The following is a 56,765-nucleotide window of genomic DNA, read 5'->3' as shown; positions in this document are numbered from 1 at the left end:
CGTACGAGGGCATGGCGGCCATCGACGCCTCCGGTGACAACGGCTACAGCATCTACACGGCCGTGCAGTGCCGTGATGCCTCCTGGCCGCGCGACTGGAACCAGTGGCGCAAGGACAACTGGGCCGTGTACGAGAAGGCCCCGTTCATGGCCTGGAACAACGCCTGGTACAACGCGCCGTGCGCGTTCTGGCCCACCAAGTCGCTGAAGCCGGTGAACGTCGCCAACTCCAAGCTCCCGCCGGTCCTGCTGTTCCAGGCGACGAACGACGCGGCCACCCCGTACCAGGGCGGTGTCACCGTGCATCGGCTCCTCAAGCACTCCAGCCTGGTCGTCGAGCAGGGCGGCGGCAACCACGGCATCTCGCTGAGCGGCAACGCCTGCCTCGACAAGTACCTGGTCAATTACCTGACCGACGGCACGGTCCCGCGCGGCCACGGCACGGCCGACGCGGTCTGCAAGAAGCTGCCCGACCCGAAGCCGCAGGCGGCCCAGCCGGCGAAGGCGACGGCCCTGACCGGCGCGTCCGCCCCGGCGGCCGCCGTGTCCGGCGGCGCGACCCTGCACGGGATGCTCGGCTTCCGCGGCTGAGCGGTCGAACCCGACGAGGGCGCCCGGCGACAGTGCCGGGCGCCCTCACTGCCGTACCGGATCGGCCGCCGCGCGGTCGTCGAACTCCTGCCGTGCGGCCCGGATGGCGGCGATGTTCGCCTGCGACCAGTCGGTGATCGACTGCACGAGGCCGCCCACCTCCCGCCCCAGCGGGGTCAGCCGGTACTCCACGCGGGGCGGCACGGTCGGGTACACCCGGCGGGCCAGCAGTCCCTCGCGCTCCAGCGCCCGCAGCGTCTGCGTCAGCACCTTCTGCGTCACGCCGTCCAGCCGCCTGCGCAGTTCGCCGAACCGCATCGGCCGGCCGTCCTCCAGCGCGACCAGCACCAGCATGGTCCACTTGCCCGCGATGAGCTCCAGCACGGCACGGGTGGGGCAGTCGCGCAGGAAGACATCCACGCCGCCGTGTTTCCTCAGGTCGAAGCCGGTATCCATGAGGTACCTCGATATCAGACAAGTGCCTTCTTCCGCCTCGGTATTGACCGGCCGAGGATGGGGCGCATGACCCGTATGCATGCCATCGTCCAGTCCGCGTTCGGCGGCCCCGAGGTGCTCACTCCCACCGAGACCGAGGTACCGGAGCCCGGACCCGGGGAGGTGCTGGTGCGGGTGGGCGGCGCCGGGGTCAACCCCGGGGACACGGTGCTGCGGGCCGGCCGGGTGCCGGAGCTGGTCACCCTGCCCTGGACTCCGGGCAACGACGTGGCCGGGGTCGTCGAGCGGGTCGGCGCGGGTGTCACGCGGTTCGCGCCGGGCGACGAGGTGTACGGCATGCTGCCTCTCTCCTCGCGCGGCGCGTACGCCGACTACACCGCCGCCCCGGCCGTCGCGTTGGCCGCCAAGCCGAAGAACCTCGACCTCGCGCACGCCGCCGCCGTCCCGCTGGTCGCGATCACCGCTTGGCAGGCGCTGGCCGTCCTCGCCCGCGTCCGGCCCGGGGACCGCGTGCTGATCCACGCGGCGGCCGGCGGTGTCGGCCATGTCGCGGTGCAACTGGCCGAGGAGTTCGGCGCGCACGTCATCGGGACCGCTCGGCCCGCCAAGCACGACTGGCTGCGCGGGCTCGGCGCCGACGAACTGATCGACTACACCGCCGACGACTTCCGTACGGTCGTGGACCCGGTGGACGTCGTCCTGGACCTGGTGGGCGGTGCGTACGGACCGCGCTCCCTCGACGTGCTCAGGCCCGGGGGGCTGCTCGTCGGCGCCGCCATCGACCCCGGTACGGACGAACGTGAGGCCGCCGCCCGGGGGTTGCGCTATGCCTGGGTCACGGCCGAGCCCTCGGGCCGGGCGCTGGAGCCGATCACCGACCGCATCGAGGCGGGCCGGCTGCGGGTGACCGTGGAACGTACCTATCCGCTGGCCGAGGCCGCCGCGGCACACCGCGCGATCGAGGAGAGGCGCACCACCGGGAAGCTGGTCCTGGTGCCGTGAGGGTGCCCTGCGGCGCGGACGACGAGGGGCGCCCGGCACGGTCGCCGGGCGCCCCTCGTCGTCGTATCCCTGGAAACGACTACAGCTTCTCGATGACGTAGTCCACGCACTTCGTCAGCGCCTCGACGTCCGCCGGGTCGATCGCCGGGAACATCGCCACACGCAGCTGGTTGCGGCCGAGCTTGCGGTAGGGCTCGGTGTCGACGATGCCGTTGGCGCGCAGGACCTTGGCGATCGCGGCGGCGTCGATCTCGTCCGAGAAGTCGATCGTGCCGATGACCTGGGAGCGCTTGGCCGGGTCGGTGACGAACGGGGTCGCGTGCTTGGACTCCTCCGCCCAGCCGTACAGACGCGTCGAGGAGTCCTTCGTACGGGCCGTCGACCACGCGAGACCGCCCTGGCCGTTGATCCACTCCAGCTGCTGGTTCAGCAGGAAGAGGGTGGCGAGGGCCGGGGTGTTGTACGTCTGGTTCTTGCGGGAGTTGTCGATCGCCGTCGGGAGCGAGAAGAACTCCGGGACGTGACGGCCGGACGCGTGGATCCGCTCGGCGCGCTCGATCGCGGCCGGGGAGAACACACCGATCCACAGGCCGCCGTCGGAGGCGAAGGACTTCTGCGGGGCGAAGTAGTAGACGTCCGTCTCGGCGATGTCGACCGGGAGGCCGCCGGCGCCGGAGGTGGCGTCGACCAGGACCAGGGACCCGGAGTCGGCGCCCGCGACCCGCTTGAGCGGGGCCGCGACACCCGTCGACGTCTCGTTGTGGGTGAAGGCGTACACGTCGACGCCCGCCTCCGCCTGCGGCTCCGGGTGGGTACCGGGGTCGGAGGAGATCACGGTCGGCTCCGCCAGCCAGGGGGCCAGCTTGGAGGCCTTCGCGAACTTCGACGAGAACTCGCCGAAGGTCAGGTGCTGCGACTTGTTCTCGATCAGGCCGTGCGTCGCCACGTCCCAGAACGCGGTGGAGCCGCCGTTGCCGAGGACGACCTCGTAGCCCTCGGGGAGCTGGAACAGCTCGGAGATGCCCTCGCGGACCTGACCGACCAGGTTCTTGACGGGAGCCTGGCGGTGGGAGGTGCCGAGGAGGGAGGTGCCGGTCGCGGCCAGCGCGTCCAGCGCTTCCGTCCGCACCTTGGAGGGGCCCGCGCCGAAACGACCGTCGGCGGGCTTGATGTCAGCGGGAATCTGGATCTCAGCCACGAGGGGAGCGTAGCCGTTGGGGGAAACCTGGTCGAAACGTAGTCCGTCGGGTGAGACGGCGATGTTGACCCGGCTGGTTTGCTGGAGTCATGACGGATCTTGAGGCCGATCTGCGGAAGGTCGTCCAAGGCGAGGTCGGTTTCGACGTCACCTCCCGGGCGCTGACCACCATGGACGCGTCCAACTACCGGCGCGTCCCCCTCGGGGTGGTCGCCCCGAGGGACGCCGACGACGTGGCCGCCGTACTGGAGGTCTGCCGCACCCACGGCGTCCCCGTCGTCCCCCGCGGCGGCGGTACCTCCATCGCCGGGCAGGCCACCGGGACCGGAGTCGTACTGGACTTCACCCGGCACATGAACAAGCTCCTGTCCGTCGACCCCGAGAGCCGTACCGCCGTCGTCCAGCCCGGTCTCGTGCTCGACCGGTTGCAGGACGCCGCCGCGCCGCACGGGCTGCGGTTCGGGCCCGACCCCTCCACCCACAGCCGGTGCACGCTCGGCGGGATGATCGGCAACAACTCCTGCGGCTCGCACTCGGTGGCGTGGGGGACGACCGCGGACAGCGTGGCGGAGCTGGCCGTCGTCACCGCGCGCGGGCAGCGGCTGCGGCTCGGACAGGAGTGGGCCGGGGCGCCCGCGGGACTGCGGGAACTGGTCGACGGTGAGCTCGCGCGCCTGCGGACCGGCTTCCCCGACCTGCCCCGCCGGATCTCCGGCTACGCCCTGGACGCCCTGTTGCCGGAACACCGGGCCGACGTCGCCCGGTCCTTCTGCGGCAGCGAGGGCACCCTCGGCGTGCTCACCGAGGCCGTCGTGCGGCTGGTGGAGGCGCCACGCGCGCGTGCGCTCGCCGTCCTCGGGTACGCGGACGAAGGCGCGGCCGCCGAGGCCGCCGCCGGGCTGCTGGTGCACCGCCCCCTGACGGTGGAGGGCATGGCGGCCGACCTGGTGCCCTCGGCGGCCGCGCTGCCGCGGGGCGGAGCCTGGCTGTTCGTGGAGACGGGCGGCTCCTCCGAGGGCGAGGCACGCGCGCGTGCGGAGCGGATCGTGCGCGCGGCCGACGTCATCGACGCGCAGGTCATGACCGACCCGGCCGGGCAGCGGGCCCTGTGGCGCATCCGAGAGGACGCCAGCGGTACGGCGACCCGGATGCCGGACGGGTCCGAGGCGTGGCCCGGCTGGGAGGACTGCGCGGTGCCCCCGCGGCGGCTGGGCGCGTATCTGCGGGACTTCCGGCGACTGCTCGTCGCCCACGGCCTCAGAGGCACCCCGTACGGACACTTCGGCGACGGCTGCATCCACGTCCGCATCGACTTCGACCTGCTCACCGAGCCCGGCGTGGCCCGCTTCCGGCGCTTCTCCGAGGAGCTCGCCGACCTGGTCACGGCGCACGGCGGATCGCTGTCCGGGGAGCACGGGGACGGCCAGGCGCGGGCCGAGCTGCTGCCCCGGATGTACGGCGCCGAGATGGTCGCCCTCTTCGAGCGGGCGAAGGCCGTCTGGGACCCGGACGACCTGCTCAACCCCGGCATGCTGGTCCGCCCGGCCCCTCTCGACTCCCACCTCCGCTTCTCCGTCCTCCCCCGCGAACCCGTCGAGGTCACCTTCGGGTACCCGGCCGACGGCGGTGACTTCTCCGCCGCCGTACGGCGCTGCGTCGGGGTGGCGAAATGCCGTACGACAACGGCGTCCGGGGCCGCCGTCATGTGCCCGTCCTTCAGGGTCACCGGTGAGGAAGCGCACTCCACGCGCGGGCGTGCCCGGCTGCTGCACGAGATGCTGGCCGGTGAACTGGTCACCGACGGCTGGCGTTCGACGGAGGTCCGTGACGCGCTGGACCTGTGCCTGTCCTGCAAGGGCTGCCGGTCCGACTGCCCGGTCGGGGTCGACATGGCCACGTACAAGGCGGAGTTCCTGCACCACCACTACGCGGGGCGACGGCGCCCGGCGTCCCACCACACCATGGGCCGGCTGCCGGTCTGGCTGCGCCTGGTGGACCGTATGCGGGCAGCCGCGGTGGTCAACGCCCTCGCGTCCGTGGGGCCGTTGGCCGCCGTCGCCAAGCGGCTCGGCGGGATCGCGGCCGAGCGGCGGATCCCGAAGGTGGCGACGGAGACGTTCAGCCGGTGGTGGGACAGGCGAACGGCCCGCGGCACCGGTGGGACAACGGTCATCCTGTGGCCGGACACCTTCACCGAGCACCTCTCGCCGTCCGTGGGGCGGGCGGCCGTACAGGTGCTGGAGGCGGCGGGGCTGCGGGTGGCGCTGCCGCCCACCGTGCACCTGGAGAAGCCGCCGGTGGGCGACGGCAGGACGGTCGCCCTCGACCCCGTGTCCCTGCTGCGCGGCCGGGGCCGGGTCTGCTGCGGCCTGACGTACGTGTCGACGGGCCAACTCGACCGCGCCCGTACGGTGTTGCGCCGCACCCTCGACCTGATGGCACCGGTGCTGGAGACCCGGGCACCGGTCGTGGTCCTGGAACCGAGCTGTGCGGCCGCCCTCCGCACCGACCTGCCGGAACTGTTGCACGACGATCCGCGGGCCGCCGTTCTCGCCTCCCGGGTCCTGACCTTCGCGGAGGCGCTGGAGAGCCTCGCTCCCGACTGGCGGCCACCGTCCCTGAACCGCCCGGTCGCCGGCCAGACCCACTGCCACCAGCACGCGGTCCTGGGCGACACCGCCGACCGTCGACTGCGCGAGGCCGCGGGCCTCACCGGCGAGTTGACCGGCGGCTGCTGCGGCCTGGCGGGCAACTTCGGCTTCGAGAAAGGGCACTTCGAGGTGTCACGGGACTGCGCTGAGGAGCAACTGCTGCCGTCGGTGCGCCGGGCCCCCGACGCCGCGGTGGTACTGGCCGACGGCTTCTCCTGCCGCACACAGCTGGAGCAGCTGGCCGGGGTGCGGGGGCGGCATCTGGCGGAGGTGCTGGCGGAGGGGCTCGCGGAGCCGGAGCCGCCGCGGCGGGGGTGAGGGTGCCTGGGCCCGGCCCGCTGGACGGGGTCCTCGCGGGCGTCCCGGACCCGGTCCGCACGATCGTCCGCGGGCCCACTCACCTGCCGTACGTCCGCCTCGCCCACGGCTTGAGAGACTCCGGCCATGGATACGAGCACGTGGACCCTGCGTCCCGCGCGGCCGGACGACGTCGAGCCGATAGCCGAGCTGCGGGCCGTCGTGATGCGCCCTGACCTGGAGCGGCTGGGGCGGTTCGACGAGCACCGGGTACGGCAGCGGTTCCGGGACGCCTTCGTCGCGCCGCACGCGTCGGTCATCCTGGCCGGGGGCCGGTTCGCGGGCTGTGTCGCGCTGCGTCCCGCCGAGGACGCGCACTGGCTGGAGCACTTCTTCATCGACCCGGAACTCCAGGGCCACGGTCTCGGCTCGGCCGTCCTGCGCAGCCTCCTCGCCAGGACCGACGCAGACGGCGAACTCGTCCGCCTGAACGTCCTCCAGGGCAGCGCGGCCAGACGGCTGTACGAGCGGCACGGGTTCACGGTGGAGAGCGAGGACGCGGTGGACGTCTTCATGGCGCGCGGGCCGGGCCGGTAGCGGTTCGGGGACAGCCGTATAACGGGTTTACGCGCATGACTGAGTCCACTATCGTGAACTGAGTAGTGCAGCATGATGGACGAACCCCGAGTCGACCCCTGGAAGCCCCGTGACCACCTCCAGCAGCGCCCCGACGTCGTCGCCGAGCACGGCCCCGATGGCCGCCACGCCCACCCGCGGGCCTCGTCGCCTCGGCTCCCTCGGTCCCGTCGGCCTGGTGCTCGCCGGAGGGGTCTCCGTGCAGTTCGGCGCGGCGCTGGCCGTGACCCTGATGCCGCGGGCCGGCGCCCTCGGGGTCGTGACCCTGCGACTGATGGTGGCCGCGCTCGTTCTCCTGGTCGTCTGTCGCCCCCGGCTGCGCGGGCACTCCCGTACCGACTGGGGCACGGTCGTCGCCTTCGGCCTCACCCTGGCAGCGATGAACGGCCTCTTCTACCAGGCCGTCGACCGCATCTCCCTCGGTGCCGCGGTGACCCTGGAGTTCCTCGGCCCCCTCGCCCTCTCGGTGCTCGCCTCCCGCCGCGCGGTCAACGCCGTCTGGGCCGCGCTCGCGCTCGCCGGAGTCTTCCTCCTCGGCGGCGGCGACTTCGGCGACCTGGACCCGGCGGGCGTGGCCTTCGCGCTGGGTGCGGGCGCCATGTGGGCGTCGTACATCGTCTTCAGCGCGCGCACCGGCCGCCGCTTCCCACAGGCCGACGGCCTCGCCCTGGCCATGGCGATCGGCGCGCTGGCGTTCCTGCCGCTCGGCATCGCGGAGTCCGGCACCAGGCTCCTCGACCCGGTGACCGTCGGCCTCGGCGCGGCGGTGGCCCTGATGTCCTCCGTCCTGCCCTACACCCTCGAACTCCTCGCACTGCGCAACCTCCCCGCCTCCGCCTTCGCGATCCTCATGAGCCTGGAGCCGGCCATGGCCGCCCTCGCGGGCTTCCTGATCCTCGACCAGGCCCTGTCCCCGCTCCAGGCGCTCGCGGTCGCCCTCGTGATAGCGGCGAGCATGGGGGCGGTGCGGACGCAGGTGGGGCGGGGGAAGGGGATCACTCCGTGAGCTTTTGGCGGGCTGTGCGGGTCGTGTCAGGGCGTGCGGGTCATGTGGGCGTTATTGGGGCTTGCGGGCCGTAACGGGGGTGTCGGGGCGTGCGGGTCGTGCAGGGGTGATCGGGCCGTGCGGATCGTGCGAGCGGGATCGGGGCGGGCGGGTCACATGGGGGCGTGCGGGTCGTGCAGGGGTGATCGGGGCGTGCGGGTCGTCTGGCGGCGTGTGGAGCAGCGGCTGAATCGAGGCGGGGCTCCTGGTCTCCCTCCGCCGCCGGGGTGGGCCGGCGGAGTCCGTCGGCCTTTTCCGTCTCGACGTCAGTCCGCGGGCTTCTCCCACACGGAGACGTGCTTGGGGCTGTCGGCCGTGAAGGGCCGCCGTCCCCAGTCCTCCCACCGGTCCCGCAGCCGCATCCCGGCCAGTCGGGCCATCAGGTCCAGCTCGGCGGGCCAGACGTATCGGAAGGGGATGGACCGGAAGGAACCCTCACCGTCCTCCGTGACCTTGACGTGGTGAGAGGCCATCGCCTGGGTGGCCACGTCGTAGGTGTCGAAGCCGAGGCGGTCGGTGCCGACGTGGAACGGCACCGTGTTCTGCCCCGGAGGCAGCTTGCGCAGCTCGGGGACCATGACCTCGACGACGAAGGTCCCACCCGGCTCCAGATGACCGGCGACCGTGCGGAAGCAGTCCACCTGGGCGTCCTGGGTCGTCAGGTTCATGATCGTGTTGAAGACCAGGTAACCGACCGAGAAGGTGCCGGGTGCGCGGGCCGTCGAGAAGTCCCCGATCGTCACCCCGATCGCCTCGCCGCCGGGCTTGGCCCGCAGCCGGTCCGCCATCGCCCGGGACAGCTCGATGCCGTGCACCCCGACCCCGCGCCGGGCCAGCGGCAACGCGATCCGCCCCGTCCCGACGCCCAGCTCCAGCGCCCGCCCTTCACCGGCCAGCTCCGCCAGCACATCCACGGCCGGCTCGACCGTCTCGGGCGCGAACATCGCCGCCGACGACTCGTCGTACGTCGCCGCGACGGACTCTCCGAAGTAACCGTCGTCATCGATCACCGGGGGACCGTACTGCGGGGGAGGGGGTCAGTGCCTCCGAATATCGGTGCAGTGAATTAATGCAAGCATGCTTGCTTGTTTTCGGGGTCGCTGACATCCTCGCCCCATGGCAGACCCCACGCCCGTCATCGCCGACCTGTGTGCGGAGAGCGAGGAACTCGACCTGCTGGTAGCCGAGTTGAGCCAGGAGCAGTGGTCCTTGCCGACCCCCGCCCCCGGCTGGACCGTCGCCCACCAGATCGCCCATCTCGCCTGGACCGACCACTCCTCCCTGCTCGCCGTCACCGACCAGAAGGCCTTCTCCCGCGAGGTCGAGAAGGCGCTGGCCGCACCCGGGGATTTCGTGGACGAGGGTGCGAAGGACGGCGCCCGCAAGCCTCCGGCGCGACTGCTCGCGTACTGGCGGGCGGGTCGCGAGGACCTGGCGGAGGCCCTGCGCGCGGCGCCCGAGGGGGCCCGCTTCCCCTGGTACGGGCCGCCCATGTCCACCGCCTCCATGGCCACGGCCCGTCTCATGGAGACCTGGGCCCACGGCCTGGACGTGGCGGACGCGCTGGGGGTGAACCGCGCGGCGACCGACCGGATCCGGCATATCGTCCGCCTCGGCGTCCGCACCCGCGACTTCGCCTTCGGGGTGCACGGGCTGACCCCGCCCTTCGAACCGTTCCGCATTGAACTCACCGCGCCCTCCGGCGAGTTGTGGTCCTACGGCCCCGAGGACGCCACCGACTGCGTCACCGGCCCCGCCCTCGACTTCAGCCTCCTGGTCACCCAGCGCGCACACCGCGCCGACCTCGCCCTGACCGCAGTGGGCGAGGACGCCGACCGGTGGCTGGACATCGCCCAGGCGTTCGCGGGCCCACCCGGCGTCGGACGCCCGGCGAAGGGGGCGGCCGGATGATCCTCCGCATCGGCGACGCAGCCAGTTTCCGCGGCGAGCGCTTCGGCACCCTGCGTGCCGAGGGCACGGACGCCGACTGGCGGCTCGGCATCGCGCAGCCCTTCGCGGGGTCGGCGCCCGGCGACCGCTTCACCCCCCGCACCGAGGCCACGGACTCCGACCCATGGCGCGACACCGCCCCGCCCGGTGAGGGGCGCGCGTTCAAGAGGGTGGCCGAGTGAAGCCTCTGCGGATCGGCAACGCCTCCGGGTTCTACGGTGACCGCTTCGACGCCCTGCGCGAGATGCTCACCGGCGGTGAACTCGACGTCCTCACCGGCGACTACCTCGCCGAGCTGACCATGCTCATCCTGGGCAGGGACCGGCTGAAGGACCCCGAAGGCGGTTACGCCCGCACCTTCCTGCGTCAACTGGAGGAATGCCTCGGCCTCGCGCAGGAGCGGCGCGTCAGGATCGTCGCCAACGCGGGCGGCCTCAATCCGTCCGGACTGGCCGCCCGCATAAGGGAGTTGGCGGACCGGCTCGGCCTGTCGGTCCGGGTCGCCCATGTGGAGGGCGACGATCTCACCGCCGAGCACCCCGGCGCCCTCGCCGCCCACGCCTACCTCGGCGGCTTCGGTATCGCCGCCTGTCTCAGGGCGGGCGCGGACGTGGTGGTGACCGGCCGGGTGACGGACGCGGCCCTGGTCACCGGGCCCGCCGCCGCCCACTTCGGCTGGGGGCCGGGGGAGTACGACCGCCTCGCGGGGGCCGTCGTCGCCGGGCACGTCCTGGAGTGCGGCACACAGGCGACCGGCGGCAACTACGCGTTCTTCGCCGACGGAGAGCGGGATCTGAGAAGGCCCGGCTTCCCTCTCGCCGAACTCCACGAGGACGGCACCGCCGTCATCACCAAGCACCCCGGCACCGGCGGCTTCGTGGACGTCGGCACGGTGACGGCCCAGCTGCTGTACGAGACCCAGGGCGCCCGGTACGCCGGCCCCGACGTCACCGCCCGCCTCGACACGGTCCGGCTCACCCAGGACGGCCCCGACCGCGTCCGGATCTCCGGCGTACGCGGCGAGGCCCCGCCGCCCACCCTCAAGGTCGGCCGCAACCGCCTCGGCGGCTTCCGCAACGAGGTCACCTTCGTGCTGACCGGCCTGGACATCGAGGCCAAGGCCGCGCTGGTGCGGGAGCAGCTGGAGCCACACCTGGCCAAGGTCACCGACGTGCGCTGGGACCTGGTCCGCACCGACCGCCCGGACGCCGACACGGAGGAGACCGCCAGCGCCCTGCTGCGGCTGGTGGTCCGGGACACGGACCAGGAGGCCGTCGGACGGGCGCTCAGCGGAGCCGCCGTGGAGCTGGCCCTCGCGAGCTACCCCGGGTTCCATGTGCTGGCACCACCGGGGAAGGGCTCGCCCTATGGGGTCTTCGAGGATGTGTACGTCCCCCACAGCGCCGTGGACCATATGGCCGTCCTCCACGACGGGCGACGGATCCCCGTGGACCCGGCCCAGGAGACCGCCGTACTCGAGTACCCACCGGAACCACCCCTGCCCGCGCCCCTGCCTCCCGGTCCGACCCGGCGGGCCCCGCTCGGGCTCGTCGCCGGGGCCCGCAGCGGCGACAAGGGCGGGAACGCCAACGTGGGGGTGTGGGCACGGACCGACGAGGGCTGGCGCTGGCTCGCGCACACCCTGACCGTGGACCGACTGCGCGAACTCCTCCCGGAGACAGTCGACTTGGACGTCACCCGGCACGCCCTCCCGCACCTTCGCGCCCTGAACTTCGTCGTGGCGGGGATCCTCGGCGAGGGCGTCGCCGCCCAGCACCGTTTCGACCCGCAGGCCAAGGCCCTCGGCGAATGGCTGCGCTCCCGCCACCTGGAGATCCCGGAGTCCCTGCTGTGACGATCCTGCGGACCACCCTCGACACCACCGGCCCCGACTACCGGACCCACCGCGAAGCCATGCTCGCCAAGCTCGCCGACCTGGACACCGAGCATGCGAAGGCGCTCGCGGGTGGCGGCGAGAAGTACGTCCAACGACACCGGAAACGCGGCAAGTTGCTCGCCCGGGAACGTATCGAGCTGCTCCTCGACCCCGACACGCCCTTCCTGGAACTGTCCCCGCTGGCCGCCTGGGGCAGCGACTACACGGTCGGAGCCTCCCTCGTCACCGGGATCGGTGTGGTTGAGGGCGTGGAGTGCCTGATCACCGCCAACGACCCGACCGTGCGCGGCGGGGCCAGCAATCCGTGGTCACTGAAGAAGGCCCTGCGGGCCAATGACATCGCCCTCGCCAACCGGCTGCCCTGCATCAGCCTGGTGGAGTCGGGCGGCGCGGACCTTCCCTCCCAGAAGGAGATCTTCATCCCCGGGGGTGCGATCTTCCGGGACCTGACCAGGCTGTCGGCCGCCGGAATCCCCACCGTCGCCGTCGTCTTCGGCAATTCCACCGCCGGGGGCGCCTACGTCCCCGGCATGTCCGACCACGTGATCATGGTCAAGGAGCGGGCCAAGGTGTTTCTCGGCGGCCCGCCCCTCGTCAAGATGGCCACCGGCGAGGAGAGCGACGACGAGTCCCTCGGCGGTGCCGAGATGCACGCGCGCGTGTCGGGCCTCGCGGACCACTTCGCCGTGGACGAGCAGGACGCGCTCAGGCAGGCCCGCAGGGTCGTGGCCCGCCTCAACCACCGCAAGGCGTACGGCGATCCGGGCCCGGCGGAGCCGCCCAAGTACCCGGCCGACGAACTGCTGGGAATCGTCCCCGGCGATCTCAAGGTCCCGTTCGACCCGCGTGAGGTGATCGCCCGGATCGTCGACGCCTCCGACTTCGACGAGTTCAAGCCCCTGTACGGGACCAGCCTGGTGACGGGGTGGGCGGCGCTCCACGGATATCCGGTCGGGGTGCTGGCGAACGCCCAGGGGGTCCTGTTCTCCGCGGAGTCCCAGAAGGCGGCCCAGTTCATCCAGCTGGCCAACCAGCGCGACATCCCGCTGCTCTTCCTGCACAACACCACCGGCTACATGGTCGGCAAGGAGTACGAACAGGGCGGCATCATCAAGCACGGCGCGATGATGATCAACGCCGTCAGCAACTCCAAGGTCCCGCACCTGTCCGTCCTCATGGGCGCCTCGTACGGAGCGGGCCACTACGGCATGTGCGGCCGCGCCTACGACCCCCGCTTCCTCTTCGCCTGGCCCAGCGCCAAGTCGGCCGTCATGGGCCCCCAGCAGCTCGCCGGTGTGCTCTCCATCGTCGCCCGCCAGTCGGCCGCGGCGAAGGGACTGCCGTACGACGAAGAGGGCGACGCCGCCCTGCGCGCCATGGTGGAACAGCAGATCGAGTCCGAGTCGCTGCCCATGTTCCTGTCCGGGCGGCTCTACGACGACGGCGTCATCGACCCCCGCGACACCCGGACGGTACTGGGACTGTGCCTGTCCGCGATCCACACCGCGCCCTACGAGGGCGCACGCGGCGGCTTCGGCGTCTTCCGGATGTGAGGGACCCAGTGATTTCTGCACTCCTTGTGGCCAACCGGGGCGAGATCGCCTGCCGGATCTTCCGCACCTGCCGTGAGCTGGGAATCCGGACGGTCGCCGTGCACTCGGACCCGGACGCGAACACCCTCCACACGCGCGTGGCGGACACGGCGGTACGACTGCCGGGCGCGGCCCCCGCCGACACCTATCTGCGCGCCGACCTGATCGTGAGGGCGGCGCTCGCCTCCGGCGCCGACGCGGTGCACCCGGGCTACGGCTTCCTCTCCGAGAACGCCGACTTCGCGCGGGCCGTCCTGGACGCCGGTCTGGTCTGGATCGGACCGCCCCCGGCCGCGATCGAGGCGATGGCGTCCAAGACCCGCGCCAAGGAACTGATGGGGCTGGCGCCCCTCGACGAGGTGACGCCGGCCGATCTGCCGGTGCTGGTGAAGGCGGCCGCGGGCGGCGGAGGCCGCGGCATGCGCGTCGTCCGCCGCGTCGAAGACCTGGCCGCCGCCCTGGAGAGCGCCCGCGCCGAGGCCACGAGCGCTTTCGGCGACGGCGAGGTCTTCGTGGAGCCGTACGTCGAGGACGGCCGCCATGTGGAGGTACAGGTCCTCGCCGACACCCACGGCACGGTCTGGGCCCTGGGCACCCGCGACTGCTCCCTGCAGCGCCGCCATCAGAAGGTGATCGAGGAGGCCCCGGCTCCCGGACTCCCGGAGGACCTCGGGGAGGAACTGCACCGGCTGGCGGTACGGGCGGCGCGCGCGGTGGACTACGTGGGCGCGGGCACGGTCGAGTTCCTGGTCTCCGGCACCAAGGCCCACTTCCTGGAGATGAACACCCGCCTCCAGGTCGAGCACCCGGTGACGGAGGCGGTGTTCGGCATCGACCTGGTGGCGGAACAGCTCCGCGTCGCGGAGGGGGCCCGGTTGCCCGACGAGCCGCCACGCGCGCGTGGCCACGCCGTCGAGGCGCGCCTCTACGCCGAGGACCCCGCCCGGGACTGGACCCCCCAGACCGGCACCCTGCACCACTTCGCGGTCCCCCCGTCGGTCCGCCTGGACACGGGCTACGAGAGCGGCGACGACATCGGCGTCCACTACGACCCGATGCTCGCCAAGGTCGTCGCGTACGCCCCCACGCGCGCGGAGGCGGTCCGCAAACTGGCGGGGGCGCTGGAGAGGGCGACGATCCACGGCCCGACCACGAACCGGGACCTGCTGGTGAACTCCCTGCGCCACAAGGAGTTCACGACGGCCCGCATGGACACCGGCTTCTACGACCGCCACCTGCCCGAACTCACCGAACCGGTCCCGGACTTGCTGGCCCCCCTGGCGGCGGCCCTCGCGGACGCGGTCGGCCGCTCCCGCTTCGGCGGCTGGCGCAACCTGCCCTCGGCCCCGCAGACCAAGCGCTACGAGATGGCGGGCGAGGAGCACGAGGTCCACTACCGCCACACCCGGGAGGGCCTGGAGGCGGACGGGGTCAGGGTGATCCACACGGACGCGAGCCGGGTCGTACTCGAAGTGGACGGCGTACAGCGCAAGTTCGAGGTGTCGACGTACGGCGACCAGGTCTACGTCGGTGGTGTGGCTCTGAAGGCCCTACCCCGCTTCCCGGACCCGACCGCCCAGCACGCCCCGGGCTCGCTGCTGGCCCCCATGCCGGGGACGGTCGTACGGGTCGCGGACGGCCTGACGGAGGGATCAGCCGTGGACGCCGGCCAGCCCCTCCTGTGGCTGGAGGCGATGAAGATGGAACACAAGATCACGGCCCCGGTGAAAGGCGCACTAGCTGCGCTGAATGTAGTACCCGGCCAACAAGTAACGGTCGGCTCTCTACTGGCGGTAGTCCAACCCACCTAGGGGCGCGGGGAACTGCGCGCTCAGCCACAACGAAGGGGTCACATGCCCACGATCGAAACGGACGAGCACAAAACCCTCCGCACAGCTGTATCCGCCTTGGGCAAACGCCACGGCCGCACCTACGACCGAGAGGCGCTCTGGGCCGAAGCGGCCAAGCTCGGCTACCTAGGCGTCAACCTGCCGGAGGCATACGGCGGTGGAGGCGGCGGCATAGCCGAACTCTCCATCGTCCTGGAGGAGCTCGGTGCGGCCGGCGCCCCCCTCCTGATGATGATCGTCTCCCCGGCCATCTGCGGCACGGTGATCGCCCGCTTCGGCACGGAAGCCCAGAAACAGGAGTGGCTCCCCGCACTCGCCGACGGCACCCGCACGATGGCGTTCGGCATCACGGAACCCGACGCCGGTTCCAACAGCCACCGCATCAGCACCACGGCCCGCCGCGACGGAGCCGACTGGCTGCTGACCGGCCGCAAGGTGTTCGTCTCCGGTGTCGACATCGCCGACGCCACCCTCATAGTCGGCCGCACGGAGGACTCCCGCACCGGCCGCCTCAAGCCCTGCCTGTTCATCGTCCCCCGGGACGCCCCCGGCTTCGACAGGCGCCGTATCGAGATGGAACTGGACGCCCCGGAGAAGCAGTTCGAGCTCACCCTCGACGACGTACGCCTCCCCGCCGAAGCCCTCGTGGGAGACGAGGACGCGGGCCTCCTGCAACTCTTCGCCGGCCTCAACCCCGAACGCATCATGACGGCCGCCTTCGCGATCGGCATGGGCCGCTACGCGCTCTCCCAGGCGATCACCTACGCCAAGGACCGCACGGTGTGGAACACCCCCATCGGCGCCCACCAGGCCATCGCCCACCCCCTCGCCCAGGCGCACATCGAGCTCGAACTGGCCCGCCTGATGATGCAGAAGGCCGCCCACCTCTACGACGAGGGCGACGACGTGGCCGCGGGAGAGGCCGCCAACATGGCGAAGTACGCCGCGGGGGAGGCCTGTGTGAAGGCCGTGGACCAGGCGGTCCACACCCTCGGCGGCAACGGCCTCACCCGGGAGTTCGGGATCGCCTCGCTGATAACGGCCGCGCGCGTGGCTCGTATCGCACCGGTCAGCAGGGAGATGATTCTCAACTACGTCTCCCACCAGACCCTGGGCCTGCCCAAGTCGTACTAGGCCGCCCAGGAACCAGGCCGTCTTGGAGGAACCGTGTTCCGCAGCGAGTACGCAGACGTCCAGCCCATAGAACTTCCCATCCACGAGGCGGTGCTGGGTCACGCCGCCGAGTTCGGTGACGCGCCCGCCCTGATCGACGGCACCGACGGCACCACCCTCACGTACGCACAGCTCGACCGGTTCCACCGCCGGGTCGCCGCGGGCCTCACGGACGCGGGCGTCGCCAAGGGGGACGTACTCGCACTGCACAGCCCCAACACCATCGCCTTCCCGACCGCGTTCTACGCCGCCACGCGCGCGGGTGCCTCCGTCACGACCGTGCACCCGCTCGCCACGCCGGAGGAGTTCGCCAAGCAGCTCTCCGACTCGGCCGCCCGCTGGATCGTCACCGTCTCGCCGCTGCTGGAGACGGCACGGCGGGCCGCCGAACTCGCGGGCGGGGTACGGGAGATCTTCGTCTGCGACAGCGCCCCCGGTCACCGTTCCCTGATCGACATGCTGGCCTCGACGGCCCCCGAGCCGGACATCGCCATCGACCCGGTGACGGACGTGGCGGCACTGCCGTACTCCTCGGGCACCACCGGCACCCCCAAGGGCGTGATGCTCACGCACCGGCAGATCGCCACCAACCTCGCCCAGCTCCAGCCGCTGATGTCGGCGGGCCCCGAGGACCGAATCCTGGCGGTTCTTCCCTTTTTCCACATCTACGGCCTCACGGCCCTCATGAACGCGCCCCTGCGCGTCGGCGCGAGCGTCGTCGTGCTGCCCCGCTTCGACCTGGAGACCTTCCTCGCGGCCATCCAGAACCACCGCATCACCGGCCTGTACGTGGCCCCGCCGATCGTCCTCGCCCTCGCCAAGCACCCACTGGTCGAGCACTACGACCTGTCGTCCCTGCGCTACATCGTCAGCGCCGCCGCCCCGTTGGACGCCCGACTCGCCGCCGCCTGTTCGGCCCGGCTCGGCCTCCCGCCCGTGGGCCAGGCGTACGGCATGACGGAACTCTCGCCCGGTACCCACGTCGTCCCCCTGTCCGCCATGCGCGAGGCACCGCCCGGAACCGTCGGCAAACTCATCGCCGGCACCGAGATGCGGATCGTCTCCCTCGACGACCCCGACAAGGACCTCGATGTCGGTGAGCCCGGCGAGATCCTCATCCGCGGCCCGCAGATCATGAAGGGCTACCTCGGCCGCCCCGACGACACCGCCGCGATGATCGACGCCGACGGTTGGCTGCACACCGGGGACGTCGGCCATGTCGACGCCGACGGCTGGCTGTTCGTCGTCGACCGGGTCAAGGAGCTCATCAAGTACAAGGGGTTCCAGGTGGCCCCCGCCGAACTGGAGGCCCTCCTGCTCACCCACCCCGGCATCGCCGACGCCGCCGTCATCGGCACCTACAACGACCAGGGCAACGAGGTCCCGCACGCCTTCGTCGTCCGCCAGCCCACCGCGAGCGGCCTCTCCGAGAGCGAGGTCATGATGTACGTCGCCGAGCGGGTCGCCCCCTACAAACGTGTCCGCCAGGTCACCTTCATCGCCGGGGTGCCCCGGGCCGCCTCCGGCAAGATCCTCCGACGGCAGCTCAGGGAGCGCACATGACACTGATCGCCCGCACACGCGCGCGTGGCGTCGAGACCCTCGGCCTCGATTCCCCGCACAACCGCAACGCCCTGTCGGCGGCGCTGGTGGGGGAGCTGGCCGCCGCTCTGGCCGACTGCGCCAAGGACGACGCCGTCCGCGCGATCGTCCTCACCCACACCGGCAACACCTTCTCGGCGGGCGCCGACCTGAAGGACCCGCCGGACCCGTACGCCCTGGTCGGGCTGCTGCGGCAGATCGTGGAACTCGGCAAGCCGGTCGTCGCGCGCGTCACCGGCCACGTCCGCGCGGGCGGCCTCGGCCTCCTCGCCGCCTGCGACATCTCCGCGGCCTCCACGGAGTCGACCTTCGCCTTCACCGAGGTACGGATCGGAGTCGCCCCCGCGGTCATCTCGCTGACCCTGCTGCCCCGCACCGACCCCCGCGCCCTCGCCCGCCACTACCTCACCGGTGAGCGCTTCGACGCGGCCGAGGCGGCCCGCATCGGCCTGGTGACGGCGGCGGGCGACGACGTGGACGCCGTACTCGAACCGATCCTGGACGGTCTGCGCCGGGCCGCCCCCGAGGCCTTGGCCGAGACGAAACGGCTGCTCACGGCTAGGGTGCTGGAGACCTTCGACCGGGACGCGGCCGACCTGACCGCGCTCTCGGCCCGGCTGTTCGCCGCACCGCACGGGCGCGAGGGCATGACAGCCTTCCTGGAACGACGGGATCCCCCATGGGTGGTGTGACCACGATCGGCGACCGGGCCGACCGCGTGCCGAAGCAGGACCGCAGCCGGGCCACCAGGCAGCGCCTCCTCGAAGCGGCCGTCGCCTGCCTCGCCGAACACGGCTGGGCCGGCTCCACGGTCACCGTCGTCGCCGAACGCGCCGGCGTCTCCCGAGGCGCCGCCCAGCACCACTTCCCGACCAGGGAGGACCTCTTCACGGCGGCGGTGGAATACGTGGCGGAGGAGCGCTCCACGGCCCTACGCGCCCTGTTCCCCGAGGGCGCGGCGGACGACCGGCGCGCGGTGATCTCCGCCCTCGTCGACCTCTACACGGGCCCGCTGTTCCGCGCCGCCCTCCACCTGTGGGTCGCCGCCTCCAACGAGGAGCAGTTGCGTCCCCGGGTGACGGAGTTGGAGGCGCGGGTGGGCCGGGAGACCCACAGGATCGCGGTCGACCTTCTGGGTGCGGACGAGTCACAGCCAGGCGCCCGCGAGACGGTCCAGGGCCTTCTGGACATGGCGAGAGGCCTGGGCCTGGCAAACCTGCTGACGGACGACAAGGCCAGGCGGGACAGAGTGGTCACCCAGTGGACAGCACTACTGAACGAGGCGCTGCTTTAGGCTTTTAGGGGCGCGGGGCTGTATCAATGTGCGGCGCGTCGCACAGGCACCCCCCTCAGTGGGCGATGCTCCCGTACCCCTCGATGTCCTGAGGATTCCTCGAGCCGGGCCCCACATACCGCGCGGACGGCCGCACCAGCCGCCCCGTCCGCTTCTGCTCCAGGATGTGCGCCGACCACCCGGCCGTACGCGCGCACGTGAACATCGACGTGAACATGTGCGCCGGCACCTCCGCGAAGTCGAGGACGATCGCCGCCCAGAACTCCACGTTGGTGGCCAGCACCCGGTCCGGCCGTCGCGCGTGCAGCTCCGCCAGAGCCGCCTTCTCGAGCGCTTCCGCGATCTCGAACCGCGGCGCCCCCAGCTCGCGAGCCGTACGCCGCAGCACGCGCGCGCGGGGATCCTCGGCCCGGTACACCCGGTGCCCGAACCCCATCAGCCGCTCACCGCGGTCCAGCGCCTGCCTGACGTAGGCCTCCGCGTCGCCCGTCCGCTCGATCTCCTCGATCATCCCGAGCACACGGGAGGGCGCCCCGCCGTGCAGCGGCCCGGACATCGCACCCACGGCACCGGAGAGCGCGGCGGCGACATCCGCGCCGGTGGAGGCGATCACGCGCGCGGTGAACGTGGACGCGTTCATCCCGTGCTCCGCGGCGGACGTCCAGTACGCGTCCACGGCGGCCACGTGCTTCGGGTCGGGCTCCCCGCGCCAGCGGATCATGAAGCGCTCGACGACGGACTGCGCCTTGTCGATCTCCCGCTGCGGCACCATCGGCAGCCCCTGCCCGCGCGCGGACTGGGCGACGTACGAAAGGGCCATCACGGCCGCCCGGGCGAGGTCGGCACGCGCCTGCTCGGCGTCGATGTCCAGCAGCGGTTTCAGACCCCACACCGGGGCGAGCATGGCGAGCGCCGACTGGACGTCCACACGGATGTCCCCGGAGTGCACGGGGATCGGGAAGGGCTCGGCGGGCGGCAGACCGGGATTGAAGGCGCCGTCCACCAGCAGCCCCCACACGTTGCCGAACGAGACATGGCCGACCAGATCCTCGATGTCGACGCCCCGGTACCGCAGCGCGCCGCCCTCCTTGTCCGGTTCGGCGATCTCCGTCTCGAACGCGACGACTCCTTCGAGACCGGGTACGAATCCGGGGTCGAGGTCGGACATGGCGGCTCCTCGTGATGTGTACGACGGATGACGCCACGATATCCCCGAGTGCCACCTTTGGGGAGAGCAAGCGGCACTCAGTGCCACCAACCCGTGGGGAGGCGATCCGTACGGCAAGATGACGACGTGACCGACGCCGCACACGCCGTCTTCCCGGACCCCGCCTCCATGCGCGAGCAGTACCGCGCGGAGGGTCTCGCCGAGACCGACCTGGCCGCCACGCCCGTCGAACAGTTCGCGCGCTGGTTCAAGCAGGCGGCCACCGAGGCGCACCTCTTCGAGCCGAACGCCATGGTGGTCTCCACCGTGGACGCCGAGGGGCGCCCCAGCTCCCGCACGGTCCTGCTCAAGCAGTTCGACCAACAGGGCTTCGTCTTCTACACGAACTACGACTCCCGCAAGGGCAGGGACCTCGCCGGGAACCCGTACGTCTGCCTGCTCTTCCCCTGGCACCCCATGGCCCGCCAGGTCATCGTCACCGGCCTCGCGCGCCGCACCGGCCGCGACGAGACCGCCGCCTACTTCCGCACCCGCCCGCACGGCTCCCAGCTCGGCGCCTGGGCCAGCACGCAGTCCTCGGTGATCGAGCGCCGCGAGCAGGTCGACACCGCCTACGCCGAACTGGCCGCCCGCTATCCCGAGGGCGAACAGGTCCCGGTCCCGCCGCACTGGGGCGGCTTCCGGGTGGCACCGGAGACCGTGGAGTTCTGGCAGGGCCGCGAGAACCGTCTGCACGACCGGCTGCGGTACGTGGCGGAGCCGGACGGGAGCTGGCGGGTGGAGCGGCTGAGCCCCTGAGAAGGGGCCCCGGAACGCAGGCGACCCGCGAGCTCTGGGTCCCTCCGCCCTGGGGCGGGGGAGCCGGCCGGACGTTACCGGCGAGCTCGCGGGTCGGGTGACTGCGTTGGATTGGCCGGCTGCGTGCATCTCGTACACGCCGGTCCGGCACCGCACTCGGTGGGTGACGGGCCGCTAGCCCGCAGCCACCTCTTCCGTCCGGTATGAATACATCTGCCGAACCACCTCCTCTCCGAAGTACCTGCACCCTAAGAAGACTCCCCCCTCCGGTTCAACCCCTTTTTCGAAGGACGGGCATCGACGGTCCTTCAAGGCGATGGACGCGCCCGGAACGATCACCTAGCGTGCGGCCCATGACTGATCTGCGGATCGAACCCGTCGTGGGGGACGAGATGGCCGAGGAGTGGCGGCACGTGCACAACGTGATCGTTCCGCCCGCCGCCATGGGGCTCGGGGACGTACGGGAGCGCGGTCGGCGGTACCGGCTGGAGAACGCCTATCTCGGGGACGTGGTGGTGGGCTGCTCGACCGTGCGGCCGCCGCAGGGGGAGGACGCCGTGGCGACCGTCATCGCGCGCGTACTGCCCGATCACCGCGGACGGGGTTTCGGAACGGCTCTCTACGAGAAGGGTCTTGATCATGCGCGCGAGCTCGGCGCCAAGGTGATCGAGACATGCGTGCTGGCCGTCAATGGGGACGGGACGCGGTTCGCACGGGCACGCGGGTTCGTAGAGGTCGACCGGTATGTGCTGGACGGCGAGAGCGACGAGTGGATCGACCTGCGGCTGGAGCCGGACCGGAGAGCCGTCTGAGGGGATCCGGGGGGTTTCCGGCGTACAACGATTCCCTCAATCTTGCGGGAACCCGGTGTGTGCTGCGTCACGTTCGAGTTCAATGATTGTTAGTGAGCGAAGCAGCCGGCAGGGGGTCCAGGTGAGTGCTTCCCGGCGTAGTGGGACCACCGACGAGTTGGGGCCCGACGGGCCCGGGCCGGACGGCCCGGAGGGCTCGGGCGGCTCGGACCTGCTCGCCGCGTTGCTGGACGGCATGGACGCGGCACTCTGTGCCTTCGACGCGGACGGTGTGGTCACCCACTGGAATCGTGAGGCCGAGCGGATCCTCGGCTGGACCGCGGCCGAGGCCGTGGGCCGGCACGGGTTCGCCGGGTGGGCCGTACGGCGGGCGGACGCCGAGGAGGTCGAGGGGCGGCTGATGTCCGCCATGCAGGCGCCCGGGCGGCAGGTGCACGAGTTCGCGCTGCTGACCAAGGACGGCGGCCGGGTGCTCGTCCGCACCCAGTCCGCGGCCGTGCGCGGGCCCGACGGGAAACCGGCCGGGGTGTACTGCGCCTTCAGCGAGGTGCACACGCAGATCGATCTGGAGCGGTCGATCGCGCTGAGCGAGGCGCTGTTCGAGGACGCCTCGTGGGGTGTCGTGCTGGTCGACGCCGATCTGCGGCCCGCCGTGGTCAACGCGCACGCGGCCCGGTCGCTGGGCATCGGGCGTACGTCGGTGCTGGGGCGGCCCCTCGGGGAGCTGCTCGCGCAGGGCGTGGAGGAGCTGGAGAGCGCGCTGACCCATGTGCTGGCCGAGGGCGCGCCGCCGGCTCCGGCCGAGATCTGGGTGGCGGTGCGGACCCCGGACGGCGAGAAGCGGCGCTGCTGGCGCTGCGGGTTCGTGCGGCTGTCCTCGCCGCTCGCGGAGGAACCGGTGCCGTTGGGTGTCGCCTGGCTGTTCCAGGACGTCACCGAGGCCAAGCAGAGCGAGCAGGAGGCCTCGCTGCTGAGGTTCCGGACGAACCAGCTGCACCGGGCGGCGCGGGCCGCCGCGGAGTGCGAGGACCCGGCCGAGGCCGCCGTCGTCCATCTGGACTTCGCCCTCGCCGGATTCGCCGACCACGCGCTGATCGACCGGGTGGCCGGGGGCGCGGTGGCCGACGGCGAGGAGACCGGGCCGGTCCGTCTCGTACGGGTCGCCGCGACCCCCTCCGGGGCGCCGGGGCCGAGTCTGCAGGCGTCGGGCGCGGCCGGGCTGCCCGTGCGGTACGGGGAGGGGCATCCGGCGCTGCAGTGCGTGGACCGGGTCGGCTCGGTGCGGGCGAGTGTGGGGTCGGTGTCGGGGGACCTGGCCCGTGAGTGGGCCGAGACCCGCCAGTGGCCCTCCGACGTGGTGCACGCCCTGTGCGCGGTACTGCGGAGCCGGGGGCGGACGCTCGGCGTCGTGACGTTCCTGCGGGGCTCCGGGAGGGGACAGTTCGAGCGGGGCGACGCGGTGTACGCCGAGGACGTGGCGGTGCGCATCGCGGCGGCGCTGGATCTGGGCGGGGTCGTGGGGCGGGCGTAGGACTACTGCCGGTAGAAGATCCGATCCCCGTACTCCTCGAACACCCGCTCGTTCCACTCCAGACCGCCGTCCACGTTCCCCGACCTGAGCAGCGGCGGCTCGATCCCCCGCTCCGCCAGCGCGCCCGCCGCCGTCGCCATCACGGCCTGGAGCAGGGCCGAGGTCACGACCGTGGATGCCGGGGCGAAGGGGGCCGGGATGGTGTCCAGGGAGAGCTCCGCGTCACCCGGGGCGATCTTGGAGTCGAGGACGACGTCGCAGTGGTCCTTGAGGAAGGTGCCCGAGCTGTGGCGGGGCTTCGTCGCCGTGGTGTACGCGACCGATGTGACGCCGATGACCTTCACGCCGAGGGAACGGGCGGTCAGGGCCATCTCCACGGGCAGCGCGTTGCGCCCGGACAGGGAGATGATCACCAGGGCGTCGCCCGCGCGCAGGGGTGAGCAGTTCAGGACGGCGCTCGCGAGGCCGTCGACCCGTTCCAGGGCGGAGCCCAGGGTGGCCGGCATGACGTCGACGCCCACCACTCCTGGCACGGTGAGGAGGTTCATGAGGGCGAGTCCGCCTGCCCGGTAGACGAGGTCCTGCGCGGCGAGCGAGGAGTGCCCGGCGCCGAAGGCGAAGAGGCGGCCTCCGGAGGCGACGGTGTCGGCGAGGAGCTCACCGGCTGCCGACACGGAGTCGGCCTCCTCGTCACGGACCCGTCGCAGCAGTCCGATCGCGGCGTCGAAGAACTGTCCGGACAGCTTGCCGTCGCTCGCGGAGCCCGTCTCGCCCATGCGTCGTCCAACCCTTCGTCGCCGTGTCGCGGATCACCGTGCGGTCTGGACCAGTGGGATGTCAATACGGCCGCGCGGCTGCTCGTAACCGCCTGGTTTCAACGGCGCGGCACGCTTGTCAGTGGCATCCGGCAGAATTGACGTCAGGGCCAGCGCACACGCCGGAAAGCTGTCGTGCTTCCGGCAGATCTCATCAAGGGGCACGTATGTCCGGACTGATCGACACCACGGAGATGTATCTCCGCACCATCCTCGAGCTGGAGGAGGAAGGTGTGGTCCCCATGCGTGCCCGGATCGCCGAGCGTCTCGACCAGAGCGGGCCGACCGTCAGCCAGACGGTGGCTCGGATGGAGCGCGACGGGCTGGTGTCCGTCGCCAGTGACCGGCACCTGGAGCTGACGGACGAGGGCCGACGGCTGGCCACCCGTGTGATGCGCAAGCACCGCCTCGCGGAGTGCCTGCTCGTCGACGTGATCGGTCTGGAGTGGGAGCAGGTCCACGCGGAGGCGTGTCGCTGGGAGCACGTGATGAGCGAGGCGGTGGAGCGCCGGGTGCTGGAGCTGCTGCGCCACCCCACCGAGTCGCCGTACGGCAACCCGATCCCGGGTCTCGAGGAGCTGGGCGAGAAGGACGGCCCGCACCCGTTCCTGGACGAGGGCATGGTGTCGCTGGCCGAGCTGGACCCGGGTCTCGACGGAAAGACGGTCGTCGTACGCCGTATCGGCGAGCCGATCCAGACGGACGCGCAGCTGATGTACACGCTGCGCCGGGCTGGTGTGCAGCCCGGTTCCGTGGTGAGCGTGACCGAGTCGGCCGGCGGGGTGCTGGTGGGCAGCGGTGGTGAGGCCGCCGAGCTGGAGTCGGACGTCGCCTCGCACGTCTTCGTCGCCAAGCGCTGAGCGGCCGTGAGGGGGACGGCACCGGTTCTCGATTCCCGGAACCTGTGAGGCGGTTGTGGCGTTTCGGGGGCACGTCGAATCCGAGATTGACCGTGCGGAATCGGAGCGCTTCGACGCTTCCCGTGCGAGGCTGTCGCGTGAGGCATATGACCTGAGGGGGCGGGCGGATGTGCCGTGGACATGGGGATGGCCCCGGCGCCTTTCGGTGCCGGGGCCGGTCCTCCCCTGTGCTGACCCGGAGCCCCGAGCTCTCAGGGTCATTCCCCTCGGACCGATTTCCCCGAGCGGTCCGCCTCCCGCTGAAGATCTCCCCTCGGCCGCGGCGATCATTCCTTGAGGGGGGTCACTCGAACGAGGGGTGTTATCGCGTGGGACCCGATTTTCGAATCCGCATTCGATAGATTCGATGGTCCGGGGGTGACGGGGCGCGGGGGGTGTGCGCTACAGAGATGTACGACAAGGAAGAAGCGGCAGGCAGGACAGGCACAGGGGCCAGGGGAGCTAGGGGGGTGCCGATGGCGCGGCGTATCGACGTGACCGGGGCGGGCGGCGTACGTCTTGCGGCCTGGGAGTTCGGTGACCCTCCCAAGACCGATCCGACGGACCCGACGCGGGAGACCTCGCAGGCCCCGGAGAAACGATCACCCGGGGTGCTGTTACTCCACGGCCTGATGGGCCGTGCCTCGCACTGGGCGTCCACCGCCCGCTGGCTCTCCGAGCGCTACCGGGCCGTCGCGCTCGACCAGCGCGGGCACGGCCAGAGCGACAAGCCCCCTCGGGCCGCCTTCACCCGTGACGCGTATGTCGAGGACGCGGAAGCCGCCCTCGAACAGCTGGACCTCGCCCCGGTCGTCCTCATCGGACACGCGATGGGCGCCCTGACCGCCTGGCAGCTCGCCGCCCGCCGACCCGACCTGGTCCGCGGAGTGATCATCTGCGACATGCGGGCCTCCGCCCTCGGCGCCGCCTCGCAGCGGGAGTGGGGCGAGTGGTTCAAGGCCTGGCCCGTCCCCTTCGCCACCCTGGCCGACGTACGCAAGTGGTTCGGCGAGGACGACCCCTGGGTGGAGCGGCCCAACCCGGCACGCGGCGAGTTCTACGCCGAGGTGATGGCCGAGTCCCCCGACGGCTGGCGGCCCGTCTTCGAGCCCGAGCAGATGCTGTCGTCCCGCGAGACCTGGGTCTACGACGCCCACTGGGAGGAGCTGACCCAGGTCAGGTGCCCCGCCCTGGTCGTCCGCGGCCTCGACGGCGAACTGGGCCGCGCCGAGGCCCAGGAGATGGTCCGCGTCCTGCCCCGCGGCGAGTACGCCGAGGTCGCCGACGCCGGCCACCTCGTGCACTACGACCAGCCGGAGGCCTGGCGGGCCGCCATAGAGCCCTTCCTGGACGGCTTGGGCGACCTGGCCCCCAAGGACTCCGACTGACGCTGTCCGTCGTGGAGACCGGCCGGCCCCCGGCGGACCAGGTCCGCCGGGGGCCGGGTGCGGTCAGCGCACGTCGACGTAGTCACCGCCGGCCGTGGCGCTCGCGGTGGTGACGCTGCCCGCGAAGGAGTAGCGCCAGTAGCCGTCCGCGGTCGCCTTGACCGTGGTCTTCAGGTTCCCCGTGCTGTTCGTCGTGACCGTCTTCACGGTCGTGTACGTGGACGCGCCCTTCTTGCGGAACTGGAGCGCGACCTTCTGGCCCACGTACCCGTGGAAGCCGCCGAGGGTCTCCCAGTCGGCCCGGGAGAGCTTCCCGGTCACGGTGAGGGTCTTGTTCTTGGCGATGGGCTCGGGCGAGGCGTTGACCGTGAGGGTCGCGTCCCGCACCAGCGGCACCGACTTCACCGCGTGCCGGTCGGTGTGCCCGCTGCCGTCGGCGGACTCGGCCCAGGCGGCCGCCTGCCAGGTGCCGGCGAGGGAGTTACGCCCGAAGTTCCAGCGCGGCTGGATGTAGGCGAACTGGGTCGTGCAGGTCGCCGTCGTCGCGTCGACCTTGGTGCAGGACGCGGGCCAACTGCCGTAGAGGACCGCGCTCGGGGCGTCGTAGGACCCCTTGTAGAGGTACATGTCGCCGCTCGCGATGCCGGACGGGTCGGTGGCGGTGAACGTCGCCGTGAACTCCTGGAGCGGCTGGTCGTGGAGCCGGACCGGCTTGCCGCCGTTGACGACGACCTTGGAGATACGGGTCGAGCCGACCGTCTCGTCGCCCTGCCTGGCCGGGCCCGCGAAGGCCCGCACGAGGGTGCGGGTGAGGCTGCCGCCCCGGTCGTCGACGGCGGTGACGCGCAGGGTGACGTAGGCGGCCGAGGCCGGGACGGCGTACGGCGCCGAACCGTCGGCCGCGAGCGGCAGGTCGGTCCAGGTCGTGCCGCCGTCGGTCGAGGCGGACAGGCCCGTGACCCGGGTGTTCGCCGTGGCCGCGTCGACGCCGCGGGTGGTCGTGGTCGCCGAGACCTGTACGGTCCCGGCCGCCGCCCGGCCCGAGGCGTCGAGGTCCGAGACCTTCACCTGGGCGTCGATCAGCGGCAGTTCACGGTTCGAGGTGCCCGTGGAGGTGCTGCTGGAGCGGAACGTCCACTCGTCGCTCAGGTCCGTCGCCAGCCGCGCGTACGGCACCCGGCGGTGCAGGGTCTGCCGGAGGGTGTACGACTGCTCCTTCGCCGGCAGCGCCGAGGAACTCAGCGAGTGGGACGAGTCGATGCCGGAACCGTCGGCGTAGACGACGCCGTCCTCACCCGTCACCTTGTACGCGGACAGCGCGCGGCTGTCGTACCCCTGGTGGCCGTCGGCGTCACCGAAGGCGCTCCCCTCGGTCAGGTAGAGCCTGCCGTTGTAGAGCTGGGAGCCGGTGCCCACCCCGTGCACCGACTGGAACGGGGCCGCGCCCAGCGTCTCGCCCGTGCTGCTGCCCGCGGACAGCGTCCGGTCGGCCAGGTTCAGGTACTGCTCGAAGGTGCCGTAGTCCAGGATCCGGCTGTACTCGACGCCCGGCGTGACGTACTCGGTGACCGGACCGGCCGCCGGCACCGCGGCGCCGACGTAGACGCCGGTCCACTCGCCGAAGTCCGGGACGGTCTGGAGGAAGGCGGTGGTCCGGGTGCCCGGGGCGCGGACCTGGGTGACGGTCCTGGCCAGGGACGCCCTGGTGACGGTCTTGACCGGCGAGGCGGGCACGGTGTTGGTGAAGCTGTGGGTGAGGTCGTAGCGGTAGGAGCTCGGTACGTTCGCCGAGGAGCCCTTCTTCGCCAGGACGTCGTGGATGCGCAGCGAGACGCCCGGCATGGTGAACGGCGTGACGTACACCTTGGCGTCGTCCGAGCCCGCGAAGCCCGCCAGGTCACCGCCCGGCACGCTCAGCCAGACCGCCGCGGACTGCCGGGTGGCGGTGGTGTCGTCGGTGCGGATGCCGGTCTCCTTGGCGGTCCGCTCGTCGAAACTCACCGTCCTGGCGGCCGAGCCGACCGTGAAGGACTGGGCCAGCAGATAGCTCGGCCGGCGCCAGTCGGAGTGCAGCGCCACCGAGAAGTAGTCGCCCGGCGGCAGCTTCACGCTCGACGTCGGCCCGGACGCGTCGCTGTTCACCGCGTACGACGTCCAGGTCCTGCGGTTCCAGACGTAGAACAGCTTGCTCACGACGTCCGCGTGAGTGATCGTCAGCTTGACGGAGTACGTCGAGGCGGCGGCCGTCGTCGTCGCGGCGGCGGGCGCAGGCTTCAGCGCGAGGCTCGCCGGCTCCCGGTCCGCCGCGTGCTCGGCGCTCGGCCGCACCGACACCGTGCCGTCGAGGGACGCGACCGCGTAGCGGGTCCGTTCCGCCCTGTCCGCCGCGGTGACACGGAGGTTTCGGCCGCCGACGAGGTCCACCCGGTCGCCGTTGCCCAACTCGACGCCGTGCCCGCCCGGCCGAGAGGTGATCTTCCCTGTGCCATCCGCTGTCGGAACTGCCGTGGCCGGGGGCGCGAGAAGCACGGACGCGGCGAGTACCGCCCCGCACAGCCCCACCCCGGCGAATCTTCGAACACCGTTCATCCCAAAAGCCCCCTCACCCCTGATCCCCTGCGCGACCTTCCTGGTTCACACCTCACAGGAGTCGCTCGGTTCACTCTAGGCGGCGGGTCCGACATTCGAACACGGGCATCGCAGTCCTGTGTCAGCCCTTGCTGACCGCCGTCAGGATCTCCGGCAGCTGACGGGCCGTGCGGGGGGCCGCCAGCCGAAGTCCCGCCAGGGTTATGGCGGTTCCGTACACCGCGCCGACCGGCAGCAGCACCCAGCTCCACTCGTGGCCGCCCGCGCTGAGGTTGGCCCAGATCGTCAGGGCGATCACGGGGGCGCACAGCAGGGCGGCCGAGACCATGCCGCCGACTACGGCGGAAGCGGCGAGGCCGGACTGGCCCGGGGCCACGTTCTTGTAGCCCTCCTGCGGAATCGAGTACGGGAAGCGTGCCGACGTCCACGCCCCGGTCGCCAGCATCGCCCCGAGCAGCGCGAAGGACACACCGAGCACCTCGGGCAGCTTCGGCCAGTCACCGATCAGTGCGGTCGTGACGACGGTGACGAGGGTGGCGTACGGCAGGGTGATCACCAGCAACGCCAGCGCACGCGCGCGTAGTTCGACGTAGGCGTCCCGCGTCGAGGAGATCGTCAGCGCGACCATCCAGAACGCGGAGGTGTCCTGCCCGAACTGGTTGTACATCTGCACGCCGAGCATGCCCGCGGCGAAGCACGCGAAGTAGATGGACCCCGTGCCCTGCACCGCGTTGAACACCGGCACGATCAGCCCGATGGCCAGCGACGTCACCCACGCGGCCTTGGTCTTGGGGTCGCGCCACACATAGCGAAGACTGCGTTCCATGACGGTGCCGGTGCGCCCGGAAGGCAGCAGCCGGGCGAGTCCCGTCGAGTTCCGCTCACGGGCGGCCCCCTCGGCGGAGGGAAGGGTGGAGCCGTCGGGGGAGGTCATCAGCCGGGTCAGATGACGGGACCAGAGGGCGAGCAGACCCGCCAAGGCCAGTGCGGACAGAGCGAGTTGCAGAACGGCGACCCCGTACGACCCCTCGCTCGCCGAGTCGACCGCCCCGATCGCCGACGCGGGCGGCACCCACTTCAGCACCCCCGCGGGACCGTCCAGCTGCCCCAGGCCGCCCGAACCGAGCCGCTGCGCCCCGAAGTTCACGACCTGCGCGCCGACGGCGATGACCAGTCCGCTCAGCACCGCGAGATCGCGGCCCTTGCGGCTGGTCAGCAGCCGGATGTTGGCGACGGCGACGGCCCGCGCGAGTGCCACGCAGACCAGCAGCGCGAGCACGACACCGAGAACCGAGAAGACGTACGCCGTCCCGCCGTGCGCGACCGAGACGACGGACCCGACGAGCATGCACAGCGTGAACACCGGCCCGATGCCGACCAGCGAGGCCACCAGGAGGGCCCGCACCAGGGGCCGGGGCCGCAGCGGCAGCATCACCAGGCGGGTGGGGTCGAGGGTCTCGTCGCCGCCGGGGAAGAACAGCGGCATCACCGCCCAGCCGAGGGCCAGGACGGCGACCAGCGGGACGACGACGGAGGCGGCGTGCTCTTCGCCGCGCAGGGCGATGAGGCCGAGCAGCTGAAGGACTGAGAAGAGCAGCACGGCCACGGCCGAGGCGATGTAGGCGGCGCGCCGCCCGCCGGACTGGCGCAGTCCGTTCCTGAGCAGCGACAGCTTCAGCCGTACGACGACCGGGGTGATGTCCGCGGTCACCGGGCCCCGCCGCCCAGCCAGTCGAGGTTCGCGCCGGCGTCCTGCCCCTGTGCGCCCACGAGTTCGAGGAACGCGCGCTGCAGTGAGGGCGCGGCGCCGCGCACCTCGTCGAGCGGTCCGTGGGCGCGGATGTGACCGGCGGCCATGACGGCCACCCAGTCGCACAGGGACTCCACGAGCTCCATCACATGCGAGGAGAAGACGACGGTGGCGCCGGAGGCGGTGTACCGCTCAAGGACGCCCCGGATGGTCTGCGCGGAGACGGGGTCGACACCCTCGAAGGGCTCGTCGAGGAACAGCACTTCGGGGTTGTGGAGCAGGGCCGCGGCGAGCCCGATCTTCTTCCGCATCCCGGTCGAGTAGTCGACGACCAGCTTGTGCTGGGCCCCCGCCAGATCGAGCACATCGAGCAGCTGAGCGGCCCGCCGGTCGACCTCCACTCCGGGCAGCCCCCGCAACCGCCCGGAATACGCGAGCAGTTCACGCCCCGAGAGCCGCTCGAACAGCCGCAGCCCCTCGGGCAGGACACCGATCCGGGACTTCACCTCGACGGGATCCCGCCACACGTCGTGCCCGACCACGGAGACAGACCCCTGATCGGGCCGCAGCAGCCCGGTCACCATGGAGAGGGTGGTGGTCTTCCCGGCCCCGTTCGGACCGACAAGACCGATGAACTTGCCCGCGGGCAGCTCCAGATCGATGCCGGCAACGGCAACCTGCTGCCCGAACCGCTTCCAGAGCCCACGCACACTCACAGCCGACGTCATGAACGCCAACCCTAGGGGCGCGGAGAACCGACCCCGTCACCGATCCCTGCCGCACGCATAGGCAAGTGGCGAGATCAACTCCTCGGCGTCCGGCAGCCAGCGGTTCGCGGGCGTCGGACGGCAGGCCCACTGCACGGCACCGGACGACCCGTACCGCGTAGGGGGAGCCGCCACATAGGCCCCCTCGCCCAGCGCGACCAGATCGAGTGAGGACGGGGTCCAGCCGAGCTGCCGTACCAGTTCCGGCGCCTTCACGGACGCCCCCGGCAACACGAAGAAGTGCATCCGACGATCGGGCGTCAGCGTGACGGGGCCCAGCGTCAACTCCATGCGCTCCATACGCGCCAGCGCGAGAAACCCTGCCGTCTCGGCGACGGAGATCGCGTCGAAGGTCCGCCCGGTCGGCAACAGGATGGACGCCGTCGGCTGCTTCTGCCACATCCGGCGCGCGACCGTCGCACTGCCGGTGGCCTGCGTCGCCCAGTCCTCCCGAGCGGGATGTGCCCCGGGCGCGGCGCACGCGGTGTCACCGCAGGAGCACCGCTGCACCCCGCCGACGGCTTCCAGCCAGGTGCCGGGGAAGACGTCCCAGTGGCGCTCCTCGGCGTATCGTACGGCTGTCTCCAGCAGCGATTCGCCGCGCTGCTTCGGAATCTGGGCGGCTTCGGTACCCGCGATCGTCTCTTCCACGCAGAGCACAACTCCCGCACCCACCTCGGGTTACGGCCAGGCCAGGACCTGCGCGCGCGGGGGAAGCGCATCGATTCCGTCTCCGGGGCGCATGGATGCACGGGTGGGGGCGCAGAGGAGGAACCTCGGCGTGAGCTGGGTAACCACGAGTGGGGTCGGTACGAGTCTTTACCCCGGCAATCCTCGCATGCCTCGCATTTTCGACACGTTGGCGGGGCATTGATCTTCACGGCCGGAACTTTTCGGTGGAAGACACGTCAACTCGGTGCGTGGGCAGGCACCGCAGCCACAGGGGGTACGCCATGGCCGCAAGGCCTCTCGTCGCGCGGCAGCCGAACGAACGGCTGCAGGCGCTCATCCAGGAGGCGGGGTGCTCGAACGCCGGGCTCGCCCGCCGGGTCAACATGTGCGGTGCCGAGCACGGCCTCGACCTGCGCTACGACAAGACGTCCGTGGCCCGTTGGCTGCGCGGACAGCAACCGCGGGGCCGGGCGCCCGCGATCATCGCGGAGGCCCTCGGGCGCAAACTCGGCCGTACGGTCACGATCGACGAGATCGGCATGGCCAACGGCAAGAACCTCGCCTCCGGCGTCGGGCTCCAGTTCTCGCCGACGGTACTGGGCGCCATCGAGCAGGTGTGTGAGCTGTGGCGCAGCGACGTGGGCCGCCGGGACTTCCTGTCCGGCTCCTCGGTCGCCGCGTCCGCGCTGGTCGAGCCGAGCCGCGACTGGCTGATCTCCTCGCCCGACTCGCAGGTGGCGCGCCAGGCGGGCCCGCGCGTGGGCCAGTCCGACGTGGCGGCCGTGCGCGCGATGACCCAGGCGCTCGTCGACCTCGACCACCAGTACGGCAGCGGGCATGTGCGCCCGGTCGTCGTGCACTACCTCAACAGCGTGGTCTCCGGGCTGCTCGCGGGGTCGTACCGGGAGGCGACCGGGAGGGAACTGTTCGCGGCGGTGGCGCGGTTGACCGAGCTCGCCGGGTACATGGCGATCGACACCGGGCAGCCGGGCCTGGCCCAGCGGTACTACATCCAGGCGCTGCGGCTCGCGCAGGCGGCGGGCGATCGCGGATACGGCGGCTATGTGCTCGCCGCGTCCATGAGCCACCTCGCCGCGCAACTCGGGAACCCCCGGGAGATCGCCCAGTTGGCGCGGGCGGCGCAGGAAGGGGCGCGAGGGCGGGTGACACCGCGCGCGGAGGCGATGTTCCACGCGGCCGAGGCGCGTGGGCACGCGCTCATGGGCGACGCGCGGGCCACCCAGGCGGCGTCCGGACGGGCCGTGCACGCCCTGGAGGCGGCGGACCCCTCTTCCGGCGACGACCCCGCGTGGATCGCGCACTTCGACGAGGCCTATCTGGCCGACGAGTTGGCCCACTGCCACCGTGACCTCGGCCAGGCCGACGCGGCGGCGCGGTGCGCGCAGGAGTCCCTCGACGGGCTCCCCGAGAACAAGGCGCGCCGCCGGGCCATCGGCCTGGTCCTGCTCGCCTCCGCGCAGGTGCAGCAGCGTGAGATCGAGCAGGCCTGCAACACGGGTCTGAAGGCCGTGGAGTTGCTGGAGACCGTCCGCTCCAACCGGGGTGCGGAGTACCTCGACGACTTCCAGCAGCGTCTGGATCCGTTCCGGGACGAGGCAGTCGTAAGGGAGTTCGGGGCCCGACTGGATCTTCAGGCGGCCGCGTAAAGGAGGACATGTACAGCGGATGTGAGCCCGGAATCGTCACCCGATCTCCCGGGATCTGTTACTGCGGTCACAGGGGCGCAGGTCACGTCCTGTGCTACGTGGCACCGGGCTCGGAGGACCCGGTAGCGTGAGCCGACGATTCCGAAGTTCCCCCATAAGTAGGAGTCCCGGTGACGCAGAGTGGACAGGGCGAGCAGCCCTCGGCGCGCGAAGCGCGCGAAGGCATCGTGCTGCCCTCCGACGGCGGGGAACCCCTGCTGCCGGGACAGACGGGTGGCCACGGCGGTCCGCAGCCCGGATACGGACCCCCCGAGCAGGGCGGTTACGGCGGCCCCCCGCAGCAGGGCGGCCCCGCGCAGGCCGCCGACGCGGGCTACGGCCAGCCGCCCGGCGCCCAGGCATGGGGCAACCCATGGGGCCCCGGCCAGGAGCAGAACCAGGCACAGCAGCAGAACCAGGCACAGCCGCAGGCCCAGGACTGGCCGCAGCCGCCCACCCAGACCTGGGGCACGCCCCAGCAGCCCGGTGGCACACCGCCCCAGTCGCACTCGCAGCCGCAGGCCCAGCCGATGCCCGCGCCGGGGTATGACACCAACGAGCCGACCTCGTACTACCTGCCGCCGGTCGGCCAACCCGCCCCGCAGCCCCAGTCCCAGCCCCTGCCCCCGCAGCAGGGCCAGGTCGCGCCCTACGAGGCTCCCGGGACCGGCGCACCGCAGCAGCAGGCCACGCCGGGCTACCACTCCGACGAGCCGACCTCCTACTACCTGCCGCCCGTGGGCCGGCCCCTCCCGTCGGCCCCCGGCACAGCCGCCTCCGCGCCCCTGCCGCCCGCCGACGAAGGCGCCACCCAGTTCATCCCGCCGGTCGCGGCAGGCCCCGCCCCCCACGAGGGGGCCACCCAGTACCTCCCGCCCGTCCGCCCCGGCGCGCTCCCGCCCGAGGTGTCCGCCGAGGCGGCACGGTTCCCGGGTCAGCACCAGCAGGCCCCCTACGGCGCGCCCACCGGCCCCGACGCCGAGGCCACGCAGTACATCGCGCCCGTGCCCGGACAGGGCCCCGGCGTGCCCTACGGAGGGGAACGGCAGCCGCCCTCCGACTTCGACAACCTCTTCCGCACCGGCCCGGGCGGTGACGGTGGGGCCTCGTCCACACAGCAGATGCCACGGTTCGCCCAGCCCGAGGCCGTACCGCCCGCGTACGGGGCCCAGCAACCCGCGTACGGGGCCTCGCAGCCCCCGTACGGCGCCCAGCAGCCGTCGTACGGTGCCCAGCCTCCGTACGGGCCGCCCGGCGGTGACCCCTATGACGACGGCGACCGAGGCGGCGGCAAGCGATCGCGGGTGCCGGTCATAGCCGCCGTGGGCATCGGCATAGTCGTGCTCGGCATCGGCGCGGGCGCGCTGCTCGCCGGGGGCGGGGGCGGCGACGGCGGGGACAAGAACCAGACCGTGTCGGCGACGGCCCCCGCGAGCGGCGGATCCTCGTCGCCGGCGGCCGACCCGGCGAAGGCGCAGGCCGTCGAGCTGGACAAGCTGCTCGCCGACAGCGGCAACAGCCGTTCCTCGGTGATCAGCGCGGTGGCGAACGTGAAGTCCTGCAAGAACCTCGGCCAGGCGGCAACCGACCTGCGGGACGCGGCGGCCCAGCGCACCGGCCTGGTGACCCGGCTCAAGGCCCTGCCCGTCGACCAGCTGACGGGCCACGCGGAGCTGACCGAAGCCCTCACCAAGGCATGGCAGGCGTCCGCGGCCGCCGACAACCACTACGCGGCCTGGGCCGACCAGGCGGCCGGCAAGAAGGGCTGCAAGAAGGGCCAGGCCCGCACCACGGGCCAGACCCAGGCAGGCAACCGGGACAGCGGCACCGCCAGCAGCCAGAAGGCCAAGGCGGCCCGGCTGTGGAACGCGATCGCCAAGAAGTACAGCCTGACCGAGCGCACCGCCACCCAGCTGTGAGTGGTCCGCGGGGGGCGTACCGGCGCCCCCCGCGGGTCAGTTGACGTCCGCGTTCTGCAGTGTCCTGGTCACGTCGGTGAAGCCCTTGCGTGCCGCCACGAGCTGTCCCTGGCGCACCACCTGGAACGTCACATGGGCGTTCACCATGCGCGGGAAGCCGACCGAGGCGAGGTCGTCGGCCGAGCTCCAGGTGTCCCGGGTGGTCCACCGCAGGGTCGGCGTCAGACCGCCGGTCGGGATCCTGAGGCCGTCGTTGAGGGCGCCGCGCACGCTGTCGGCGGACACCTCGCCGCTCCCCAGCGACTCGACGACCTTCTTGAACACCGTGTAGGCGATCCACGTGGTCTGCACCCCCGCGTCCGCCGAGTCGATGCGGTTGTCGCCGAAGGCCTCCGCGTTGATGACCTTCTTCATCGCGTCCCAGCGGGCGTCGCTCTCCACCGGGTACCAGCCGGTGATGTACGACCCCTCGTAGGGCCCCGACGCCCCGCCGGACGCGTCGATCACCGTCTGGTCGACGCTGCCCATCGCCATGGCGGTGCGCACGGCCGGGTAGCCCTCGCGGGCGCGCCGGAAGGAGTCCATGAAGGTGCTGGTGCGATCGCCGAGAGCGGGCACCACACATCCCTTCTTCGAACCGGCCACCGGGGCGCCGGACGTCGAGCCGGTGAGCGCCTTCGTCGACTGGGCCGAGTACTCGCTGGCGTCGTCCGCCGCCCGCACGTCGTTCGCGGGCCGGTGCCCGCCGGTGGTCAGTCCGGAGTCCAGCAGTACGGGCAGCTCGTCGCCCGCGATGGTGTCGGGCCGTACGAGGCTGACGTTGCCGCAGTCCGCGGCGAGCTCCTTGCCGAGGCCGGCCAGCAGGGTGGGCTGGCCGCCGTTGACGGGGTAGGACAGCGGGCTGGTGAACTCGTCGTTGGTGACGCCGTAGCCGCCGATGTAGGGGATGCCCGCGCCTTCCAGCGGCGGGAAGAAGGAGTCGCCGTACTGGCTGTAGGAGCCGACGACCGCGACGACGTTCTCCTTGACCGCGCGCCGGGCGCACTTCGCCGCGGACACGGCGTCGTTGTGTTCGTTGCAGGTCAGGACGGTGAGCTTGCGGCCGTTGATGCCGCCCTTGGAGTTGATCCAGCGGGCGTAGGCCTGGGCGAAGGCGGGCATGCCCGGCTTGTTGGTCGCCTCGGTGTCCGACGGGGCCCAGGTCATGACCTTGATCGGGCCGCCCCCGGAACCCCCCGCGGTACCGGGGACGACCCCGCAACCGGCGGCGAGGGAGGCACACGCCACCAGTGCCCCCGCCGCGAGGACGGTGGCTCTGACGGGCCGGTGGTGCTGTGAGTGGGAGGTGCTGCGGATGCGTCGCCTGCCGGTCATGGGCACACACGCTTCCGTCACATCGCCAACTCGGATGTGACCCTCGGTCAATGCAAGGTGACGTAAAGGTGAACAGCGAGGGCCTGTGAGGCACGTATGGGGGAAGAACGTACGATCGATGACCGTGCAAGGTTCGGAGAACTCTTCCCGTCGCGGCCGTCGCTCCTCCACCATGGGCGGCATGCCTCAGAACGACATGCCGTGGTGGCGCTGGCGCAGCAATGTGCGCTCGGCGCTGCACATGCTCTCCGACCCCGGGTTCCAGCAGAACGTCTGGCTGGCCGGCGTCGAGGGGTACGGGGACGTCACCGACGCGGTGTACCGCCTCGTCGAGGACACCTGGCTCGACAACTGGTCAGCCGAGAAATACGTCGGCACGATCTTCCGGGACTCCCAGGAGGCGGCCCTCGTCGACACCGCCGTGCTGCGGGTGCTGCGGATCATGCACCAGGTCGGGCCGGACGCCCCCGTCTCCGTGTACATGGAGAACCCGGGGTGGCCGGACGCGGTGCGGGCGGCGCGGGACGCGCACGTGCGGATGGCGACGGCGGACGGGGAGGACCCCGACGCGCCGCCGCGCACGCTCCAGGTGCTGCAGATCATGACCCGGTCCGCGTGACGGACACGGTGTCTGCCGCACCGGTCCGTATGCGACCCTGTCCTGCATGAACGAGCAGTCCGCCCCCGCCGATCAGTACGTCCTGACCCTGTCCTGCCCTGACAAGCAGGGCATCGTGCACGCCGTGTCGAGCTACCTCTTCATGACCGGCTGCAACATCGAGGACAGCCAGCAGTTCGGCGACCACGACACGGGTCTGTTCTTCATGCGCGTCCACTTCTCGGCCGAGGCTCCGGTGACGGTGGACAAGCTGCGGGCCTCGTTCGCGGCGATCGGTGACTCCTTCCACATGGACTGGCAGATCAACCGGGCCGAGGACAAGATGCGGGTCGTGCTGATGGTCAGCAAGTTCGGGCACTGCCTGAACGACCTGCTGTTCCGCGCCAGCATCGGTGCGCTGCCGGTCGAGATCGCCGCCGTGGTCTCCAACCACACCGACTTCGCGGAGCTCGTGGGGTCGTACAACGTTCCCTTCCACCACATTCCGGTGACGCGGGAGAACAAGGCCGAGGCGGAGGCGCGGCTGCTCGAGCTGGTGCGGGAGCAGGACGTCGAACTCGTCGTGCTCGCCCGGTACATGCAGGTGCTCTCCGACGACCTGTGCAAGCAGCTCAGCGGCCGGATCATCAACATCCACCACTCGTTCCTGCCGAGCTTCAAGGGCGCGAAGCCGTATCACCAGGCGCATGCGCGGGGGGTCAAGCTGATCGGGGCCACCGCGCACTATGTGACCGCGGACCTCGACGAGGGGCCGATCATCGAGCAGGAGGTCGAGCGGGTGGGGCACGGCGTCACTCCGGACCAGCTCGTCGCGATCGGGCGGGACGTGGAGTGCCAGGCGCTGGCGCGGGCCGTGAAGTGGCATGCGGAGCGGCGGATTCTCTTGAACGGTCGGCGGACGGTCGTGTTCGCCTAGTTCGCCTAGGAGCTCGGGGCTGTCTGTCGGCGGGCGGCTGCGGGTCGTCTGTGGTTGCTCGCGCAGTTCCCCGCGCCCCTTGAGTACGTGCAGTGAACGTGTCTTCAGGGGCGCGGGGAACTGCGCGACCAGCCCCCACTCACCCGCAGCGCCCGACGAACCGCAACCCGCCCCTACATCCGGCTCAAGCTCGCCGCGGCGAACAGCACATCCCTGATCGCCTCACGATCACCCACCTGCCCCGCCGCAGCCTCCGCAGGAGACACATGGCCGGCCGCCAGCCGGCAGAACTCCACGCCGTCCAGCGCCACGTGCGCCACCTCGTGCTCCGCCGAACCCACCGCGGCCGGGGAGTCGAGCGGGATCAGCCATTCGCCGCCGCCCAGCCCCTCGATCTCCAGACGCAGGGTGCGGCCAGGACCCCCGGCGCTCACGAGATGCCGGCCGTGGGTCGGTGACGTCAACCCCTTCTGCCGCCGTTCCGCCAGCACCGCGGGCAGCATCCGCGCCGCCAGGTCGATCATGCGGTTGAGGTGGCGGGGGGACGGGGGGTTGTAGGGGTAGTCGACCGCCTCAGCGATGTCCTCGGCGTGGACCCAGCACTCGAAGGCGCGGTCCAGCATCGCGTCATGGAGGGGGAGCGTGAAGTCGCCGTAGGTCACCTCGAGTCTGCCCGCGGTGCCGCCGGTGAAGGACACCGTGCGGACGAGGTCGTGGCTCTGCTCGCGCCAGGGGGTACGGACCGAGCGGGTCGGCGGGAAGTGCGAGGCGCGCCAGAACGCCTCGGTGCGGCCCGACGGCGTGGGCACGTCCGCGAGGGCCTCGCCCAACGGGTCGTCCAGGCCCAGGGCGACCGCGACCAGGCCGTCGACCGACATCAGGTGGGCTATGACCCCCGCGACCGTCGTACGGCGGCTCGTGGCCTCGTCGGCGTCGAACCAGCGCAGCCTGACCGGGGCGTGCCACTCGGAGTCGCCGAAGTCCTGCAGCAGGGCGTCGAGACGGGCGGTCTCGGCGTCGTACGGCGTGGCCCAGTCGGGAATCGGGATGCGGGGCGGGCGCCGGTCGAGGCAGCCGTCGAGGACACGGGTGCGCAGGCCCGGGTCCAGGTCGAGGCTCTCCGGCCGCTGGAGCAGGCCCACCGCGCCACGCAGCCGCAGCGCCTCGTCGGCGCAGGCGCCGCAGACGCCGAGGTGGTCCTCCACGGCGGCCGTCTCCTCCGCGGAACACGCGGCCAGCGCCCACGCCCCGAGCAGCGACTTCAGTACGCGGTGTTCCAGGACCAGGGGAGCGGGCGGGGCCGGCTCGTCCAGCGCGGGCAGCGGCAGGCCGGTGTCCTCGACGGAGGCGCGGGGGAGGGGTATGCGGGGCGGGTGGCCGGGGTCGGTGCCGTCGCCGTGGCCGTCACCGGGACCGCTCGGGCCGTCCGTTCCCCCGGCGCCGGGGGCGTCTCCGGTGCCTCCCGGACCCTGGCCCGTGCCGCTCGGGCCGTCGTTCCCGGACCCGTCCGCACCGGGGCTGTCGGAGCCGCCCGGGTCGCCGGTGCCCGTGTCGCTGTCTCCGTACCCGAGGCCGTCCGTGTTCCCGCTGTCTCCGGGGCTCTCGGCGAAGTCGCCTGTTCCGCTCATGCCGCGCCCCCGTATCCCGGCGGAGCCCCGGGGGCTCCGGTGTCGTGGGCCGTGGACAGGAGCTGGAGGCCCAGGCGGAGGCGGCGGCGGGCCTCGTCCTCGGTGATGCTGAGGTCGGCGGCCGCCTGGCGGTAGTCGCGGCGCTGGAAGTAGGCCAGCTCCAGGGCGGCCCGCAGCGGGGTGGGCATGGACTGGACGATGTAGTCGGCGCGGGCGGCCACCGAGGCGTGGCGCACCTTGCGCTCCAGCTCCTCGGCGGAGCCCTCGCCGGCCCGGGTGAGCGCGGCGGTCTCAGTGGCGCGCAGCCGCTGCACGGCCAGGCGGTGGGTCAGGCCGGCGACCCAGGAGCGCAGCGGGCCCTGTTTGGGGTCGTAGGACTCGGGGTGCTGCCAGACGTGGACGAAGACGTCCCGGGTGATGCCGTCGGCCGCGTGCTCGTCTCCGAGCACGCGGTGGGCGAGGCCGTGCACGAGTGAAGCGAAACGGTCGTAGAGCTCGCCTAGGGCGGCCGCCTCACCGCGTGCGAGCCGCTGCTGCATCTTGCGGTCCCAGCGGGGCGGTGCGTCCTTCTTCGCCATGCGGCCCCCTCACGCCTGGAAGTGTCCGGGTCAAGCCTGCGCCGACCGTCTCCTCGAATGTAGTCGGCACCTCCGGCAGCGCACGCCCCTTTGTTCCAATGCGCGCCCCCCGAGGGGCCTCAGGTGGTAGTGGACCTTCCCCTACCCGTTCGCTAGGTGATCAGACTCGATCGAACAGGATCGAAGTCGACTAAAACAAGCCTCTTTCGAACCGTTTCCGTTTCTCGGTCTGTGTTTCAGGGAACTGCCGCTGGGCAGCCACGCTGCTAGGAAGCGTAGGAAAGGCTTCCGTTTGCTTTCCGGCGAATGAAGGGCATGGTGGTGGCGTTCAATGTGACCGGCGACGAGCAGGGCGACTGGACTGTGATCAGTGTGTCGGGCGAACTGGACCTGGTGACCTCGCCGGTGCTCCGCGCCCGGGTGCACGACGCGGTGGCCGAGGGCCGCCACAGTCTCGTCCTCGACCTCTCCGAGGTCTACTTCTGCGATTCCAGCGGTGTCGGCGTCCTCATCGCCTCCCGCCGCCTGATCCGATCCTGCCGGGGCGAGCTGCGGCTGATCCTCCCGGCCGAGGGCGCCGCCGAAGGCTCCCACGTCAACCGCGTCCTCGGTGCGCTCGGCGTCCGACGCCTGTTCGAGGTCCACCCGGACCGGGACTCGGCGACCGACGAGGAGGCGGGACCACTGTCCGCCTGAGCCCGTACACCGAGCCCGTACACCCGTAAGCACTCTGTCCGCACGGCTGTGACCTGGGGCACCCCGACTGCCACGTCGTTGTCCCGAAATTCTCCCGGTCTTGGCACAAGCGCCGCCTTCCGGCCCCCGGGGCGCCGCTCGCGTCGTACGCTCCGTGCGAGATGCACCCGATGTGATGTGAGGCGGCCCGAAAAGACATGGTCAGCAGCGAGTACGAGCGCAGGATCGCCGACCGGTTCGCCACCTTCGACCAGGACGGCAACGGCTACATCGACCGCGAGGACTTCAACACGGCGGCCAAGGCGCTGCTCACGGAGTTCGGTACGGCGGCACGTTCCGACAAGGGGCAGGCGCTGTACGTCGGCGCGGAGGCGTTCTGGCAGGGCATGGCGGGCATCGCCGACCGGGACGGCGACCAGCGCATCACCCGCGACGAGTTCGTGAACGGCGCGCTCAAGCGGCTGCGTGACAACCCGGACCGCTTCGCCGAGATCGCCCGCCCCTTCCTGCACGCGGCGATCGCCGTCGCCGACCAGGACGGCGACGGACGCGCCACCGTCGAGGACACCGCGCGCGTGCTGCGCATCCTGGGCGTCGGCGAGGACATCGCGCGGGCCGCCGCGGCCACTCTGGACACCGACGGCGACGGCAAGGTCGGCGAGGCCGAGATCGTGCCCGCCTTCGCGCGTTACTTCACCGTCCCCGAGTAGCGCTCCCTGAGTCTGTACTTCAGGACCTTGCGCAGGGTCTCGTTGCGCGGAAGGGCGTCCACGACCTCCAGCTGCTCCGGCAGCTTGTGCGGAGACAGCCCTGCCGCGCGCAGATAGCCGGTCACGGTGTCCAGGTTCAACACCTCGGCGCCTTCGGGCTGTTCCACCACGGCACACACGCGTTCCCCGCGCTCGGCGTCCGGCAGCCCTATCACCGCCACGTCACCCACGGCCGGATGCGCGGCCAGCAGGTCCTCGATCTCCTTCGCCGAGATGTTCTCGCCCTTGCGGATGATCACGTCCTTGAGCCGTCCGGTGAGCACGAGGTGGCCGCTCCCGGTGAGATGGCCGAGATCACCTGTGCGCAGGTAGCCCGCCTCGTCGAAGGCCTCCGCCGTCTGCGCCGGGTCCAGGTACCCCTGGCACACCGCCTCGCCCTTCAGCCGCACCTCCCCGTCCACGATCCGCACGGACATCCCCTCCGGCGGCCGCCCCTCGGTCGTCGCCAGGTTCTCCACGGTGTCGTCCGGCGCCCCCATGGTGATCATCGGTACCTCGGTCATGCCGTACCCGTGTGTCAGCTGCACGCCCAGCTCCCGTACGACCGCGTGGTAGACCTCCGGCGGCTTGGGGGCCCCGCCGCCGGCGAGCAGTCGCAGCGAGGGAATCACGGGGACACCGGGTTGCTTGCGCTGCTCGGTCAGGAACATCGAGTAGAACGCCGTCGAACCGCCCGCCACCGTCACCCCGTGCCGGCGGTAGCCCTCCAGCGCGTCCGGCAGCGCGAACTGCTCGAACATCACCGCCGGGAAGCCGTACAGCAGCAGCATCACGGTGTAGTCCGGGCCCGCGATGTGCGCGTACGGGAAGGCCATCGACCCGACGTCGTCGGCCGTGAGGCGCAGCGCGTGCGCGAGGCAGGAGCCGCCCGCGATCAGCGAACGGTCCGTGTGCAGAACGCCCTTGGGGTCTGAGGTGGTCCCCGAGGTCCAGTAGATCCACCGTACGGAGGTGCCGTCGGTGGGTGGGGCGGGGAGGACGGCCGGGTCGCCGTCCGGGAGGTCGTCGTACGCCTCGAAGAGCCCCTTGGCGCCGAGCCGCCGGGCCATCTCCGTGTGGTCGAAGCCGCGCCAGACGCCGGGTACCGCGAAGAACTCCGCCTTCGACTCCCGGAGGGCGAAACCGACCTCGCGATCGCGGTAGAAGGGGATGACGGGCGACTGTACGGCGCCCAGGCGGGCCAGGGCGAAGGAGAGCAGGGCCGTCTCGATACGGGTGGGCAGCTGCCATGCGACGACCGTGCCGGGACGTACGCCCATGTCGTACAGGCCGGCCGCGACCCGTTCGGCACGCGCGCGTAGCCGGCCGAAGGTGAGGATCCGCTCGTCCTGGAGGAGGACCGGGCGGTCGGGGGTGAGGTCGGCGCGGCGGGCGACCAGTTCCCAGAGCGTGCGGGACGCGCTGAGCGCGTGGGCGGTGTCGGTCACGGTGGCCCCCTTGTGGAGCGACAGAGCTGACGGATCGTCAGATCGTGGCAGAGCGTAGGGCTCGACGCCTTGTCGGTCCAGGGGTGTGCGACCTAGCCTTCGTGCACGAGCTGTATCTGACGGGTTATCAGATATGGGGTGCCGCTCATGGATCTCGCCTACACGCCGGAGGAGGAGGAGTTCCGGGCGCGGCTGCGTGAGTGGCTCGCCAAGGCGCTCCCCACCCTGCCGCCCAAGCCGTCCCCGCAGGACTGGCCCGCACGCAGGGCGTACGACCTCGGCTGGCAGCGCATGCTCTACGACGCCGGGTACGCGCACGTGCACTGGGACGCGTCGCCCACCACACGGCTGATCTTCCTGGAGGAGACGGAGACCGCGGGCGCGCCCTACGTCGGCGCCGGGTTCGTCGGCCTGCTCCACGCGGGCCCGACCATCGCCGCCGAGGGCACGCCCGAACAGCGGCAACGCTGGCTGCCGCCGATCCTGCGCGGCGAGGAGGTCTGGTGCCAGGGGTTCAGTGAACCGGACGCCGGGAGCGACCTCGCCTCGCTCCGCACCCGCGCGCGCAGGGACGGCGACGACTATCTGGTCACCGGGTCCAAGATCTGGACCTCGCACGCCGAAGTCGCCGACTGGTGCGAGCTGTTGGTGCGGACGGATCCGGCGGCTCCGAAGCACCGCGGGATCAGCTGGCTGGCCATGCCCATGTCCGCGCCGGGTGTGGAGGTGCGCCCCCTGCGGACGCTCGCCGGGTCCGCCGAGTTCGCCGAGGTGTTCCTCGACGAGGTGCGGGTGCCGGTGGCGAACCGGGTGGGGGAGGAGAACGACGGCTGGCGCGTGACCATGGTGACGTTGTCCTTCGAGCGCGGGACCGCCTTCGTGGGCGAGGTGGTCGCCTGCCGGCGGGTGTTGGGTGAACTGGCCCGTACGGCACGGGAGAACGGGCGCTGGGACGATCCCGTGCTGCGGCGACGGCTGGGGCGGCTCAACGCGGAATTCCGGGCGCTGTGGCGGCTCACGCAGTGGAACGTGAGCGAGGCGGAGGCGAGCGGTGGGGTGCCGGGGGTGGGAGGGTCCGTCTTCAAGCTCCGGTACTCGCATGCGCGGCAGGAGCTGTACGACGTGGCGGCCGATGTGCTGGGCGTGGAGTCGCTGGATCTCGAACAGCCCTGGGTGCTCGACCGGTTGTCCTCGCTGTCGTACACGATCGCGGCGGGGACCTCGCAGATCCAGCGGAACATCGTGGCCGAGCGGGTTCTCGGATTGCCGAAGGGGCGGTAGCGGTTGCCTGCCGGGTGCGGGTCCTTCGTGGCGGGTCGCGCAGTTCCCCGCGCCCCTGGGTGGGACACCGCGGCCCTCGTCGAGAGGAGGACGTCACGTGCGGTTTCAACTGAGCGATGATCAGCTGGCGTTGCGGGACGGTGTGCGGGGGTTGCTCGCGCGTCGGTTCGACGGTGGGGCACTGCGGGCTGCCGTGGACTCGCCCGTGCTCGACCGTGCGCTGTGGCGGGAGCTCGGGACCGCCGGGTTCTTCGCGCTGCGGGTGCCGGAGGCGGACGGCGGGGTCGGACTCGGGTTGCCGGAGGCCGTGTTGGTCTTCGAGGAGGCCGGGCGGGTGCTGTTGCCGGGGCCTCTGGTGGCGACCCACCTCGCGGCGGGTGTCGTGGACGGGGCCGCCGAGGGGGAGGCCGTCGTGGCCGACGTCGACCGGGACGGGCTCGTGGAGTGGCTGGACGAGGCGGACGTCGTACGCGGGGACGCCGCCGGAGCCGTAGCCCTGAAGTCGGTGGACCCGCTCACTCCGCTGCATCGAGCGCCGGTGGCGCACGCGCGTGCGCTCGATCCCGTCGTCGTGCTCCTCACCGCCGCCGAGCAGCTGGGCACGGCCGCGCGCGCGTGTGAGCTGGCCGTGCAACACGCGCGGACGCGGGAGCAGTTCGGGCAGCCGATCGGGGCCTTCCAGGCGGTCAAGCATCTGTGCGCGCAGCTGCTGGTGCGGGCGGAGACGGCCCGGGTGGCGGTGTACGCGGCCGCCGTGACCGCGGACCCGGTGGACATCGCCGCGGCCCGGCTGCTGGCCGACGAGGCGGCCGAATGGGGCGCCCGGGACTGTCTCCAGGTGCACGGCGGGATGGGCTTCACCTGGGAGTGCGAGGTGCAGCTGCTTCTGAAGCGGGCCTGGGTGCGGGCCCGGCGGGGCGGCGGTGGTGCGGAGAGTGAGGAGTCACTCGCCGTCGATCTGTTGGCCTGAGGCACCCCCGGCCAGCCCGGTCTCCGGTGCCCCCGGAGCGGATGTCGCGGATTGTGGCATACCGGAATCACGGAGCGTTGATATCGGGTTGTGTCCTATGTGTGACTCGTCACGTCCTGGAGTCGGCGCCCCGCTCCGGTACCTTGTGTGAGATGCGAGTGGTTCCGAGCATGAGCCATGCCGGTGTTGCCGATGGGGCGGCCCCGGATCCGGCGGTGCGCGCCGCTGCTCGCAGGGCGGAAAGGCCTGTGTCCACCGCCTGTTCGACTCCCCGGGGCGAGCGTCGCACAGTATCTCGCAGGGGTACTCCTTCGCGCTGGAATATGCCCGAAGCGCTTGTTGGCGTGACTGTAGGTCAACCATGCTGTGCCGTAAGGGATTCACGTTCTGTGACCCCGGCTTTGGTCATTGTTCTGGTCATGCAAAAAATGGCTACGATCGTGGCCCTCGTGAGGCGCGAGGCCATGTGCCCGCCGGTTCGGATGGTGTGAGCGGTGCAGGTGCTTCAAGTGCAGCTGGAGATCAGGCCCGACCCCGCGGAAGTGGGGCGAGCCCGGCGATGGGCCCGTTCGCGGCTCTGCGTGTCCGGGGTAGGGGTCGACGAGTCACTCGTCGAGACCCTGATCCTGCTCGTGTCCGAACTGGTCACCAATGCCGTGGTGCACACCGGCCGTCCGGCCGTCCTGCGGCTGTCCCTGCCGGGTGCCGAGGCGGAGTCGGCCACCGTCCGCCTGGAGGTCGCCGACCGCAGCGACCGGGCCCCGGTGCCGCGCTGTGTGGACGGTGACGCGACCGGCGGTCGCGGCCTGGCCCTCGTCGACGGCCTCGCGGACCGCTGGGGCTGGAGCCCCGAAGGCGCGGGCAAGAGCATCTGGTGCGAACTCGACCGCTGTGAGCGGCCGCGGCAGGGCACGCAGACCTACGGCATCGAGGCCTCGGCCTACGAGGGGCTGGCGTTCGAGGCGGTGTGACCGGCGCACGGTCGCAGAGACCCCCGTTCCCCCTTCCTCGGTACGGGGGCGGTGCGCCGGGACGTGCTCCCGTGCGCGGTCGTGACAAACGGGTCGTAAGTAATAAATCCCCGTGCGGGTGTTGACGCAGCGTGTTCGATTGATGACGCTGGTGGTCAGCGATTCGCCGCGAGGGGACGCCGAGGGTTTCGGTGACGGAAGCCCTCGACGAGTGCGGATCGTGACGCGGTGTCGATTTCCTCAGGGCGGAAGGAAGTCGATGACGGCGGCGCGCGATGCCGTGCTCGGGGCGGCCCTGCGCGCGCCGCCGGCCGACCTCCTCACAGGACGGCCACCGGGGCCACGGGCGTTCCGGTACCGCCGACGAACGGCTCGGGCATCGCGGACAGCAGGAACGCGTACCGGCCACTTTCTCCACAGGCTGTGGACAACTCCTCCAGGTTCCAGTTCTGGCCCTGGAGCATCCCCATCTCCACCAGATCCAGCGCGTGCACCGGCAGCCACAGGTCCTCGATCTCGGGCGGGAAGATCTCGAACGTGAGCGTGTCGTTGGCGACCGCGGCCACATCGCGCGCGTGGAACCACTCCGGGGCGCGCACCGACAGACCCGGCGAGGGATAGGCGTACGCCTCCCTGTCCCCGGCGAGGTACACCTGCATCTGCCCGGTCCGTACGAGCACCACGTCCCCGGCGCGCACCCGCGTGCCCGCGAGTTCCTCGGCGGCCTCCAGGTCCTCGGGGGTCACCGCGTGCGCCCCGTCGAGCCGGTCCACGCCCCGCGCGCGGGCCACGTCGAGCAGCACCCCGCGCGAGACGACGTACCGCGCCTTGTCGATACCGCTGAACTCGGCGCCGCCGTGCGGGGTGATGGTGCCGGCCGGGCGGCCGTTGTAGAGCATGCCCGAGTGCGAGACATGGGTGAGCGCGTCCCAGTGGGTGGCCGCCTGCAGGCCCATGGTCACCGCGTCGTCGCTGCACGCCACCGTCCCCGGACCGAAGATCTCCTGGTTGATCTGCACCATCACGTGCAGCGGGTTCACCCGGCCCGGCATCATCCCGGTCTGCACGCCGTCCTGCCTGAGGGGGAGGGCGAGGGGGACACGACGACCCGTGCGGACGGTCGCGGCTGCCTCGCGGACTACCTCGTCCGTGATCAGGTTCAGGGTGCCGATCTCGTCGTCGGCTCCCCAACGCCCCCAGTTGTTCACGCGCTTGGCGATGTCGTGGAACGCGGCCGGAAGTGACATCGGGCCCTCCCCGGGGCTTGTGTCCGCACATCTGACGGGTCATAAAATCTAACGGTCCGTCAGAAACCGCGGGAAGGGGCCGGGCGTGGGGAACTTCTTGGCAGACAGGGTCGTCGCCGTGACGGGCGCGGGACGGGGGATCGGGCGGGCGGTCGCGGTGGCCGCGGCGGCGGAGGGCGCGCGGGTCGTCGTCAACGACTACGGCGTCTCGATCGACGGGGCGTCCCCCGCGAGCGAGATCGCCTCGGGGGTGGTGAAGGAGATCGAGGCGGCCGGGGGCGAGGCCGTCGCCGTGGCCGACGACATCTCGACGATGGCGGGTGGGCAACGGGTCGTCGACACCGCGCTGTCGTCCTACGGGCGGCTCGACGGCGTCGTCTGTGTCGCCGGGATCCTCCGTGAGCGGATGCTGTTCAACATGTCCGAGGACGAGTGGGATCCGGTTCTCGCGACCCATCTGAAGGGGACGTTCACAGTCTTCCGGGCGGCCGCCGCGGTGATGCGGCAGCAGCGGGCGGGGACGCTGATCGGGTTCACCAGCGGCAACCATCAGGGGTCCTTTTCGCAGGCCAACTACAGTGCCGCGAAAGGCGGGATCATCTCGCTGGTGCGCAGTGCGGCTCTCGCGATGCACAAATACGGAGTGACCGCGAACGCGGTGGCGCCCGTTGCCCGTACCCGGATGTCGGCGAACGTCCCCTTCGACCTCGCGGAGATCGGGGAGCCGGAGGACGTGGCCGCGATGGTGGTCTATCTGCTGTCCGAGCGGGCCCGGGAGATCACCGGGCAGGTGTACACCGTGGCGGGGCCGAAGATCGCGGTGTGGGCCCAGCCTCGGGAGTTGCGCGCCGCGTACGCCTCCGGCGGGTGGACGCCGGAGTCGATCGCGGAGTTCTTGCCGGGGTCGGTGGGGGTGGATCCGATGCCGTTGCTTTCTGGTCCGGGCGCCTAATGGGGTGGGGTGCGTGTTGCTTGGCGGCTGCGGGTGCGTTGTGGCTGGTCGCGCCCACGCGGCGGAGCCGCACATGGATACAGCCCCGCGCCCTGGGTGGGATGCCGGGCCCGGTGTGGAGAGGAGGCCCTCGTGGAATTCGGGTTCACCGATGAGGACGAGGTGTTCCGGATCGAGGTGCGGACATGGCTCTCCAGCCACGCCGATGGTGCTCAGGACCGGCGTACCTGGGAACGGACCCTCGGCAAGTCCGGGTGGATCGGGCTGGGTTGGCCGGAATCCGGCTATGGGAATCGCACCGCCACGCTCACCCAGCAGGTCGTCTGGGCCGAGGAGTACGCGCGGTCCGGGGCGCCCGCGCGGTCCGGGCACATCGGGGAGAAGCTGCTCGCGCCCACTCTCCTCGCTCATAGCAGTGAGGAGCAGAAGGCCCGCTTTCTTCCTCCCGTCGCCGCCGGGGACGAGCTGTGGTGTCAGGGGTACAGCGAACCCGGGGCCGGGTCCGATCTCGCCGGGGTGCGGACCAGGGCATCGCTCGCGTCGGACGGGTCGTATCGGATCAGTGGGCAGAAGATCTGGACCTCGCTCGCGCATGAGGCGGACTGGTGTTTCGTGCTCGCCCGGACCGATCCGGAGTCGAGCCGGCATCACGGGCTGTCCTTTCTCCTCGTGCCCATGGACCAGCCGGGGCGCATCGAGGTGCGGCCCATTCGGCAGCTGACCGGGACCAGCGAGTTCAACGAGGTCTTCTTCGACGGGGCGCACGCGCGCGTGGAGCATGTCGTCGGGGGCGAGGGCAACGGCTGGCGGGTCGCCATGAGCCTGCTGGGGTTCGAGCGCGGGGTGTCCACACTGGCCCAACAGGTCGGTTTTGCCGAGGAGTTGACGCTAGTGGTGCAGGCGGCCGTACAAACGGGTGCGGTCGCCGATCCGGTCGTACGCGCTCTGCTCGTACGGCAGTGGGCGGAGTTGCGGGTCATGCGGTGGAACGCCCTGCGGACACTGGGGAGTTCGGGGGACGCCGGGGCCCCCAGTGCGGCCAAACTGCTGTGGGCGGGCTGGCACCAGCGGCTCGGGGAGCTGGCGATGCTCGTGCGCGGGGCGCAGGCCACGGTCGGGCCCCGGGAATGGGCCCCTTCCGCGCCGTACGAACTCGACGCGCTTCAGCAGCTGTTCCTGTTCTCGCGGGCCGACACGATCTACGGCGGCTCGGACCAGGTCCAGCGCACCATCATCGCCGAGCGCGTGCTCGGTCTGCCCAGGGAACCCAAGGGGGTCGTCTGATGCGCGGCGTGCTGTTCGACGGGAAGCAGGTCCAGGTCGTCGACGATCTGGAGGTACGGGACCCGGGGCCCGGCGAGGTGGGGGTCGCGATCGCGGCGGCCGGGCTGTGCCACAGCGACCTGTCCGTCGTGGACGGGACCATTCCGTTCCCGGTTCCGGTGGTGCTCGGGCATGAGGGCGCGGGCGTGGTGGAGGCGGTGGGGGAAGGGGTCACGCATGTCGGGCCCGGTGACCACGTGGCGCTGTCCACGCTGGCCAACTGCGGTGCCTGCGCCGACTGCGACCGGGGGCGGCCGACCATGTGCCGCAAGGCGATCGGACGGCCGCAGAAGCCCTTCTCGCGGGGCGGGGAGCGGGTGTTCCAGTTCGCGTGCAACTCCGCCTTCGCGGAACGGACCGTGGTGAAGGCCGTGCAGGCGGTCCGGATCCCGAAGGACATCCCCTTGCCGTCCGCCGCGCTCATCGGGTGCGGGGTGCTGACCGGGGTGGGAGCCGTGCTCAACCGGGCCCGGGTGGACCGGGGGGAGAGCGTGCTGGTCATCGGGACCGGGGGGATCGGGCTCAACGTCATCCAGGGCGCGCGGATCGCGGGGGCGTCGCGGATCGTGGCGGTGGACGCCAACCCGGCGAAGGAGGCGGCGGCCCGGCAGTTCGGGGCGACGGACTTCCTGACCTCGACGGAGGGCGTACGGGACCTGCTGCCGCACGGGGTGGACCATGCCTTCGAGTGCGTCGGCCGGGTCGAACTCGTGCGGGCCGCCGTCGACCTGCTGGACCGGCACGGCCAGGCGATCCTGCTCGGGGTCCCGGCGGCGGGCGCGGAGGCGTCCTTCGTCGTCTCCTCGATGTTCCTGGACAAGGCCATCCTCGGCTGCCGCTACGGCTCCTCGCGGCCGCAGCGGGACATCCCGCTGTACGCGGACCTCTACCGGCAGGGCCGGCTCCTCCTCGACGAACTGGTCACGCAGACCTATCCGATCGAGGACTTCGAGAAGGCGGTGGAGGACGCGGAGGCGGGGCGGGTGGCTCGGGGGGTGCTGACCTTCTAGCGCTGGGCGCTCAGGCCGTCGTACCGCCGGGCAGGGGCGTCGAGACTCCCGCTCCCGGCCCGGAACGTACGGCGGTACGCGGTCGGGGTGACGCCGAGGGCCGTCTGCAGGTGCTGGCGCATCGACTGGGAAGTGCCGAAGCCCGCGTCGTGGGCCACCTGGTCGACGGAGAGGTCGGTGGACTCCAGGAGGTGGCGGGCCCGCTCCACCCGCTGCTGGGTGAGCCACTGGCCGGGGCTGACACCGACCTCCTCGCGGAAGCGGCGGGTGAAGGTGCGTACCGACATGGCCTCCTGCTCGGCCATGTCCCGCAGCTGGATCGGCTCGTGGAGGCGGCCGAGTGCCCAGGCGCGGGCCGAGGTCGTGGTCGACTGCTGGGGGTCGGGCACCGGCCGATGGATGTACTGCGCCTGCCCGCCGTCGCGGTGCGGTGGTACGACGGTGCGGCGGGCCACCTCGGTGGCGACCGCCGTGCCGTGGTCCTGGCGCACCATGTGCAGGCACAGGTCGATGCCGGCGGCGACGCCCGCGGAGGTCAGGACGTCACCGTCGTCGATGAACAGGACGTCGGGGTCGACCCTGACCTGTGGGAAGAGCCGCTGGAGTCGGTCCGAGTCGGCCCAGTGCGTGGTGGCGGGGCGGCCGTCGAGGAGGCCGGCGGCGGCCAGCACGTAGACGCCGGTGCAGATGGAGGCGAGGCGGGTGCCGGGGCGGATGTGGGCGAGGGCGGCGGCCAGTTCGTCGGTCAGTACGCCCTGCTCGAAGACCGGGCCCAGTTCGTACGAGGCCGGGACGATCACGGTGTCGGCGGTGGCCAGGGTCTCCGGGCCGTGCTCGACCTGGACGGCGAAGTCGGCGTCGGTCCGGACCGGGCCCGGCGGCCGGATCGAGCAGGTGACGACCTCGTACAGATACCGTCCCTCGGCGTCCCTGGGGCGGCCGAAGATCCGGTGCGGGATGCCCAGCTCGAAGGGGAGGACACCGTCCATGGCGAGGACGACCACGCGATGCGGGCGGAACTCCCGGTCACCGGGGGCAAGACGGTCACGGCTCATGGCCCGATCCTAACGAATGCTGGCCTTCGGGCCAATGGATCCGGGAAGCCGCAGGCCGCAAGCTCTGTGTCGTGACCCAGACAACCGAAGCCGCCGTTCAGGCGTCCCAGCCGGAAAAGCAGCCCGCACGCATCCATCGCGCCTGGTTCGTCGCCGCCGTCACCTTCGTGACGATCATCGGCGCGGCCGCCTTCCGCTCACTGCCGGGCCTGCTCATCGACCCCCTGCACGAGGACTTCGGCTGGTCGCGCGGCACCATCGGCGCGGCCGTCTCCGTCAACCTCGCGCTGTACGGCCTGACCGCGCCCTTCGCGGCGGCGCTGATGGACCGCTTCGGCATCCGAAGGGTCGTAGCGGTCGCGCTGACCGTGATCGCGGTCGGCTCGGGCCTGACCGTGTGGATGACGTCCGCCTGGCAGCTGATGCTCTACTGGGGCCTGCTCGTCGGTCTCGGCAGCGGATCGATGGCGCTGGCCTTCGCCGCGACCGTCACCAACCGCTGGTTCACCGAGCGGCGCGGCCTGGTCACCGGCATCCTCACCGCCGCCTCCGCCTCGGGCCAGCTGATCTTCCTGCCGGTGCTGTCCTGGATGGTGGAGAAGCACGACTGGCGCCCGGCCGCGATCACGGTCGCCCTGGCCGCCCTCGCGGTCGTCCCCTTCGTCTGGCTGCTGCTGCGCGACCACCCGGCCGACGTGGGCCTGCGGCCGTACGGCGCCACGGAGTTCGTGCCGAAGCCCGCTCCGGTGACGGGCGCCGCCCGGCGGACGATCAAGGTCCTCTTCTCGGCCGCCCGCACCGGACCCTTCTGGCTGCTCGCCGGGACCTTCGCGATCTGCGGCGCCTCCACCAACGGCCTGATCCAGACCCACTTCGTGCCCGCCGCCCACGACCACGGCATGCCCGTCACGGCCGCCGCCTCACTGCTCGCGGTCATCGGCGTCTTCGACGTCGTCGGCACGGTGGCCTCCGGCTGGTTCACCGACCGCTTCGAACCGCGCCGCCTGCTCGCCGTCTACTACGCCCTGCGCGGCATCTCGCTCCTCTTCCTCCCCATGCTGCTGGCGCCCTCGGTCCACCCGCCGATGCTCTTCTTCATCGTCTTCTACGGCCTCGACTGGGTCGCCACCGTCCCGCCCACCGTCGCCCTGTGCCGCGAGCACTACGGCGAGGACAGCGCGATCGTCTTCGGCTGGGTGCTCGCCTCCCACCAGGTCGGCGCCGCGCTGATCGCCTTCCTCGGCGGCCTGGCACGGGACGTGTTCGGCACGTACGACATGGTCTGGTACGCGTCGGGCGCGCTGTGCGCGGCGGCGGCGCTGATGGCGCTGGTGATCCGGCGCCGCCCGGCGAACACCGTGCTCGCGGCGGCCTGACGGCCTAGAGGAACCGGCCCTGGTGGAACAGCAGCGGAGCCTCGCCCTCGCCCGTCCCCAGTACGTCCACCCGCCCCACCACGATGAGATGGTCCCCGCCGGTGTGCACCGCGTGGATCGTGCAGTCGATCCACGCGAGCGTGCCCGCGAGGCGGGGGGAGCCGGAGGCCGGGGCCGGGTCGTGCGGTACGCCCGCGAACTTGTCCGCGCCGCTCACCGCGAACGCACGGCACAGCCCGCCCTGGTCGGCGCTCAGGACGTTCACGCAGAAGACGCCGGCCCGGGCGATGCGCGGCCAGGTCGTCGACGTACGGCCGACCATGAAGGCGACGAGCGGTGGGTCGAGGGAGAGGGAGGAGAAGGACTGGCAGGCGAAGCCGGCCGGCGGCGAGCCGGGGGCCGTGATCACCGTGACACCGGTGGCGAAGTTGCCCAGCACGCGCCGGAACTCGGCCGGGTCGACCGGTGCCCGTTCGTCCTCGCGCACACACCGCAGCTCCGGGCGGGGCAACGCCTCCACGGCGAGCGCCTTCCCGGACCTGAGGTAGCGGACGGCCGCTTCCGCCGTCCCCGCTTGTCCCATCACACCAACCATTGAAGCTGACGCTGTGTCAGATGGGAAGGGGTCGGGACACGCGGGCGGGGGGCCGCGCCGGGGACCTGCGGATTCTGACAAGGGACTGGGTACTCAACGGCCCCGGTACTCGGGGCTCCTGCGCTCCACGAAGCTCGCCACGCCCTCCCGCGCGTCCGCCGTCGTCATGTTGATCTCCTGCGCGGCGGCCTCCGCGGCGAAGGCAGTGGCGCGGTCGCTGTCCAGGGAGGCGTTCACGAGCTGCTTCGTCAGGGCGAGCGCACGGGTCGGGCCGGAGGCGAGGCGCTCGGCCCAGGCGCGGGCCGTCTTGGCCAACTCCTCGTCCGCCACGACCCGGTTGACGAGGCCCAGCCGTTCGGCTTCGGGCGCGGTGAGGGCGTCGCCGAAGAACATCAGTTCCTTCGCCCGCTGCGGGCCGATCAGACGGGGCAGGAGGTAGGCGCCGCCGCCGTCGGGGACCAGGCCCCGGCGTACGAAGACCTCGATGAACCTCGCCGACTCCGCGGCCAGCACGAGATCGCAGGCGAGGGCGAGGTGCGCGCCGAGACCGGCCGCGGTGCCGTTCACGGCGGCGACGACCGGCTTCTCGCAGTCCAGGACGGCGGCGATCAGACGCTGGGCGCCGAGGCGGATCGTACGTGCGACGTCACCGGGGGCCACCGCCCCCGGTGCCCCCCGCAGATCGGCCCCCGCACAGAACCCGCGCCCGGTACCGGTGAGAACCACGGCACGCACATCCGGATCGGCGGACGCCTGCGCCAACAGCTCGATGATCAGGTCCCGTTGGGCGGGGGTCAGGGCATTGAGGACCTCGGGCCTGTTGAGGGTGAGGTACGCGACCTGGCCGTCTACGGTGTGCGTCACCTCGCTCACCGGCACACCACCAACGCGTCCAGCGCCACCGCCCCCTGCCCCCGGTCCAGCACCATCAGCGGGTTGATGTCGAGCTCCGCGAGATCGTCCCCGAGCTCCATCGCCATGCGCTGCACGCGGAGCACGACTTCCACGAGCGCGTCGACGTCCGCGGGGGGCCGCCCCCGGACCCCGTCCAGCAGGACCCGCCCGCGCAGGTCCCCGAGCATGTCCCGGGCCTGCTCCTCACCGAAGGGCGGCACGCGTACGGCCGTGTCCCGCAGCACCTCGACCAGGACCCCGCCGAGCCCGACCGTCACCGTCGGTCCGAACAGCTCGTCGTGCGCGGCCCCTACGACCATCTCGACACCCCGCTCGACCATCTGGCAGACCAGGACGCCGTCCAGGGAGACATCCTCGTAGCGGGCGATGTCGGTCAAATCGCGGTAGGCGTCCCGTACCTGGCTGGCGGAGGTCAGCCCGATCTTCACCAGGCCCAGCTCGGTCTTATGGGCGATCTTCGCGCCGGACGCCTTCATCACCACCGGGTAGCCCACCAGTCCGGCCGCGCGCACGGCCGCCGCCGCGCTGGTCACCAGCTGCTCGCGCGGCACCCGGATCCCGTACGCCCGCAGCAGCTGCTTCGCCGCGTGCTCGCTCAGCTGCTGGCCGGGGCGCATCAGGGCCTGGGCCTTGCGGAAGGAGGGCGAGGGGGTGCGCGGGGCCTCGTCGAAGGGGGAGCGGTAGCCGGTGACGAAGCGGTGGTGGTCGAGGTAGGCGCGCACGGCGGTGATGCAGTTGCCGACCGTGCGGAAGGTGGCCACCCGGGAGGAGCCGAGCAGGACCTCGCGGTAGGCCGGCTCGGTGCCGACGGGCGAACCCCACACCACGCACACCAGCTTGTCGGTCTGCTCGGCCGCGTCCACCAGGTCCTGCACCAGCCGGTCGCTCAGCGGCGGGAAGGGCCCGGTGACCGGGCAGATCAGCACCCCGACCGACGGGTCGGCGAGGATCGCGTCGATGATCTTCCGGCCGCGCAGGTCCCCGACCGGGTGGCCGCCGTTGTCGACGGGGTTGG

50 protein-coding genes (2 of these 50 only partly in view) are annotated in these 56,765 nt (G+C 71.6%); 32 read left to right on the top strand and 18 right to left on the bottom strand.

The genetic code is table 11. From position 1 onward, the window contains the following. Window positions 1-590, top strand: partial view of an alpha/beta hydrolase gene (locus ABZT93_RS22120; RefSeq protein ID WP_356106842.1) — the end only. Its footprint begins 1,027 nt before the window's first position; only the last 590 of its 1,617 coding nucleotides appear in the window; its start codon lies beyond the left edge, outside the window; its stop codon occupies window positions 588-590. A gap of 45 nt (window positions 591-635) precedes the next feature. On the opposite strand, the gene ABZT93_RS22115 is transcribed toward ABZT93_RS22120, so the two are convergent. Beyond that, on the bottom strand, window positions 636-1,046 hold the full coding sequence (locus ABZT93_RS22115) for a helix-turn-helix domain-containing protein (RefSeq protein WP_356106839.1): 411 nt from the start codon (window positions 1,044-1,046) through the stop codon (window positions 636-638). A gap of 66 nt (window positions 1,047-1,112) precedes the next feature. On the opposite strand from ABZT93_RS22115, the gene ABZT93_RS22110 reads away from it, so the two are divergent. Further along, window positions 1,113-2,048, top strand: a complete 936-nt coding sequence (locus tag ABZT93_RS22110; protein ID WP_356106836.1) for an NADP-dependent oxidoreductase — start codon at window positions 1,113-1,115, stop codon at window positions 2,046-2,048. A 79-nt stretch (window positions 2,049-2,127) separates the two neighbouring features. Here ABZT93_RS22110 and serC read toward each other — a convergent pair whose 3' ends face one another. Next, on the bottom strand, window positions 2,128-3,246 hold the full coding sequence (serC, locus tag ABZT93_RS22105) for a phosphoserine transaminase (RefSeq protein WP_356106833.1): 1,119 nt from the start codon (window positions 3,244-3,246) through the stop codon (window positions 2,128-2,130). Between the two features lie 89 nt (window positions 3,247-3,335). Between serC and ABZT93_RS22100 the strand changes: the two genes are divergently transcribed. The 3 genes from ABZT93_RS22100 (at window position 3,336) to ABZT93_RS22090 (ending at window position 7,836) form a co-directional block, all read left to right on the top strand. After that, entirely contained in the window at window positions 3,336-6,215 is a 2,880-nt protein-coding gene (locus ABZT93_RS22100) for an FAD-binding and (Fe-S)-binding domain-containing protein (protein ID WP_356106830.1), read from the top strand. A 126-nt stretch (window positions 6,216-6,341) separates the two neighbouring features. Next, the gene (locus ABZT93_RS22095) at window positions 6,342-6,791 is read left to right on the top strand and encodes a GNAT family N-acetyltransferase (RefSeq protein WP_356106827.1); all 450 of its coding nucleotides are present in this window, start codon (window positions 6,342-6,344) and stop codon (window positions 6,789-6,791) included. A 109-nt stretch (window positions 6,792-6,900) separates the two neighbouring features. After that, the gene (locus tag ABZT93_RS22090; RefSeq protein WP_356106825.1) at window positions 6,901-7,836 is read left to right on the top strand and encodes an EamA family transporter; all 936 of its coding nucleotides are present in this window, start codon (window positions 6,901-6,903) and stop codon (window positions 7,834-7,836) included. Between the two features lie 305 nt (window positions 7,837-8,141). On the opposite strand, the gene ABZT93_RS22085 is transcribed toward ABZT93_RS22090, so the two are convergent. Continuing rightward, window positions 8,142-8,885 carry a class I SAM-dependent methyltransferase gene (locus tag ABZT93_RS22085; protein ID WP_356106822.1) on the bottom strand — a complete coding sequence of 248 codons (744 nt, stop codon included), beginning with the start codon at window positions 8,883-8,885 and terminating at the stop codon, window positions 8,142-8,144. 106 nt (window positions 8,886-8,991) lie between these two features. Between ABZT93_RS22085 and ABZT93_RS22080 the strand changes: the two genes are divergently transcribed. From ABZT93_RS22080 to ABZT93_RS22040, 9 genes are read left to right on the top strand one after another with little or no spacing between them, the layout of a single operon-like run. Next, the gene (locus tag ABZT93_RS22080) at window positions 8,992-9,786 is read left to right on the top strand and encodes a TIGR03084 family metal-binding protein (protein ID WP_356106820.1); all 795 of its coding nucleotides are present in this window, start codon (window positions 8,992-8,994) and stop codon (window positions 9,784-9,786) included. Continuing rightward, entirely contained in the window at window positions 9,783-10,007 is a 225-nt protein-coding gene (locus ABZT93_RS22075; RefSeq protein ID WP_356106818.1) for a hypothetical protein, read from the top strand. The genes ABZT93_RS22080 and ABZT93_RS22075 overlap by 4 nt, the downstream gene beginning before the upstream one ends. Further along, window positions 10,004-11,680 carry an acyclic terpene utilization AtuA family protein gene (locus tag ABZT93_RS22070; RefSeq protein ID WP_356106815.1) on the top strand — a complete coding sequence of 559 codons (1,677 nt, stop codon included), beginning with the start codon at window positions 10,004-10,006 and terminating at the stop codon, window positions 11,678-11,680. The genes ABZT93_RS22075 and ABZT93_RS22070 overlap by 4 nt, the downstream gene beginning before the upstream one ends. Next, entirely contained in the window at window positions 11,677-13,275 is a 1,599-nt protein-coding gene (locus ABZT93_RS22065; protein ID WP_356106812.1) for a carboxyl transferase domain-containing protein, read from the top strand. The genes ABZT93_RS22070 and ABZT93_RS22065 overlap by 4 nt, the downstream gene beginning before the upstream one ends. An 8-nt stretch (window positions 13,276-13,283) precedes the next feature. Beyond that, entirely contained in the window at window positions 13,284-15,125 is a 1,842-nt protein-coding gene (locus ABZT93_RS22060) for a biotin carboxylase N-terminal domain-containing protein (protein ID WP_356106810.1), read from the top strand. A gap of 42 nt (window positions 15,126-15,167) precedes the next feature. Continuing rightward, the gene (locus ABZT93_RS22055) at window positions 15,168-16,298 is read left to right on the top strand and encodes an acyl-CoA dehydrogenase family protein (RefSeq protein ID WP_356106807.1); all 1,131 of its coding nucleotides are present in this window, start codon (window positions 15,168-15,170) and stop codon (window positions 16,296-16,298) included. A 33-nt stretch (window positions 16,299-16,331) separates the two neighbouring features. After that, window positions 16,332-17,900: a 4-coumarate--CoA ligase family protein gene (locus tag ABZT93_RS22050; RefSeq protein WP_356106804.1), complete on the top strand. Its 1,569-nt coding sequence runs from the start codon at window positions 16,332-16,334 to the stop codon at window positions 17,898-17,900. Further along, complete coding sequence (locus tag ABZT93_RS22045) at window positions 17,897-18,631, top strand: enoyl-CoA hydratase family protein (protein ID WP_356106801.1); 735 nt, start codon at window positions 17,897-17,899, stop codon at window positions 18,629-18,631. Before ABZT93_RS22050 ends, ABZT93_RS22045 begins: the two co-directional genes overlap by 4 nt. After that, entirely contained in the window at window positions 18,619-19,233 is a 615-nt protein-coding gene (locus ABZT93_RS22040; RefSeq protein ID WP_356106798.1) for a TetR/AcrR family transcriptional regulator, read from the top strand. The genes ABZT93_RS22045 and ABZT93_RS22040 overlap by 13 nt, the downstream gene beginning before the upstream one ends. A gap of 55 nt (window positions 19,234-19,288) precedes the next feature. On the opposite strand, the gene ABZT93_RS22035 is transcribed toward ABZT93_RS22040, so the two are convergent. Beyond that, a complete protein-coding gene (locus ABZT93_RS22035) occupies window positions 19,289-20,401 on the bottom strand; it encodes a citrate synthase 2 (RefSeq protein ID WP_356106795.1) in 1,113 nt (370 codons plus the stop codon). Window positions 20,402-20,569: 168 nt separating this feature from the next. On the opposite strand from ABZT93_RS22035, the gene pdxH reads away from it, so the two are divergent. The 3 genes from pdxH to ABZT93_RS22020 all read left to right on the top strand — a co-directional run bounded on the left by pdxH (window position 20,570) and on the right by ABZT93_RS22020 (window position 23,542). Next, window positions 20,570-21,199, top strand: a complete 630-nt coding sequence (gene pdxH, locus ABZT93_RS22030; RefSeq protein WP_356107009.1) for a pyridoxamine 5'-phosphate oxidase — start codon at window positions 20,570-20,572, stop codon at window positions 21,197-21,199. 353 nt (window positions 21,200-21,552) lie between these two features. Further along, window positions 21,553-22,011, top strand: a complete 459-nt coding sequence (locus ABZT93_RS22025) for a GNAT family N-acetyltransferase (RefSeq protein WP_356106792.1) — start codon at window positions 21,553-21,555, stop codon at window positions 22,009-22,011. 121 nt (window positions 22,012-22,132) lie between these two features. Then, window positions 22,133-23,542 carry a PAS domain-containing protein gene (locus ABZT93_RS22020; RefSeq protein ID WP_356106790.1) on the top strand — a complete coding sequence of 470 codons (1,410 nt, stop codon included), beginning with the start codon at window positions 22,133-22,135 and terminating at the stop codon, window positions 23,540-23,542. 2 nt (window positions 23,543-23,544) lie between these two features. Here ABZT93_RS22020 and ABZT93_RS22015 read toward each other — a convergent pair whose 3' ends face one another. Then, a complete protein-coding gene (locus ABZT93_RS22015) occupies window positions 23,545-24,318 on the bottom strand; it encodes an SIS domain-containing protein (RefSeq protein WP_356106787.1) in 774 nt (257 codons plus the stop codon). A 206-nt stretch (window positions 24,319-24,524) separates the two neighbouring features. Between ABZT93_RS22015 and ABZT93_RS22010 the strand changes: the two genes are divergently transcribed. Together ABZT93_RS22010 and ABZT93_RS22005 are read left to right on the top strand one after the other, a co-directional pair. Beyond that, entirely contained in the window at window positions 24,525-25,217 is a 693-nt protein-coding gene (locus ABZT93_RS22010; RefSeq protein ID WP_037709529.1) for a metal-dependent transcriptional regulator, read from the top strand. A gap of 515 nt (window positions 25,218-25,732) precedes the next feature. Then, window positions 25,733-26,644 (top strand): alpha/beta hydrolase, encoded by a 912-nt coding sequence (locus tag ABZT93_RS22005; RefSeq protein ID WP_356106784.1) that lies wholly within the window; start codon window positions 25,733-25,735, stop codon window positions 26,642-26,644. Between the two features lie 63 nt (window positions 26,645-26,707). On the opposite strand, the gene ABZT93_RS22000 is transcribed toward ABZT93_RS22005, so the two are convergent. The 4 genes from ABZT93_RS22000 to ABZT93_RS21985 all read right to left on the bottom strand — a co-directional run bounded on the left by ABZT93_RS22000 (window position 26,708) and on the right by ABZT93_RS21985 (window position 32,410). Then, entirely contained in the window at window positions 26,708-29,233 is a 2,526-nt protein-coding gene (locus tag ABZT93_RS22000; protein ID WP_356106782.1) for a hypothetical protein, read from the bottom strand. A gap of 121 nt (window positions 29,234-29,354) precedes the next feature. Then, window positions 29,355-30,944, bottom strand: coding sequence for a transporter (locus ABZT93_RS21995; protein ID WP_356106779.1), 1,590 nt, complete (start codon window positions 30,942-30,944; stop codon window positions 29,355-29,357). Further along, on the bottom strand, window positions 30,941-31,711 hold the full coding sequence (locus ABZT93_RS21990) for an ABC transporter ATP-binding protein (RefSeq protein WP_356106777.1): 771 nt from the start codon (window positions 31,709-31,711) through the stop codon (window positions 30,941-30,943). Before ABZT93_RS21990 ends, ABZT93_RS21995 begins: the two co-directional genes overlap by 4 nt. A 36-nt stretch (window positions 31,712-31,747) precedes the next feature. Then, the gene (locus ABZT93_RS21985; RefSeq protein WP_356106774.1) at window positions 31,748-32,410 is read right to left on the bottom strand and encodes a bifunctional DNA primase/polymerase; all 663 of its coding nucleotides are present in this window, start codon (window positions 32,408-32,410) and stop codon (window positions 31,748-31,750) included. A gap of 293 nt (window positions 32,411-32,703) precedes the next feature. On the opposite strand from ABZT93_RS21985, the gene ABZT93_RS21980 reads away from it, so the two are divergent. Together ABZT93_RS21980 and ABZT93_RS21975 are read left to right on the top strand one after the other, a co-directional pair. Then, window positions 32,704-34,089 carry a transcriptional regulator gene (locus tag ABZT93_RS21980; protein ID WP_356106772.1) on the top strand — a complete coding sequence of 462 codons (1,386 nt, stop codon included), beginning with the start codon at window positions 32,704-32,706 and terminating at the stop codon, window positions 34,087-34,089. Between the two features lie 170 nt (window positions 34,090-34,259). Continuing rightward, window positions 34,260-36,047 (top strand): hypothetical protein, encoded by a 1,788-nt coding sequence (locus ABZT93_RS21975; protein ID WP_356106770.1) that lies wholly within the window; start codon window positions 34,260-34,262, stop codon window positions 36,045-36,047. 36 nt (window positions 36,048-36,083) lie between these two features. Here ABZT93_RS21975 and ABZT93_RS21970 read toward each other — a convergent pair whose 3' ends face one another. Continuing rightward, complete coding sequence (locus ABZT93_RS21970; protein WP_356106767.1) at window positions 36,084-37,421, bottom strand: ABC transporter substrate-binding protein; 1,338 nt, start codon at window positions 37,419-37,421, stop codon at window positions 36,084-36,086. Between the two features lie 118 nt (window positions 37,422-37,539). Between ABZT93_RS21970 and ABZT93_RS21965 the strand changes: the two genes are divergently transcribed. Beyond that, complete coding sequence (locus ABZT93_RS21965; protein WP_356018583.1) at window positions 37,540-38,040, top strand: hypothetical protein; 501 nt, start codon at window positions 37,540-37,542, stop codon at window positions 38,038-38,040. A 46-nt stretch (window positions 38,041-38,086) separates the two neighbouring features. Next, a complete protein-coding gene (purU, locus tag ABZT93_RS21960) occupies window positions 38,087-38,956 on the top strand; it encodes a formyltetrahydrofolate deformylase (protein ID WP_356106764.1) in 870 nt (289 codons plus the stop codon). 173 nt (window positions 38,957-39,129) lie between these two features. Here the strand turns inward: purU and ABZT93_RS21955 are convergent, their stop codons facing one another. Together ABZT93_RS21955 and ABZT93_RS21950 are read right to left on the bottom strand one after the other, a co-directional pair. After that, window positions 39,130-40,584, bottom strand: a complete 1,455-nt coding sequence (locus ABZT93_RS21955) for a maleylpyruvate isomerase N-terminal domain-containing protein (protein ID WP_356106761.1) — start codon at window positions 40,582-40,584, stop codon at window positions 39,130-39,132. Then, window positions 40,581-41,162: a sigma-70 family RNA polymerase sigma factor gene (locus tag ABZT93_RS21950; RefSeq protein WP_356106758.1), complete on the bottom strand. Its 582-nt coding sequence runs from the start codon at window positions 41,160-41,162 to the stop codon at window positions 40,581-40,583. Before ABZT93_RS21950 ends, ABZT93_RS21955 begins: the two co-directional genes overlap by 4 nt. A gap of 315 nt (window positions 41,163-41,477) precedes the next feature. On the opposite strand from ABZT93_RS21950, the gene ABZT93_RS21945 reads away from it, so the two are divergent. Together ABZT93_RS21945 and ABZT93_RS21940 are read left to right on the top strand one after the other, a co-directional pair. Then, window positions 41,478-41,858, top strand: a complete 381-nt coding sequence (locus ABZT93_RS21945; protein ID WP_356107007.1) for an STAS domain-containing protein — start codon at window positions 41,478-41,480, stop codon at window positions 41,856-41,858. 197 nt (window positions 41,859-42,055) lie between these two features. After that, on the top strand, window positions 42,056-42,568 hold the full coding sequence (locus ABZT93_RS21940; RefSeq protein ID WP_356106756.1) for an EF-hand domain-containing protein: 513 nt from the start codon (window positions 42,056-42,058) through the stop codon (window positions 42,566-42,568). Here the strand turns inward: ABZT93_RS21940 and ABZT93_RS21935 are convergent. Then, window positions 42,547-44,055 (bottom strand): AMP-binding protein, encoded by a 1,509-nt coding sequence (locus ABZT93_RS21935; RefSeq protein ID WP_356106753.1) that lies wholly within the window; start codon window positions 44,053-44,055, stop codon window positions 42,547-42,549. The two genes, ABZT93_RS21940 and ABZT93_RS21935, sit on opposite strands and share 22 nt — an antisense overlap. A gap of 147 nt (window positions 44,056-44,202) precedes the next feature. Between ABZT93_RS21935 and ABZT93_RS21930 the strand changes: the two genes are divergently transcribed. The 3 genes from ABZT93_RS21930 (at window position 44,203) to ABZT93_RS21920 (ending at window position 47,277) form a co-directional block, all read left to right on the top strand. Next, window positions 44,203-45,336: an acyl-CoA dehydrogenase family protein gene (locus tag ABZT93_RS21930; protein WP_356106750.1), complete on the top strand. Its 1,134-nt coding sequence runs from the start codon at window positions 44,203-44,205 to the stop codon at window positions 45,334-45,336. 97 nt (window positions 45,337-45,433) lie between these two features. Further along, window positions 45,434-46,306, top strand: a complete 873-nt coding sequence (locus ABZT93_RS21925) for an acyl-CoA dehydrogenase (RefSeq protein ID WP_356106747.1) — start codon at window positions 45,434-45,436, stop codon at window positions 46,304-46,306. 509 nt (window positions 46,307-46,815) lie between these two features. Further along, window positions 46,816-47,277, top strand: coding sequence for an ATP-binding protein (locus ABZT93_RS21920; protein ID WP_356107004.1), 462 nt, complete (start codon window positions 46,816-46,818; stop codon window positions 47,275-47,277). A gap of 320 nt (window positions 47,278-47,597) precedes the next feature. Here the strand turns inward: ABZT93_RS21920 and ABZT93_RS21915 are convergent, their stop codons facing one another. Next, window positions 47,598-48,524: a cyclase family protein gene (locus ABZT93_RS21915; protein WP_356106746.1), complete on the bottom strand. Its 927-nt coding sequence runs from the start codon at window positions 48,522-48,524 to the stop codon at window positions 47,598-47,600. Window positions 48,525-48,609: 85 nt separating this feature from the next. Between ABZT93_RS21915 and ABZT93_RS21910 the strand changes: the two genes are divergently transcribed. The 3 genes from ABZT93_RS21910 (at window position 48,610) to ABZT93_RS21900 (ending at window position 51,809) form a co-directional block, all read left to right on the top strand. Continuing rightward, window positions 48,610-49,476 (top strand): SDR family oxidoreductase, encoded by an 867-nt coding sequence (locus ABZT93_RS21910; RefSeq protein ID WP_356106743.1) that lies wholly within the window; start codon window positions 48,610-48,612, stop codon window positions 49,474-49,476. 132 nt (window positions 49,477-49,608) lie between these two features. Next, entirely contained in the window at window positions 49,609-50,760 is a 1,152-nt protein-coding gene (locus ABZT93_RS21905; protein ID WP_356106740.1) for an acyl-CoA dehydrogenase family protein, read from the top strand. Continuing rightward, the gene (locus ABZT93_RS21900; RefSeq protein ID WP_356106739.1) at window positions 50,760-51,809 is read left to right on the top strand and encodes a Zn-dependent alcohol dehydrogenase; all 1,050 of its coding nucleotides are present in this window, start codon (window positions 50,760-50,762) and stop codon (window positions 51,807-51,809) included. The genes ABZT93_RS21905 and ABZT93_RS21900 overlap by 1 nt, the downstream gene beginning before the upstream one ends. Here the strand turns inward: ABZT93_RS21900 and ABZT93_RS21895 are convergent. Next, the gene (locus ABZT93_RS21895; protein WP_356106737.1) at window positions 51,806-52,864 is read right to left on the bottom strand and encodes a helix-turn-helix domain-containing protein; all 1,059 of its coding nucleotides are present in this window, start codon (window positions 52,862-52,864) and stop codon (window positions 51,806-51,808) included. The two genes, ABZT93_RS21900 and ABZT93_RS21895, sit on opposite strands and share 4 nt — an antisense overlap. A 71-nt stretch (window positions 52,865-52,935) precedes the next feature. Between ABZT93_RS21895 and ABZT93_RS21890 the strand changes: the two genes are divergently transcribed. After that, on the top strand, window positions 52,936-54,240 hold the full coding sequence (locus ABZT93_RS21890) for an MFS transporter (RefSeq protein ID WP_356106734.1): 1,305 nt from the start codon (window positions 52,936-52,938) through the stop codon (window positions 54,238-54,240). Between the two features lie 4 nt (window positions 54,241-54,244). Here the strand turns inward: ABZT93_RS21890 and ABZT93_RS21885 are convergent, their stop codons facing one another. From ABZT93_RS21885 to ABZT93_RS21875, 3 genes are all read right to left on the bottom strand, one after another. Then, window positions 54,245-54,823 (bottom strand): flavin reductase family protein, encoded by a 579-nt coding sequence (locus ABZT93_RS21885; protein WP_356106731.1) that lies wholly within the window; start codon window positions 54,821-54,823, stop codon window positions 54,245-54,247. Window positions 54,824-54,928: 105 nt separating this feature from the next. Then, window positions 54,929-55,714 carry an enoyl-CoA hydratase-related protein gene (locus ABZT93_RS21880; protein ID WP_356106728.1) on the bottom strand — a complete coding sequence of 262 codons (786 nt, stop codon included), beginning with the start codon at window positions 55,712-55,714 and terminating at the stop codon, window positions 54,929-54,931. Next, a protein-coding gene (locus ABZT93_RS21875; protein WP_356106726.1) for an acetate--CoA ligase family protein crosses the window boundary here: on the bottom strand, window positions 55,705-56,765 show its 3' end. The gene runs 1,165 nt beyond the window's last position; 1,061 of the gene's 2,226 nt are visible here — the last part of the coding sequence; the start codon falls outside the window, past its right edge; its stop codon occupies window positions 55,705-55,707. The genes ABZT93_RS21880 and ABZT93_RS21875 overlap by 10 nt, the downstream gene beginning before the upstream one ends.

Origin of the sequence: Streptomyces sp. NPDC005303, from assembly GCF_040607335.1 — a bacterium.
GTDB lineage: Bacteria > Actinomycetota > Actinomycetes > Streptomycetales > Streptomycetaceae > Streptomyces.
This window is presented reverse-complemented; position numbering and strand designations above follow the sequence as displayed.

What these genes read in the sequence shown, in the direction of transcription:
- ABZT93_RS22115 (WP_356106839.1), bottom strand. Translation starts at nt 1,046, where the DNA reads ATGGATACCGGCTTCGACCTGAGGAAACACGGCGGCGTGGATGTCTTC.
- ABZT93_RS22110 (WP_356106836.1), top strand. Translation starts at nt 1,113, where the DNA reads ATGACCCGTATGCATGCCATCGTCCAGTCCGCGTTCGGCGGCCCCGAG.
- ABZT93_RS22100 (WP_356106830.1), top strand. Translation starts at nt 3,336, where the DNA reads ATGACGGATCTTGAGGCCGATCTGCGGAAGGTCGTCCAAGGCGAGGTC.
- ABZT93_RS22095 (WP_356106827.1), top strand. Translation starts at nt 6,342, where the DNA reads ATGGATACGAGCACGTGGACCCTGCGTCCCGCGCGGCCGGACGACGTC.
- ABZT93_RS22080 (WP_356106820.1), top strand. Translation starts at nt 8,992, where the DNA reads ATGGCAGACCCCACGCCCGTCATCGCCGACCTGTGTGCGGAGAGCGAG.
- ABZT93_RS22075 (WP_356106818.1), top strand. Translation starts at nt 9,783, where the DNA reads ATGATCCTCCGCATCGGCGACGCAGCCAGTTTCCGCGGCGAGCGCTTC.
- ABZT93_RS22055 (WP_356106807.1), top strand. Translation starts at nt 15,168, where the DNA reads ATGCCCACGATCGAAACGGACGAGCACAAAACCCTCCGCACAGCTGTA.
- ABZT93_RS22045 (WP_356106801.1), top strand. Translation starts at nt 17,897, where the DNA reads ATGACACTGATCGCCCGCACACGCGCGCGTGGCGTCGAGACCCTCGGC.
- ABZT93_RS22040 (WP_356106798.1), top strand. Translation starts at nt 18,619, where the DNA reads ATGGGTGGTGTGACCACGATCGGCGACCGGGCCGACCGCGTGCCGAAG.
- ABZT93_RS22035 (WP_356106795.1), bottom strand. Translation starts at nt 20,401, where the DNA reads ATGTCCGACCTCGACCCCGGATTCGTACCCGGTCTCGAAGGAGTCGTC.
- pdxH (WP_356107009.1), top strand. Translation starts at nt 20,570, where the DNA reads ATGCGCGAGCAGTACCGCGCGGAGGGTCTCGCCGAGACCGACCTGGCC.
- ABZT93_RS22025 (WP_356106792.1), top strand. Translation starts at nt 21,553, where the DNA reads ATGACTGATCTGCGGATCGAACCCGTCGTGGGGGACGAGATGGCCGAG.
- ABZT93_RS22015 (WP_356106787.1), bottom strand. Translation starts at nt 24,318, where the DNA reads ATGGGCGAGACGGGCTCCGCGAGCGACGGCAAGCTGTCCGGACAGTTC.
- ABZT93_RS22010 (WP_037709529.1), top strand. Translation starts at nt 24,525, where the DNA reads ATGTCCGGACTGATCGACACCACGGAGATGTATCTCCGCACCATCCTC.
- ABZT93_RS22005 (WP_356106784.1), top strand. Translation starts at nt 25,733, where the DNA reads ATGGCGCGGCGTATCGACGTGACCGGGGCGGGCGGCGTACGTCTTGCG.
- ABZT93_RS22000 (WP_356106782.1), bottom strand. Translation starts at nt 29,233, where the DNA reads ATGAACGGTGTTCGAAGATTCGCCGGGGTGGGGCTGTGCGGGGCGGTA.
- ABZT93_RS21990 (WP_356106777.1), bottom strand. Translation starts at nt 31,711, where the DNA reads ATGACGTCGGCTGTGAGTGTGCGTGGGCTCTGGAAGCGGTTCGGGCAG.
- ABZT93_RS21980 (WP_356106772.1), top strand. Translation starts at nt 32,704, where the DNA reads ATGGCCGCAAGGCCTCTCGTCGCGCGGCAGCCGAACGAACGGCTGCAG.
- ABZT93_RS21970 (WP_356106767.1), bottom strand. Translation starts at nt 37,421, where the DNA reads ATGACCGGCAGGCGACGCATCCGCAGCACCTCCCACTCACAGCACCAC.
- ABZT93_RS21965 (WP_356018583.1), top strand. Translation starts at nt 37,540, where the DNA reads ATGACCGTGCAAGGTTCGGAGAACTCTTCCCGTCGCGGCCGTCGCTCC.
- purU (WP_356106764.1), top strand. Translation starts at nt 38,087, where the DNA reads ATGAACGAGCAGTCCGCCCCCGCCGATCAGTACGTCCTGACCCTGTCC.
- ABZT93_RS21955 (WP_356106761.1), bottom strand. Translation starts at nt 40,584, where the DNA reads ATGAGCGGAACAGGCGACTTCGCCGAGAGCCCCGGAGACAGCGGGAAC.
- ABZT93_RS21950 (WP_356106758.1), bottom strand. Translation starts at nt 41,162, where the DNA reads ATGGCGAAGAAGGACGCACCGCCCCGCTGGGACCGCAAGATGCAGCAG.
- ABZT93_RS21945 (WP_356107007.1), top strand. Translation starts at nt 41,478, where the DNA reads ATGGTGGTGGCGTTCAATGTGACCGGCGACGAGCAGGGCGACTGGACT.
- ABZT93_RS21940 (WP_356106756.1), top strand. Translation starts at nt 42,056, where the DNA reads ATGGTCAGCAGCGAGTACGAGCGCAGGATCGCCGACCGGTTCGCCACC.
- ABZT93_RS21930 (WP_356106750.1), top strand. Translation starts at nt 44,203, where the DNA reads ATGGATCTCGCCTACACGCCGGAGGAGGAGGAGTTCCGGGCGCGGCTG.
- ABZT93_RS21915 (WP_356106746.1), bottom strand. Translation starts at nt 48,524, where the DNA reads ATGTCACTTCCGGCCGCGTTCCACGACATCGCCAAGCGCGTGAACAAC.
- ABZT93_RS21900 (WP_356106739.1), top strand. Translation starts at nt 50,760, where the DNA reads ATGCGCGGCGTGCTGTTCGACGGGAAGCAGGTCCAGGTCGTCGACGAT.
- ABZT93_RS21895 (WP_356106737.1), bottom strand. Translation starts at nt 52,864, where the DNA reads ATGAGCCGTGACCGTCTTGCCCCCGGTGACCGGGAGTTCCGCCCGCAT.
- ABZT93_RS21885 (WP_356106731.1), bottom strand. Translation starts at nt 54,823, where the DNA reads ATGGGACAAGCGGGGACGGCGGAAGCGGCCGTCCGCTACCTCAGGTCC.